This window comes from Actinosynnema sp. NPDC050801 (assembly GCF_040673975.1).
In the GTDB taxonomy this organism is placed as follows: domain Bacteria; phylum Actinomycetota; class Actinomycetes; order Mycobacteriales; family Pseudonocardiaceae; genus Actinosynnema.
Genome location: NZ_JBFAQZ010000001.1, coordinates 1 through 55,578 on the forward strand (window position 1 = coordinate 1; position 55,578 = coordinate 55,578).

The 55,578-nt window shown below is 71.3% G+C and carries 60 protein-coding genes and 1 tRNA gene (1 of these 61 only partly in view); 23 read left to right on the top strand and 38 right to left on the bottom strand.

From position 1 onward, the window contains the following. Positions 1 to 103 precede the first annotated feature (103 nt). The gene (locus tag AB0K14_RS00005; RefSeq protein WP_360449066.1) at positions 104 to 1,180 is read right to left on the bottom strand and encodes an FUSC family protein; all 1,077 of its coding nucleotides are present in this window, start codon (positions 1,178 to 1,180) and stop codon (positions 104 to 106) included. Between the two features lie 4 nt (positions 1,181 to 1,184). Next, positions 1,185 to 1,592 carry a DUF3151 domain-containing protein gene (locus tag AB0K14_RS00010; RefSeq protein ID WP_360449064.1) on the bottom strand — a complete coding sequence of 136 codons (408 nt, stop codon included), beginning with the start codon at positions 1,590 to 1,592 and terminating at the stop codon, positions 1,185 to 1,187. A 293-nt stretch (positions 1,593 to 1,885) separates the two neighbouring features. Here AB0K14_RS00010 and AB0K14_RS00015 point away from each other — a divergent pair, with 293 nt between their 5' ends. The 3 genes from AB0K14_RS00015 (at position 1,886) to AB0K14_RS00025 (ending at position 5,558) form a co-directional block, all read left to right on the top strand. After that, positions 1,886 to 3,001, top strand: coding sequence for a hypothetical protein (locus AB0K14_RS00015; protein ID WP_360449116.1), 1,116 nt, complete (start codon positions 1,886 to 1,888; stop codon positions 2,999 to 3,001). A gap of 89 nt (positions 3,002 to 3,090) precedes the next feature. After that, a complete protein-coding gene (locus tag AB0K14_RS00020) occupies positions 3,091 to 4,245 on the top strand; it encodes a serine hydrolase domain-containing protein (RefSeq protein ID WP_360449061.1) in 1,155 nt (384 codons plus the stop codon). A gap of 146 nt (positions 4,246 to 4,391) precedes the next feature. Beyond that, the gene (locus tag AB0K14_RS00025) at positions 4,392 to 5,558 is read left to right on the top strand and encodes a serine hydrolase domain-containing protein (RefSeq protein WP_360449059.1); all 1,167 of its coding nucleotides are present in this window, start codon (positions 4,392 to 4,394) and stop codon (positions 5,556 to 5,558) included. Between the two features lie 58 nt (positions 5,559 to 5,616). On the opposite strand, the gene fbaA is transcribed toward AB0K14_RS00025, so the two are convergent. After that, a complete protein-coding gene (gene fbaA, locus AB0K14_RS00030) occupies positions 5,617 to 6,651 on the bottom strand; it encodes a class II fructose-bisphosphate aldolase (protein ID WP_360449056.1) in 1,035 nt (344 codons plus the stop codon). A 94-nt stretch (positions 6,652 to 6,745) separates the two neighbouring features. On the opposite strand from fbaA, the gene AB0K14_RS00035 reads away from it, so the two are divergent. Continuing rightward, a complete protein-coding gene (locus AB0K14_RS00035; protein WP_360449053.1) occupies positions 6,746 to 7,033 on the top strand; it encodes a DUF427 domain-containing protein in 288 nt (95 codons plus the stop codon). Between the two features lie 24 nt (positions 7,034 to 7,057). Here AB0K14_RS00035 and AB0K14_RS00040 read toward each other — a convergent pair whose 3' ends face one another. After that, positions 7,058 to 7,900, bottom strand: coding sequence for a TIGR03620 family F420-dependent LLM class oxidoreductase (locus tag AB0K14_RS00040; RefSeq protein WP_360449050.1), 843 nt, complete (start codon positions 7,898 to 7,900; stop codon positions 7,058 to 7,060). A 109-nt stretch (positions 7,901 to 8,009) separates the two neighbouring features. On the opposite strand from AB0K14_RS00040, the gene AB0K14_RS00045 reads away from it, so the two are divergent. Both AB0K14_RS00045 and AB0K14_RS00050 read left to right on the top strand, forming a co-directional pair. Continuing rightward, positions 8,010 to 8,942 carry an aldo/keto reductase gene (locus AB0K14_RS00045; RefSeq protein WP_360449047.1) on the top strand — a complete coding sequence of 311 codons (933 nt, stop codon included), beginning with the start codon at positions 8,010 to 8,012 and terminating at the stop codon, positions 8,940 to 8,942. 73 nt (positions 8,943 to 9,015) lie between these two features. Continuing rightward, positions 9,016 to 9,873, top strand: coding sequence for an SDR family oxidoreductase (locus AB0K14_RS00050; protein WP_360449044.1), 858 nt, complete (start codon positions 9,016 to 9,018; stop codon positions 9,871 to 9,873). Positions 9,874 to 9,886: 13 nt separating this feature from the next. Here the strand turns inward: AB0K14_RS00050 and AB0K14_RS00055 are convergent, their stop codons facing one another. Then, on the bottom strand, positions 9,887 to 10,165 hold the full coding sequence (locus AB0K14_RS00055) for a YciI family protein (protein WP_360449041.1): 279 nt from the start codon (positions 10,163 to 10,165) through the stop codon (positions 9,887 to 9,889). Positions 10,166 to 10,231: 66 nt separating this feature from the next. On the opposite strand from AB0K14_RS00055, the gene AB0K14_RS00060 reads away from it, so the two are divergent. The 5 genes from AB0K14_RS00060 (at position 10,232) to AB0K14_RS00080 (ending at position 14,137) form a co-directional block, all read left to right on the top strand. After that, entirely contained in the window at positions 10,232 to 10,810 is a 579-nt protein-coding gene (locus AB0K14_RS00060) for a SigE family RNA polymerase sigma factor (protein WP_360449039.1), read from the top strand. A 320-nt stretch (positions 10,811 to 11,130) separates the two neighbouring features. Further along, a complete protein-coding gene (locus AB0K14_RS00065) occupies positions 11,131 to 12,033 on the top strand; it encodes an ROK family protein (RefSeq protein ID WP_360449113.1) in 903 nt (300 codons plus the stop codon). Then, the gene (gene nagA, locus AB0K14_RS00070; protein ID WP_360449036.1) at positions 12,030 to 13,187 is read left to right on the top strand and encodes an N-acetylglucosamine-6-phosphate deacetylase; all 1,158 of its coding nucleotides are present in this window, start codon (positions 12,030 to 12,032) and stop codon (positions 13,185 to 13,187) included. Before AB0K14_RS00065 ends, nagA begins: the two co-directional genes overlap by 4 nt. Positions 13,188 to 13,191: 4 nt before the next feature. Further along, positions 13,192 to 13,377 carry a hypothetical protein gene (locus AB0K14_RS00075; RefSeq protein ID WP_360449034.1) on the top strand — a complete coding sequence of 62 codons (186 nt, stop codon included), beginning with the start codon at positions 13,192 to 13,194 and terminating at the stop codon, positions 13,375 to 13,377. A gap of 10 nt (positions 13,378 to 13,387) precedes the next feature. Then, positions 13,388 to 14,137 carry a VTT domain-containing protein gene (locus AB0K14_RS00080; protein WP_360449032.1) on the top strand — a complete coding sequence of 250 codons (750 nt, stop codon included), beginning with the start codon at positions 13,388 to 13,390 and terminating at the stop codon, positions 14,135 to 14,137. A 146-nt stretch (positions 14,138 to 14,283) separates the two neighbouring features. On the opposite strand, the gene AB0K14_RS00085 is transcribed toward AB0K14_RS00080, so the two are convergent. After that, positions 14,284 to 15,657, bottom strand: coding sequence for an FAD-linked oxidase C-terminal domain-containing protein (locus AB0K14_RS00085; protein WP_360449029.1), 1,374 nt, complete (start codon positions 15,655 to 15,657; stop codon positions 14,284 to 14,286). Positions 15,658 to 15,696: 39 nt separating this feature from the next. Further along, positions 15,697 to 16,779 (bottom strand): helix-turn-helix transcriptional regulator, encoded by a 1,083-nt coding sequence (locus AB0K14_RS00090; RefSeq protein ID WP_360449026.1) that lies wholly within the window; start codon positions 16,777 to 16,779, stop codon positions 15,697 to 15,699. Positions 16,780 to 17,003: 224 nt separating this feature from the next. On the opposite strand from AB0K14_RS00090, the gene AB0K14_RS00095 reads away from it, so the two are divergent. Then, on the top strand, positions 17,004 to 18,620 hold the full coding sequence (locus AB0K14_RS00095) for a hypothetical protein (protein ID WP_360449023.1): 1,617 nt from the start codon (positions 17,004 to 17,006) through the stop codon (positions 18,618 to 18,620). A gap of 228 nt (positions 18,621 to 18,848) precedes the next feature. After that, entirely contained in the window at positions 18,849 to 19,514 is a 666-nt protein-coding gene (locus AB0K14_RS00100; RefSeq protein WP_360449020.1) for a DedA family protein, read from the top strand. Positions 19,515 to 19,520: 6 nt separating this feature from the next. Here the strand turns inward: AB0K14_RS00100 and AB0K14_RS00105 are convergent, their stop codons facing one another. After that, positions 19,521 to 20,156: a nucleoside/nucleotide kinase family protein gene (locus AB0K14_RS00105; protein WP_360449018.1), complete on the bottom strand. Its 636-nt coding sequence runs from the start codon at positions 20,154 to 20,156 to the stop codon at positions 19,521 to 19,523. Further along, the gene (locus AB0K14_RS00110) at positions 20,138 to 20,962 is read right to left on the bottom strand and encodes a PfkB family carbohydrate kinase (protein WP_360449110.1); all 825 of its coding nucleotides are present in this window, start codon (positions 20,960 to 20,962) and stop codon (positions 20,138 to 20,140) included. Before AB0K14_RS00110 ends, AB0K14_RS00105 begins: the two co-directional genes overlap by 19 nt. Before the next feature lie 76 nt (positions 20,963 to 21,038). On the opposite strand from AB0K14_RS00110, the gene AB0K14_RS00115 reads away from it, so the two are divergent. Continuing rightward, entirely contained in the window at positions 21,039 to 21,995 is a 957-nt protein-coding gene (locus AB0K14_RS00115) for a LacI family DNA-binding transcriptional regulator (RefSeq protein WP_360449015.1), read from the top strand. Positions 21,996 to 22,013: 18 nt separating this feature from the next. Here AB0K14_RS00115 and AB0K14_RS00120 read toward each other — a convergent pair whose 3' ends face one another. The 6 genes from AB0K14_RS00120 to pyrE form a co-directional block, all read right to left on the bottom strand. Continuing rightward, on the bottom strand, positions 22,014 to 23,093 hold the full coding sequence (locus AB0K14_RS00120) for a glycoside hydrolase family 76 protein (protein ID WP_360449012.1): 1,080 nt from the start codon (positions 23,091 to 23,093) through the stop codon (positions 22,014 to 22,016). Between the two features lie 25 nt (positions 23,094 to 23,118). Continuing rightward, on the bottom strand, positions 23,119 to 23,817 hold the full coding sequence (locus tag AB0K14_RS00125) for a TrmH family RNA methyltransferase (RefSeq protein ID WP_360449010.1): 699 nt from the start codon (positions 23,815 to 23,817) through the stop codon (positions 23,119 to 23,121). Between the two features lie 36 nt (positions 23,818 to 23,853). After that, on the bottom strand, positions 23,854 to 24,555 hold the full coding sequence (locus tag AB0K14_RS00130) for a hypothetical protein (RefSeq protein ID WP_364336942.1): 702 nt from the start codon (positions 24,553 to 24,555) through the stop codon (positions 23,854 to 23,856). A gap of 87 nt (positions 24,556 to 24,642) precedes the next feature. After that, on the bottom strand, positions 24,643 to 25,029 hold the full coding sequence (locus AB0K14_RS00135) for a DUF2784 domain-containing protein (protein ID WP_360449004.1): 387 nt from the start codon (positions 25,027 to 25,029) through the stop codon (positions 24,643 to 24,645). A gap of 83 nt (positions 25,030 to 25,112) precedes the next feature. After that, positions 25,113 to 25,802, bottom strand: coding sequence for a hypothetical protein (locus AB0K14_RS00140; RefSeq protein WP_360449002.1), 690 nt, complete (start codon positions 25,800 to 25,802; stop codon positions 25,113 to 25,115). Between the two features lies 1 nt (position 25,803). Continuing rightward, positions 25,804 to 26,358 (bottom strand): orotate phosphoribosyltransferase, encoded by a 555-nt coding sequence (pyrE, locus tag AB0K14_RS00145; protein ID WP_360449108.1) that lies wholly within the window; start codon positions 26,356 to 26,358, stop codon positions 25,804 to 25,806. 53 nt (positions 26,359 to 26,411) lie between these two features. Here pyrE and AB0K14_RS00150 point away from each other — a divergent pair, with 53 nt between their 5' ends. Further along, complete coding sequence (locus tag AB0K14_RS00150; protein WP_360449000.1) at positions 26,412 to 26,981, top strand: hypothetical protein; 570 nt, start codon at positions 26,412 to 26,414, stop codon at positions 26,979 to 26,981. A 360-nt stretch (positions 26,982 to 27,341) separates the two neighbouring features. Here the strand turns inward: AB0K14_RS00150 and AB0K14_RS00155 are convergent, their stop codons facing one another. From AB0K14_RS00155 to clpB, 6 genes are all read right to left on the bottom strand, one after another. Next, complete coding sequence (locus tag AB0K14_RS00155; protein WP_360448998.1) at positions 27,342 to 27,776, bottom strand: hypothetical protein; 435 nt, start codon at positions 27,774 to 27,776, stop codon at positions 27,342 to 27,344. Continuing rightward, on the bottom strand, positions 27,773 to 28,684 hold the full coding sequence (locus AB0K14_RS00160) for a hypothetical protein (protein ID WP_360448996.1): 912 nt from the start codon (positions 28,682 to 28,684) through the stop codon (positions 27,773 to 27,775). Before AB0K14_RS00160 ends, AB0K14_RS00155 begins: the two co-directional genes overlap by 4 nt. Beyond that, positions 28,681 to 29,037, bottom strand: coding sequence for a hypothetical protein (locus tag AB0K14_RS00165; RefSeq protein ID WP_360448994.1), 357 nt, complete (start codon positions 29,035 to 29,037; stop codon positions 28,681 to 28,683). The genes AB0K14_RS00160 and AB0K14_RS00165 overlap by 4 nt, the downstream gene beginning before the upstream one ends. 66 nt (positions 29,038 to 29,103) lie before the next feature. Further along, complete coding sequence (locus AB0K14_RS00170) at positions 29,104 to 29,883, bottom strand: SDR family oxidoreductase (RefSeq protein WP_360448992.1); 780 nt, start codon at positions 29,881 to 29,883, stop codon at positions 29,104 to 29,106. Next, a complete protein-coding gene (locus AB0K14_RS00175) occupies positions 29,880 to 30,575 on the bottom strand; it encodes a hypothetical protein (RefSeq protein ID WP_360448989.1) in 696 nt (231 codons plus the stop codon). The genes AB0K14_RS00170 and AB0K14_RS00175 overlap by 4 nt, the downstream gene beginning before the upstream one ends. Positions 30,576 to 30,838: 263 nt before the next feature. Further along, positions 30,839 to 33,421, bottom strand: a complete 2,583-nt coding sequence (gene clpB / locus AB0K14_RS00180; protein WP_360448987.1) for an ATP-dependent chaperone ClpB — start codon at positions 33,419 to 33,421, stop codon at positions 30,839 to 30,841. Positions 33,422 to 33,596: 175 nt separating this feature from the next. On the opposite strand from clpB, the gene AB0K14_RS00185 reads away from it, so the two are divergent. Together AB0K14_RS00185 and AB0K14_RS00190 are read left to right on the top strand one after the other, a co-directional pair. After that, the gene (locus tag AB0K14_RS00185; protein WP_360448984.1) at positions 33,597 to 33,977 is read left to right on the top strand and encodes a VOC family protein; all 381 of its coding nucleotides are present in this window, start codon (positions 33,597 to 33,599) and stop codon (positions 33,975 to 33,977) included. 522 nt (positions 33,978 to 34,499) lie between these two features. Further along, entirely contained in the window at positions 34,500 to 35,603 is a 1,104-nt protein-coding gene (locus AB0K14_RS00190; protein ID WP_360448982.1) for an FAD-binding oxidoreductase, read from the top strand. A gap of 61 nt (positions 35,604 to 35,664) precedes the next feature. On the opposite strand, the gene AB0K14_RS00195 is transcribed toward AB0K14_RS00190, so the two are convergent. The 5 genes from AB0K14_RS00195 to dnaK form a co-directional block, all read right to left on the bottom strand. After that, the gene (locus AB0K14_RS00195) at positions 35,665 to 36,342 is read right to left on the bottom strand and encodes an alpha/beta hydrolase (RefSeq protein WP_360448980.1); all 678 of its coding nucleotides are present in this window, start codon (positions 36,340 to 36,342) and stop codon (positions 35,665 to 35,667) included. A gap of 131 nt (positions 36,343 to 36,473) precedes the next feature. Continuing rightward, positions 36,474 to 36,902 carry a helix-turn-helix transcriptional regulator gene (locus AB0K14_RS00200; RefSeq protein WP_360448977.1) on the bottom strand — a complete coding sequence of 143 codons (429 nt, stop codon included), beginning with the start codon at positions 36,900 to 36,902 and terminating at the stop codon, positions 36,474 to 36,476. Further along, entirely contained in the window at positions 36,899 to 38,071 is a 1,173-nt protein-coding gene (dnaJ, locus tag AB0K14_RS00205; RefSeq protein ID WP_360448974.1) for a molecular chaperone DnaJ, read from the bottom strand. Before dnaJ ends, AB0K14_RS00200 begins: the two co-directional genes overlap by 4 nt. Positions 38,072 to 38,089: 18 nt before the next feature. Then, positions 38,090 to 38,887 carry a nucleotide exchange factor GrpE gene (gene grpE / locus AB0K14_RS00210; protein WP_360448971.1) on the bottom strand — a complete coding sequence of 266 codons (798 nt, stop codon included), beginning with the start codon at positions 38,885 to 38,887 and terminating at the stop codon, positions 38,090 to 38,092. Further along, a complete protein-coding gene (dnaK, locus tag AB0K14_RS00215) occupies positions 38,884 to 40,734 on the bottom strand; it encodes a molecular chaperone DnaK (RefSeq protein ID WP_360448969.1) in 1,851 nt (616 codons plus the stop codon). The genes grpE and dnaK overlap by 4 nt, the downstream gene beginning before the upstream one ends. 169 nt (positions 40,735 to 40,903) lie before the next feature. Between dnaK and AB0K14_RS00220 the strand changes: the two genes are divergently transcribed. Continuing rightward, positions 40,904 to 41,467: a DUF5655 domain-containing protein gene (locus tag AB0K14_RS00220; protein ID WP_360448966.1), complete on the top strand. Its 564-nt coding sequence runs from the start codon at positions 40,904 to 40,906 to the stop codon at positions 41,465 to 41,467. Here AB0K14_RS00220 and AB0K14_RS00225 read toward each other — a convergent pair. From AB0K14_RS00225 to AB0K14_RS00240, 4 genes are all read right to left on the bottom strand, one after another. Next, positions 41,464 to 42,249 carry a DUF4097 family beta strand repeat-containing protein gene (locus AB0K14_RS00225; RefSeq protein ID WP_360448963.1) on the bottom strand — a complete coding sequence of 262 codons (786 nt, stop codon included), beginning with the start codon at positions 42,247 to 42,249 and terminating at the stop codon, positions 41,464 to 41,466. The genes AB0K14_RS00220 and AB0K14_RS00225 overlap by 4 nt on opposite strands. Before the next feature lie 138 nt (positions 42,250 to 42,387). Next, on the bottom strand, positions 42,388 to 42,969 hold the full coding sequence (locus AB0K14_RS00230; protein ID WP_360448961.1) for a hypothetical protein: 582 nt from the start codon (positions 42,967 to 42,969) through the stop codon (positions 42,388 to 42,390). Positions 42,970 to 42,992: 23 nt separating this feature from the next. Further along, positions 42,993 to 43,526 carry a TetR family transcriptional regulator gene (locus tag AB0K14_RS00235; protein WP_360448958.1) on the bottom strand — a complete coding sequence of 178 codons (534 nt, stop codon included), beginning with the start codon at positions 43,524 to 43,526 and terminating at the stop codon, positions 42,993 to 42,995. After that, entirely contained in the window at positions 43,513 to 43,845 is a 333-nt protein-coding gene (locus tag AB0K14_RS00240; protein ID WP_360448956.1) for a multidrug efflux SMR transporter, read from the bottom strand. The genes AB0K14_RS00235 and AB0K14_RS00240 overlap by 14 nt, the downstream gene beginning before the upstream one ends. 140 nt (positions 43,846 to 43,985) lie before the next feature. Here AB0K14_RS00240 and AB0K14_RS00245 point away from each other — a divergent pair, with 140 nt between their 5' ends. Beyond that, positions 43,986 to 46,259, top strand: a complete 2,274-nt coding sequence (locus tag AB0K14_RS00245; RefSeq protein ID WP_360448954.1) for a (Fe-S)-binding protein — start codon at positions 43,986 to 43,988, stop codon at positions 46,257 to 46,259. A 57-nt stretch (positions 46,260 to 46,316) separates the two neighbouring features. Here AB0K14_RS00245 and AB0K14_RS00250 read toward each other — a convergent pair whose 3' ends face one another. Both AB0K14_RS00250 and AB0K14_RS00255 read right to left on the bottom strand, forming a co-directional pair. Next, entirely contained in the window at positions 46,317 to 46,694 is a 378-nt protein-coding gene (locus AB0K14_RS00250; RefSeq protein WP_360448951.1) for a phage holin family protein, read from the bottom strand. Positions 46,695 to 46,728: 34 nt separating this feature from the next. After that, on the bottom strand, positions 46,729 to 47,997 hold the full coding sequence (locus AB0K14_RS00255) for an LPXTG cell wall anchor domain-containing protein (protein ID WP_360448949.1): 1,269 nt from the start codon (positions 47,995 to 47,997) through the stop codon (positions 46,729 to 46,731). A gap of 140 nt (positions 47,998 to 48,137) precedes the next feature. Between AB0K14_RS00255 and AB0K14_RS00260 the strand changes: the two genes are divergently transcribed. Further along, positions 48,138 to 49,166 carry a cation diffusion facilitator family transporter gene (locus AB0K14_RS00260; RefSeq protein ID WP_360448946.1) on the top strand — a complete coding sequence of 343 codons (1,029 nt, stop codon included), beginning with the start codon at positions 48,138 to 48,140 and terminating at the stop codon, positions 49,164 to 49,166. Here the strand turns inward: AB0K14_RS00260 and dcd are convergent. Then, positions 49,163 to 49,744 carry a dCTP deaminase gene (gene dcd / locus AB0K14_RS00265; protein WP_360448943.1) on the bottom strand — a complete coding sequence of 194 codons (582 nt, stop codon included), beginning with the start codon at positions 49,742 to 49,744 and terminating at the stop codon, positions 49,163 to 49,165. The genes AB0K14_RS00260 and dcd overlap by 4 nt on opposite strands. 36 nt (positions 49,745 to 49,780) lie before the next feature. On the opposite strand from dcd, the gene AB0K14_RS00270 reads away from it, so the two are divergent. After that, positions 49,781 to 49,851: transfer RNA gene (locus AB0K14_RS00270), tRNA-Gly, on the top strand. Positions 49,852 to 49,946: 95 nt separating this feature from the next. Here AB0K14_RS00270 and AB0K14_RS00275 read toward each other — a convergent pair. Further along, on the bottom strand, positions 49,947 to 50,522 hold the full coding sequence (locus AB0K14_RS00275) for a tyrosine-type recombinase/integrase (protein WP_360448941.1): 576 nt from the start codon (positions 50,520 to 50,522) through the stop codon (positions 49,947 to 49,949). 904 nt (positions 50,523 to 51,426) lie between these two features. Here AB0K14_RS00275 and AB0K14_RS00280 point away from each other — a divergent pair. Beyond that, a complete protein-coding gene (locus AB0K14_RS00280; protein WP_360448938.1) occupies positions 51,427 to 51,633 on the top strand; it encodes a hypothetical protein in 207 nt (68 codons plus the stop codon). A 553-nt stretch (positions 51,634 to 52,186) separates the two neighbouring features. Next, the gene (locus AB0K14_RS00285; protein WP_360448935.1) at positions 52,187 to 53,065 is read left to right on the top strand and encodes a hypothetical protein; all 879 of its coding nucleotides are present in this window, start codon (positions 52,187 to 52,189) and stop codon (positions 53,063 to 53,065) included. Between the two features lie 56 nt (positions 53,066 to 53,121). Here AB0K14_RS00285 and AB0K14_RS00290 read toward each other — a convergent pair whose 3' ends face one another. The 4 genes in view from AB0K14_RS00290 to AB0K14_RS00305 are tightly spaced (at most 32 nt apart) and all read right to left on the bottom strand, a layout consistent with a single transcriptional unit that may run on beyond the window. Next, positions 53,122 to 54,072 (bottom strand): aminoglycoside phosphotransferase family protein, encoded by a 951-nt coding sequence (locus AB0K14_RS00290; protein ID WP_360448932.1) that lies wholly within the window; start codon positions 54,070 to 54,072, stop codon positions 53,122 to 53,124. 32 nt (positions 54,073 to 54,104) lie between these two features. Further along, complete coding sequence (locus AB0K14_RS00295; protein ID WP_360448929.1) at positions 54,105 to 54,500, bottom strand: DUF5313 family protein; 396 nt, start codon at positions 54,498 to 54,500, stop codon at positions 54,105 to 54,107. Then, positions 54,497 to 54,946: a MarR family transcriptional regulator gene (locus AB0K14_RS00300; RefSeq protein ID WP_360448926.1), complete on the bottom strand. Its 450-nt coding sequence runs from the start codon at positions 54,944 to 54,946 to the stop codon at positions 54,497 to 54,499. The genes AB0K14_RS00295 and AB0K14_RS00300 overlap by 4 nt, the downstream gene beginning before the upstream one ends. 11 nt (positions 54,947 to 54,957) lie before the next feature. Next, positions 54,958 to 55,578, bottom strand: the 3' portion of a protein-coding gene (locus AB0K14_RS00305; protein WP_360448923.1) for a class I SAM-dependent methyltransferase. 189 nt of this gene lie beyond the right edge of the window; 621 of the gene's 810 nt are visible here — the last part of the coding sequence; its start codon lies beyond the right edge, outside the window; its stop codon occupies positions 54,958 to 54,960.

Below are 55,578 nucleotides of genomic sequence, written 5' to 3' on the forward strand. Positions count from 1 at the left end.
CGTCCTCATTCCCCGACGATCACGCTTTTCGATCGTCGGGGAATGAGGACGCGAACGACCGACTTCCCGGCGACCGAGCCGCCGTCTGCGGAGCAGCGGCAATTCAACGCAGCGACGGCAACGAGCCTGCGGCGTCCGACCGGGACAGGCCGGTGGCCTGCAACAGGTCGACCGCCACCGAACGAACCTGGGCCAGCACGACCTTCGTGGAGAAACCCTCGCCGCCCAGGTGCTGGGCCGTGGCGCAGGCCGCTGCTTCGCAGATCGCCGCACGGGCCCGCTTCGGTTCCTCGCCGCGCCCCAGCTCCGCCCGCAGCACGTCCACCGCGTCGGCGTACCGCCGCAGCACGTCGGGCAGCACGTCCGGCATCCGCTCGCCGTCCCTCAGCGCGGCCAGCGCCCGCCGGGCCAGCACCCTGGTGTTGCGCAGCGCGTAGTCCACCGGCACCGCGGCCGTCTCGTACCGGCCCAGCTCGTGCCGCCTGCGCCAGCGGATCGGCGCGATGGTCGCGATCTCGCTGCCGGTCTTCAACGCCGACGCGAACTCGTCCACCGCCTCCTGGCTGTCGCGCAACCGCGCCAGCACCCCGGCGGCCTGCACGGCGTCGTGCTCGGACACCGCCGTCGCCACCCCGCGCAACGCCTCGGTCAGCTCGCCCAGCACCACCTTCGCCTGCCGGTGCGCCACGGTCAGCGGGTTCGCCGGCAGCAGCGCCGTCACGGCCAGCCCCACCAGCCCGCCGACCAGCGCGTCCACCATCCGGTCCAGTCCGCCACCGGCGCTCGGCGGCAGCAGCGTGGCGACCAGCACGGCCGACGACCCGGACTGCAACGCGATCACCGCGCCACCGTCCAGCAGAACCGCCGTGGACATGGCCAAGGCCACCACCAGCGCGATCTGCCACGGCCCGGAGCCGATCAGCGAGATCAGCACGTCGCCGACGCCCACGCCGACCGACACGCCGACGACCAGCTCCACGACGCGCCGCAGCCGCTGCCCCAGCGACACGCCGAGGCACACCACCGCGGCGATCGGCGCGAAGAACGGGTGCGCGTGGCCGACCACCTCGGTGGCGACCAACCAGGACAGCCCGGCGGCGAGCGCGGCCTGGCCGATCGGCAAGGCCGTGCTCCGCCACCGCTTCAGCCTGCGCGCCACCTCGTCGCGCACGGCTCCCACGTGCTCAGCTCAGGCCGAGTGCGGCGGGTGCCGCGGGGTCGCTGTCGCCGAGGAACTTCTTGCAGCGCTCGTACTCCTCGGTCTCGCCGATCTCGTCGGCGGCCCGCGCCAGGGCCGCCAGGGCGCGCAGGAAGCCCTGGTTGGCGCGGTGCGACCAGGGCACGGGGCCGTGGCCCTTCCAGCCCGAGCGGCGCAGCTGGTCGAGGCCGCGGTGGTAGCCGGTGCGGGCGAACGCGTAGCCGGCGACCGGGTCGCCGGTCTGCAACGCCCGCTCGGCGAGCAGCGCCCACGCCTCGCTGAAGTCGGGGTAGGCGCGGACGATCTTGGCCGGGTCGGTGCCGGCCTCGGCGGCGGCCTGCGCCTCCGGGCGGTCCGGCAGCAACGTGGGTTCGGGACCGAGCAGGTTCTCCATGCCGTCAGCTTAGGAATACCCGCGCCACGGTAGCGACCAGTGCCAGCACCAACGCGGTGACGATGACGCCCGCCACGACCTTCTTGCCCATGAACGCACTCCTCGGGCTCTCAGTGAACTCTCAGGCCGCACCTTTCCGCTTGCGACCATTCGGAGCAACGAACATCACCTGTTAGCATGAGCCCAGCCGGGAAATCGCTGCTCATCGCGCCCCTTAGGGGAAGTCCCCGGAAATACCAGGGCGGGTCACCCTTCCAGCCGCTCGGGTCGAGACGCATCATGGGCGGGTGAACATGGGGGTAACCAACCGCGTCGCGCGTTTCCGGGACCAGTACTGGGAGCGCGGCGAGCCGGGGCGCGAGACGCCGCCCGCTCTCGTCGCCTCGCTCTACCGGCTCTGGCTCGTCGGTCTGCTGCTCAAGCTCATCGGCTCCTCCTGGGACGTGGCTTGGCACTTCAAGTGGCTGCGCGACGAACTGGCGCCACCGCACCTGATCAACACCCTGGGCACGGTGATCGTGGTCGGGTTGACGCTGTTCCACACCTACACCGGCTACGGCGCGGACAAGACCGCGCTGCGGCTGATGCAGTGGGGCACCGGCGTCTTCCTGGTCGCGCTGCCCATCGACCTGATCAACCACCGGCTCAACGGCCTGGACATCACGTCGTGGAGCGGGTCGCACGCCCTGCTGTACCTGGGCACCGCGATCATGCTCGCGGGCGCGATCCGGGGTTGGCTCAAGCTCTACCCGGCGGGCGGCCGGTGGCGGGTGCTCGGCCTGGCCGGGCTGTGGTTCTTCTTCCTGGAGAACATGTGGTTCCCCAACCAGCACCAGGAGTACGGGGTGCTGGAGATCGCCTCCTGGGACCGCGGCGACCCGTACGCCGAACCGAGCCTGCTGCAGTTCGCCGCCGACCAGATCGGCCGCCCGGTCGACCGCGAGTCGATCGTCCAGTTCTCGCTGCCCATCCCCGACTGGGTCTACCCGGTGTGGGGCTTGGTCGCGGCGGCCATCGTGCTGGTCGTCGCCCGGCGCACGATCGGCACGCCGTGGGCCGCGACGGCGGTGGCGGGCGGCTACGTCGCCTACCGCCTGCTGATCTGGCCCCTGCTCGGGGTCGCCGACTTCCCGCTGTCGACCGTGCCGATGTTCCTGCTGCTCATCGGCCTGGCGGTGGACGCCGCCCACCTGGGCCGGGTGCCCGCGCCGGTGGCCGCGGTGCTCGGCTCGGCCGCCGTCACGGGCCTGGGCTACGGCGGGATCTGGGCGCAGCAGGCGCTGGACGCCGCACCGCCGATCCTCTACCCGTCGGCGGCGGTGACGTTCGTGGTGCTCACCGCCCTGTGGCTGGCCGTCCACCGGCTCATGGTGGGGTCAGCCCCCCGACGACCACTGGTGACCGCCTGATTCCGATCGACCCCATTCCCCCTGAGGATCAACCGGGTACAACCCGAATCCTTGGGGGGAATTTCATGCGCCGACTACTGCGCGCAACCGTGGCCGGGGCACTCGCCCTGTCCCTGACGGCGACCACCGCGGGCCTCGCCACCGCCACGCCGAACCGGCTGGCCCAAGCGGTCGACCAGGCCTTGGCGGCGGGCGTGCCGGGGGTCGTCGTCCGGGTGGACGACGGTCGGGGCCGCCCGGTGGAGGCCGTCCGGCAGGCGGGCTGGACGCTGTCGGACCACCGGCTGCGGTCCGGCGACGAGTTCAAGATGGCGTCCAACACCAAGACCGCGTCCGCGACCCTGGTGCTGCAACTGGTCGCCGAGCGCCGACTGCGCCTGGACGACCCGGTCGAGCGGTGGCTGCCGGGCGCGGTGCCCAACGGCTCGGCGATCACGCTGAGGATGCTGCTCAACCAGACCAGCGGCCTGTTCGACTACCTCGACGACCCGCGCCTGCTCGGCCTGCTCACCGGGCAGCACCCCCGGCCGTGGCCGCCGGCCGACCTGATCGCGGTGGCCGCGGCGCACCCGCCGCTGTTCGCGCCCGGCGAGCGGTGGGACTACAGCAACACCAACTACACGCTCATCGGCATGGTCCTGGAGGCCGCGACCGGCCGGTCCTACGCCGACCTGGTCGAGCAGCGGGTCATCCGGCCGCTCGGCCTGCGGGACACCTACCTCCTCACCGCCACGGGGTTCCGCGGCAGGCACGCCCACGGGTACGAGCCCGACGCCGCGCACCTGGCTCCGCTGCTCCCGCCCGGCACGCCCGTCGGTGACGGCTTCGCCGGCCCGCAGCACCACGAGCACGTCGACGTGACCGGGATCGACCTCAGCCCCGCGTGGGCCGCGGGCGGCCTGGTGTCCACGGCGAAGGACTGGAACCGGTTCCTCACCGCCCTCATGTCCGGCCGCCTGATCCCGCGGCACCTGCTCGCGGAGATGCGTGACGCGGTGCCCCAGGGCGGCGGCAGCGCCAACGGCTACGGCCTGGGCGTCATGGAGGTGAAGACGTCCTGCGGGACGGTCTGGGGCCACTCCGGGGGCTTCCCCGGCTACCGCAGCCACAACTACACCGACACCACCGGCACCCGCACCGTCACCGTGCTGATGACGACGGTGTTCGCCCTCGGCGCTCCCGACGCGGCCGCGGCGCAGCAGGAGTTGGTGGACGCCGCCGTCTGCCGCATGTACGGCGAGTAGCACCCGAGGGGACGCGTCCCGACCGGCCGTTCACCGGTCCGTGGTGGGGTCAACCCCCCGCGGAACACTAGTGGCGGACCGATTCCGCCGCGCCCCGCTTCCCCCGAGGATCGACCGGGCCAGTCCCGATCCCGAGGGGGAATCCCATGCGGACACTCTTACGCACCGCGACGGCGGCCGTCGCCGCCGTCGCGCTGGTGGGTGCCGGAGCCGTCACCGCGTCCGCCACCGACGAGCTCACCGGCCTGGCCGACGAGCTCGTCGCGGCGGGCGCGCCGGGCGTCGTCGTCCGGGTCGACGACGGCCGCCGGGTCACCGAACTGGTCCGCCAGGCGCGCTGGACGCTCCGCGACCACCGCCTGCGGCCCACCGACCAGTTCCGGGTCGCCTCGAACACCAAGACGGTGACCGCCACGATCGCCCTCCAGCTGGTCGCCGAGGACGTCCTCGCGCCGGCGGACCCGGTGGAGAAGTGGCTGCCGGGCGTCGTCCCGAACGGTCGGGCCATCACGCTGGAGATGCTGCTCAGGCACACCAGCGGCCTGGCCGACTTCCTCGACGACCCGCGCCTGTTCGGCCTGGTCACCGGGCAGCAGCCGCGCCACTGGGCGCCCGCGGAGCTGGTCGCCGTCGCCACCTCCCGCCCGCCGCTGTTCGCGCCGGGCGAGCGCTGGGACTACAGCAACACCAACTACACGCTCATCGGCATGGTCCTGGAGCGCGCGACCGGCCAGACCTACGGCGAGCTGGTGCGACGGCGCGTCACCGGGCCGCTGCGGCTCACCGACACCCGCCTGCCCACCGACGCGACGTTCCCCGGCCGCCACGCCCACGGGTACGAGCCGGACGCCGAGCACCTGGCGCCGCACCTGCCGCCCGGCGCCCCGCCCGGCCTCGGTTTCGCCGGTCCGGAGCACCACGACCACGTGGACGTCACCGACATCGACATCAGCCCGATGTGGGCGGCGGCGGGCATGACCTCCACGACCCGCGACTGGCAGCGCTTCCAGTCCGCCCTGCTCTCCGGCCGGCTGCTGCCGCGCGACCAGCTCAAGGCCATGCTCGACACCGTCCCGCAGGGCTCGGGCCCGGTCCGCCACGGCCTCGGCGTGATGGAGGCCGCCACCCGGTGCGGCACGGTCTGGGGTCACACCGGTGGCCTGCCGGGCTACTCCAGCTACAGCTTCAGCGACCGCACGGGCACCCGGAACGTCACCGTCCTCACCACCCGGATACAGCGCTTCGCCCCCGAGAACAACGAGATCGAGCTGGAGCTCTTCACCGCGGCCGTCTGCCGCATGTACGGCAGGTGACCAAGCGGAACGGCCCCCTCCGAGAGCCGGAGGGGGCCGTTCGCCGTACCGGGGCGTCTCAGCCGGCGATCATGCGACCGGACGACTTCAGGTGCTCGCACGCCTGGGCGATGCGGGCGGCCATGCCCTGCTCGGCGGCCTTGAGGTAGGAGCGCGGGTCGTAGGCCTTCTTGTTGCCGACCTCGCCGTCCACCTTCAGCACGCCGTCGTAGTTCTGGAAGAAGTGACCCACGATCGGACGGGTGAACGCGTACTGCGTGTCCGTGTCGATGTTCATCTTGATCACGCCGTAGGTCAGCGCCTCGTGGATCTCCTCCAGCAGCGAGCCGGAGCCGCCGTGGAAGACCAGGTCGAACGGCTTGGAACCGGCCGGCAGGCCCAGCTTCTCGGCCACCACGTCCTGACCCTGCTTGAGGATCTCCGGGCGCAGCTTCACGTTGCCCGGCTTGTACACGCCGTGCACGTTGCCGAACGTGGCCGCGACCAGGTAGCGGCCCTTCTCGCCGGAGCCGAGGGCCTCCACCGTCTTCAGGTAGTCCTCGGGGGAGGTGTACAGCTTCTCGTTGATCTCGTGCGCGACGCCGTCCTCCTCGCCGCCGACGACGCCGACCTCGATCTCGAGGATGATCTTCGCCTTGGCGGTGAGGTCGAGCAGCTCCGAAGCGATCTTCAGGTTCTCGTCGAGCGGCACGGCCGAGCCGTCCCACATGTGCGACTGGAACAGCGGGTTGAGCCCGCGGTCCACCCGCTCCTGGCTGATCGCGACGAGCGGCCGGACGTAGCCGTCGAGCTTGTCCTTCGGGCAGTGGTCGGTGTGCAGCGCGATGTTCACCGGGTACTTCTCGGCGACCACGTGCGCGAACTCCGCCAGCGCAACCGCGCCGGTCACCATGTCCTTGACCTTGGTGCCCGAGGCGAACTCGGCACCACCGGTCGAGACCTGGATGATCCCGTCGCTCTCGGCTTCTGCGAAACCACGCAGGGCCGCGTTGAGGGTCTCGGACGAGGTGACGTTGATCGCGGGGTAGGCGAACTCGTTCGCCTTCGCGCGGTCGAGCATCTCGGCGTAGACCTCGGGGGTTGCGATGGGCATCGGTGGGTCCTCCTCGGGTGCCCGGAACGCGGTGTCGGCAGCATCCTACGGCCACGGCCCGACGGAAGAAGATGATCAACGGCATAGTGGTGTCATGGCGACCGCACGGTGGAACGGCGAGATCATCGCCGAGAGTGACAAGACCGAGATCGTGGAGGGGAATCACTACTTCCCCCTGGAGTCTGTGCACGCCCAGTACCTCAGGCCGTCGGACACGACGTCGGTCTGCGCCTGGAAGGGCACGGCGAGCTACTACACCCTGCACGTGAGGGGTGAGGACAACCCCGACGCCGCCTGGTACTACCCGGAGCCCAAGTCGGCCGCGGCCAACATCAAGGACCACGTCGCGTTCTGGAAGGGCGTCGAGGTCTCCGCCGACTAGGCCCCCGACCGGTCCCCGACCCGGTCAGTCGGCGACGGGGACCCGGTCCCGCACGGCGGCCGCGATGTCGCGCAACGCCTGTTGGGCGTCGACGGCGCCGACCACCTGGACGGCCACGTGGTCGGCGCCGGCCTCGTGGTGCTCGCGCAGGCGCCGCGCGACCCGTTCGACCGGACCCCACGCCACCAGCGCGTCGACCAGCCGGTCGCTGCCGCCGTCCGCCAGGTCCTCCTCGGTGAACCCGTGCCGCAGCCAGGTGCGGGTGTGGTTGGGCAGTGCCAAGTACCGGGCCAGCGCCTGACGTCCCAGCTCACGGGCCCGCGCCGGGTCCTCCTCCAGCACCACGTGCTGCTCGGGGGCGAGCAGCACGCCGGCGCCGACGGCCTCGCGCGCCCGCGCCGTGTACTCGGGCGTCACCAGGTAGGGGTGGGCGACGCTGGTCCGGGCGGCCGCGAGCCGGAGCACCCGCGGCCCGAGCGCGGCCAGCGCCAGGCGGTCGCGCGGCACGTCCAGCTCGTCCAGGTAGTGGATCAACTTCTGGTAAGGGCTGTGATACACCTCACCCACCAGCTCGCGGTGCCCGGCGCCGATGCCCACCAGGAACCGGTCGGTCCAGGCCAACGCCCGGTAGCCGTCGTTGACCTCGCCGGCCGGGGTCGTCCAGACGTTCATCACGGCGGTGGCCACGGTGATCTTCTCGGTGGCGTCCAGGAGCTCGGAGACCGTGGCCATCACGCTGCCGTCGGGCGAGCCGCCCAGCCACAGCGCACCGAAGCCGAGCTCTTCCAGTTCCGCCGCGTCCTCGCCGCGCCCGTCCCACCGCGCGGCCTGGTCCCACACGCCGTACCTGCCCAACTCGACCGTCATTTCGTCTCTCCGCGAACTAGGTGCTGACGACTGGCAACCGCCCGGCGCCACCATTTAGTCCTGACTTCTCCATTCGGCGCGAATGGACCACCCGCCCTAGCTTCGCGACATGACGAAACTCGGAACCAGCGACCTCGACGTGTCGCGCCTGTGCCTGGGTGGCAACGTGTTCGGCTGGACCGCCGACGAGGACGCCTCGTTCGCCGTGCTGGACGCCTTCGCGGACGCCGGCGGCAACTTCGTGGACACCGCCGACTCGTACTCGGCGTGGGCCGAGGGGCACACCGGCGGCGAGTCGGAGACGATCATCGGGAAGTGGCTGCGCCGCCGCGGCGACCGGGACGCGGTCGTGGTCGCGACCAAGGTCGGCATGCTGCGGGGCCTGGACGACCTCAAGGCCGCCACGATCGAGCGGGCCGCCGAGGACTCCCTGCGCCGACTGGGCGTGGACCACATCGACCTGTACTACGCGCACCGGGACGACCCGGGCACGTCCCAGGAGGAGACGCTGGCCGCGTTCGACCGCCTGGTCGCCGCCGGCAAGGTGCGGCACGTCGGCGCGTCCAACTACTCGGCCGAGCGGCTCACGTCCGCGCTCGCCGTGGCCGAGCGCGAGGGTTTCGCCAAGTTCGTCGCGCTCCAGCAGGCCTACAACCTCGTGGACCGCTCCTACGAGGGCGAGCTGTCCCGCGCGGTCGCCGACCACGGGCTGGCGTCCGCGCCCTACTGGGGCCTCGCGAAGGGGTTCCTGACCGGCAAGTACCGGCCGGGCGTCACGGTCGAGAGCGCACGGGCCGCGGCCGCGTCGAAGTACCTCGACGAACGCGGCCTGCGCATCCTCGCGGCGCTGGACGAGGTCGCGGAGGCCCACGACACCACCCAGGCGGCGGTCGCCCTGGCGTGGCTGGCGGAGCAGCCGACGGTGGCCGCGCCGATCGCGTCGGCCCGCACCGCGGCGCAGCTGGCCGACCTGCTCCCGGCCCTGCGGCTGGAGCTCAAGGCGGACGAGGTGGCGGCCCTGACCGCCGCCGCACGAGTTTAACTCTCCAGTAGCTTACTCGCGGTAAGTTGCGTTACGGTGACCTCCCTGGCTCCGACCGGCTGAGGAGGTCACCGTGGACGTTGCGGGCAAGGTCGTCCTGATCACAGGCGCGGCGAGGGGCATCGGCGCCGAGGTGGCGCGGCGTCTGGCCGCGAAGGGCGCGCGGCTGGCACTGGTCGGCCTGGAGGGCGAGCAGCTGCGGCAGGTCGCCGAGCAGTGCGGCGGCCGGGCGTGGGAGGCCGACGTCACCGACTGGGAGGCCTTGGAGGCCGCGGTCGAGGGTGTGGTCGACCACTACGGCCGCATCGACGTGGTCGTGGCCAACGCGGGCATCGCCGCCACGGGCTTCATCCGGTCGATGGACCCCGCCGCGTTCGAACGGGTCATCGAGGTCAACCTGCTCGGCGTGTGGCGCACGGTCCGGACCTGCCTGCCGCACCTGATCGCGAGCCGGGGCTACTGCCTGGTCGTGTCGTCGCTGGCGGCGATCGTGCACATCCCGGGCAACGCGGCCTACTCCGCCGCGAAGGCGGGCTGCGAGGCGTTCGCGGACAGCCTGCGCGCCGAGGTGCGGCACCTGGGCGTGGACGTCGGTGTGGCGTACTTCTCGTGGATCTCCACCGACATGGTCGAGAGCGCCGACGAACACCCGGTCTTCGGCCCGCTGCGCCGCGGCATGCCGGGCCTGGCGGGCAAGAAGTACCCGGTCTCCGACGTCGGCAAGGCGGTGGTCCGCGCGATCACCCGGCGGTCCAGGGCCGTGCACGTGCCGGGGTGGGTCGGCGGCCTGAAGGTCTTCCGCGCGTTCACCCCGAAGGTCGTCGACCGGCAGGCGCCCAGGTCGGTGCCCGCCGCCGACCGCGAGATGGCCGCGAACGACCTGTCCGGCCTGGTCGGACCGGGCGGGACGGCCGCCGCCAAGAAGCGCTAGACCCGGCGGAGCGCTAGACCCAGGCGCCCATCAACGTCTGCCACTCGTGCACGCGCGTCCCGGCCACCACGCCGGCGCGCGTGTACGGGTCGGCGGCGAGGACCTCTCGCAACTCGGCCTCGTCGGCGACCTCGTAGACCAGCAGGGCGCCGGACTGGTCGGCGTAGGGGCCGGACACGAGCAGCACACCCCGCTCCACCAGCGTCGCCAGGTACTCGCGGTGCGCGGGCCGGACCGCCAGCCGCTCGTCCTGGTTGTCCCCGAACACCAACTCGACCGCGAACCGAGCCATCGAAAGCCCACCTCCGTTGTGCAGCGCCGCGCCGAAGCTACCCGGTGAGGAGGTAACGTCATTTCCGTGGTCGGTCCCGATCGGAACAGCGGCGGCATCGCGCGTGTGCAGGACACGCTGACGAACCTGCGGATCCAGGACGGCGCGGCACCGGCCCCGACCGGCCCGCTGACGCTGGAGGACCTCTACCGCCAGCACCGCATGCGGCTGGTCCGGCTGGCGCTGCTGCTGGTCGACGAGCCCGCCACGGCGGAGGACGTGGTGCAGGAGGCGTTCACCGGCCTGCACCGCAACTGGAAGAACCTGCGGGACGCGCAGGCCGCCGTCGGCTACCTGCGGACCGCCGTGGTCAACGGCTCGCGCAGCGTGCTGCGGCGACGCAAGACGGCCCGCGACTACACCCCTCCGCACGTGGCCAACGCGAGGTCGGCGGAGAGCCTGGCCATGCTGACCGCCGAGCACCAGGCGGTGGTGGCGGCGCTGTCCCAGCTGCCGCCGCGGCAGCGCGAGGTGCTCGTGCTGCGGTACTACGGCGACCTCTCGGAGGCCGAGATCGCCGAGGCCACCGGCATCAGCAAGGGCACGGTGAAGAGCACCGCCAGCCGTGCGCTGGACGCCCTGCAGAAGATCATGGCCGGCAACTAGCCCGTCGCCCACCAGCTCGGCCGGCCACCTGCCCGGCCGCCCACCAGCTTGGGCGTTCGCTTCGCAGGGGTCCCCGCCCAGGGGATCCCTGTTCTTGATCCTGCCACCTCACACCGACAGAACCGCCTCGCCGACCGCAGCCTGTGGACAACTCGCGCCGGGCGGACGGGCAGGGCTCCAGCAGGGCTGCGGCGGGCTCAAGCGGGCCTGCGGCAGGGCTCAAGCGGGGTTCCGGCACGCGCGCGGCCACAGCGGACCGACCCAATCGGACACTTGGTATAGACCAATGACGGTCGGATGCCGCAGTATCGGTCCTCGTGGTGCGCACAAGACACGTGATAGCCGTCGACGTCGGCGGAACCGCGACCAAGGCGGCCCTGGTCGGCGGCGGTCCCGGCGGGGTGCGGGCGGTGACGCGGCTGCGGCGGCCGACCAGGCCCGGCGGGGACGCCGTGGTCGAGGACGTGGCCGAGCTGGTCGAGGAGCTGCGCGCCGCCTCGGCGCACCCAATCGACGCGATCGGGCTCGTCGTCCCGGGCATCGTGGACGAGGTGACCGGCACCGGTGTGTACTCCGCGAACCTGCGCTGGGCCGACTACCCGTTCCGCACCCGGGTCGAAGCCGCCACGGGCCTGCGCACCGCGTTCGGCCACGACGTCCGGGCCGGCGGCCTGGCCGAACTGCGCCAGGGCAACGCCCGCGGCCTGACCGACGCGGTGATCATGCCGATCGGCACCGGCATCGCCGCCGCCCTCGTCCTGGACGGCCGGGTCTCGGCCGCGCCGGGCGAGGTCGGGCACGTGGACGTGGGCCACGGCGACCCGTGCGGCTGCGGCCAGACGGGGTGCGTGGAGGCGCGGGCGAGCAGCGCCGCGATCGCCCGCCGCTACACCGAGCGCGCGAACCGCCACGTCGACGGCGCGGCGGAGGTGGCGAGGCTGCTCACCGAGGGTGACGCCGACGCGGCCGAGGTGTGGCGGGAGGCGGTGGACGCGCTCGCGAAGGGCATCCTGCTGATAGCGGCACTGCTGGGTCCGCAAGCCGTGGTGCTGGGCGGTGGCCTGGCACTGGCGGGTCCGGAGCTGACGGATCCGCTGGGCGGACGACTGGACGAGCTGATCACGTTCCAGCGACGCCCGGAACTGCGGTTGGCGGCGTTGGGCGACGAGGCCGGGTGCCTCGGGGCCGCGCTGCTGGCCATCGACATGCTGGAGGACAGATGAGCACGTGGGGTGGACCCGTGGACGTGACCCTGACCGGTGGTCGGGTCGTCACGCCCGACGGGGTGCTCGAACAGGGGTGGGTCGCGGTCCGGGACGGGCTGATCGCGGCCGTCGGCGAGGGGGCGCCGCCGGACGGCCCGACCACGGACGTCGGCGGTGGTTGGCTGGTGCCGGGCTTCGTGGACATCCACTGCCACGGTGGCGGCGGTGAGGCGTTCACCAGCGCCGACCCGACCCGGGTGATCAAGGCGGCGAACGCGCACCGCAGGCACGGCACGACCACGCTGCTGGCGAGCCTGGTGTCCAGGCCCGTCCCGGAACTGGCCGACCAGGTCAAGGCGCTGACCGAGCTCGTGCGGGACAACGTCGTCGCGGGCATCCACCTGGAGGGCCCGTTCCTGTCCGCCGCGCGCTGCGGCGCGCACGACCCGGCCATCCTCCGCCCGCCCGACCGCGGCTCGATCGACAAGCTGCTCGACGCGGGCGACGGCGCGATCCGCATGATCACCGTCGCGCCGGAGCTGGAGCACGGCGTGGACGCGGTCCGCCACCTCGTGGACAACGACGTCCTGGCCGCGATCGGCCACACCGACGCGACCGAGGCGCAGATCCGCCCGGCGGTCGAGGCGGGCGCGACCGTCGCCACGCACCTGTTCAACGGGATGCGCCCGCTGCACCACCGCGAGCCGGGCCCGATCGGCGCCCTGCTGGACGACGAACGCGTCACCGTCGAGCTGATCTGCGACCTGGTGCACCTGCACCCCACCGCGGTCCGCCTCGCCGCGCGGCACGCGGGCGTGCACCGGACCGTCCTGGTCACCGACGCGATCGCGGCGGCGGGCGTCGGCGACGGCGTCTACGACGTGGGCGGCCTCGAAGTGCGGGTGGTGGACGGCGTGCCGACGCTCGCCGGCGGCGCGTCCCTCGCGGGCAGCACGCTGACCATGGACGCCGCGTTCCGCAACGCGGTGCAGTCGTGCGGCCTGACCGTCACCGAAGCCGTGCACGCCACGTCCACCCGTCCCGCCCGGCTGCTCGGCCTGCAGGACCGCACGGGTGAGCTGCGCGCCGGTCTGGCGGCCGACATCGTGGTGCTGGACACCGAACTGAGGCCGCGCGAGGTGATGTGCCGGGGCGCGTGGGTGAAAGACTGACCAAGTGCCGGAAGACCACGAGAAGCTGGTGGCCGACGCGTTGCGCGCCCAGGCCACCAGCACCGGGGCGCACGCCCCCGTGCCCGCGCGGCAGGCACGCCCGTCGCTGGGCGCGGGGTGGGTGCTGCTGCTCGCCGTGCTGCTCGGGCTGGCCGCCGGCACGGTCGTGGCGGTCATGACGCTCAGGTAGTGCCTGTACCGTGGGCGCCGTGACGGTCGCCCCCACCTCCACGATTGCCCTCGGCCCCGAATGGCTCGACCCGCAGGTCCTGCTCCAAGGACTCGGGCCGTACATGCTGGTCGGGCTGTGCTTCATCGTCTTCGCGGAGTGCGGCCTGCTGGTCGGCTTCTTCCTGCCCGGCGACTCCCTGCTGTTCACCGCGGGCCTGTTCGTGGCCTCGGGGCTGCTGGAGTACCCGCTGTGGCTGGTGTGCCTGCTGCTCACGGCGTGCGCGCTGGCGGGCAACGTGGTCGGCTACTGGATCGGTTACCGGGCCGGACCCGCGCTGTTCAACAAGCCCGAGTCGAAGATCTTCAAGAAGGAGTACGTCGACAAGACGCACGAGTTCTTCGACAAGTACGGCGCCCGTGCGATCGTCATGGCGCGGTTCGTGCCGATCGTGCGCACGTTCATCACCGCGATGGCGGGCGTGGGCCGGATGGACCCGCGCAAGTACTTCACGTACTCCCTGATCGGCGGCGTCGCGTGGGCCGCGGGCCTCACGGTGCTGGGCTACTTCCTCGGCCAGATCCAGTTCGTGCGCGACAACCTGGAAATGATCCTGATCCTGATCGTGCTGATCTCGGTCATCCCGATCGTCATCGAGATCATCAAGGCGCGGCGGGAGAAGAAGACGCTGCTCGCCCAGGAGGCGGCCGACATCACCGAGGTCATCGACTTCGTGGACGACCGGATGGACGAGACTCAGCAGATCCGCCGCATCGACTGACCCCTCCCCTCTCACCACGCCCCGCGAGGTCGCGTCGGTCGTCCGGTGCCCATCCCGCGGCGATCACGCTTTTCGATCGGCGCGGGATCGGCGCCGGACGACCGACTTCCGGGCGACCGAGCCCGCCGTCTGCGGAGCAGCGGCAATCAGACGCCGAACATCGAGCCGGGGTTGAACAGGTTCTCCGGGTCCAGCGCCCGCTTGATCTCGCGGTGGACCCGCAGGCCGACCGGCCCGATCTCCCGGGCCAGCCACTCGCGCTTGATCTTGCCGATGCCGTGCTCGCCGGTGACCGTGCCGCCCAGCGCCAGGCCCAGCTCCAGGATCTCGTCGAACGCCCGCCGCGCCGCCGCGAACTCGTCCGCCGACGCCGGGTCGTAGACGATCGTCGGGTGCATGTTGCCGTCACCGGCGTGGCCGACCACGGCGATCCGCAGCCCCACCGACTCGCTGATCCGCTCGCACCCGGCGATCAGGTCCGCGACCTTCGTCCGGGGCACGCACACGTCGTCGGTCAGCCACGCGCCGTAGAGCTCCAGCGCGGGCAGCACGGACCGCCGCGCGGTGAGCAGGTCACGGCCCTCGCCGAGGTCCTCGGTCGCGTAGACGAGCTCGGCGCCCGCCGCCACGCACGCCTGCTCGATCGCGGCCAGCTCCTGCCGTCCCGCCTCACCGCCCGAGTCGGACTGGCACAGCAGCAGCGCCGCACCGGCGTTCAGGTCGGTCTTCAGGTACTGCTCGACCGCCCGGATGGACGTGCGGTCCATGATCTCCATCAACGACGGCACGATGCCCTCGGTCACCACCCGGCTCACCGCCACGCCCGCGGCCGCCGTGCTGGTGAACGCGGCCACCAGCGTGGCGGGCGCCTGCGGCATCGGTCGCAGCGCCAGGGTCGCGCGGGTGATCACGCCGAGCGTGCCCTCGCTGCCGACGAACAGCTTGGTGAGGTCGTACCCGGCCACGCCCTTGACCGTGCGCCGACCGGTCCGCAGCAGCTCGCCGTCCGCGAGCACCACGTCGAGCCCGAGCACGGAGTCCGTGGTCACGCCGTACTTCACGCAGCACAGCCCGCCCGCGTTGGTGGAGAGGTTCCCGCCGATCGTGCACCAGTCGTAGCTGGACGGGTCCGGTGGGTAGAACAGCCCGTGCTTCTCCACCGCGCCGCGCAGGTCGAGGTTCACCACCCCGGGCTCGACCACGGCCAACCGGTTGTCCGGGTCGATCTCCACGATGGCGTTCATCTTGGTGGTCACCAGCACCACGCAGCCCTCGATCGCGTTCGCCGCGCCCGAGAGCCCGCTACCCGCGCCGCGCGGCACGATCGGCGTCCGCGCCGCCGCACAGGCCCGCACGACCGCCTGCACCTGTTCGGTCGACGTCGGCAGCACCACCGCCAACGGCTGCCCGTAGGGCGCCAGCGGCATCATGTCGCGCTGGTAGCTCGCGGTGACGTCGACGTCGGTCAGCACCGCGTCGGCGCCGACGGCGGACCGGAGTTCGGCGAGCAGAGCCTCCATCGCTCCACGCTAACCGTTTCGCGGACCCAGGAGCAGGGGTCAGTACCACGTGATCCCGTAGAAGATGAACGAGCCGCCGGTCGAGGGCAGGGCACGCACTTCGAGGGACGCGTAGCGGCCGACCTTGCTGCGCGCGCAGAGCCGGCTGCCGACGTGCAGCTCGTCGAACCCCACGCGGTCGCGCCACTGGGTGACCTGGGCGCACCGGGCGCGGTCGGGCGCCGGGCTGTCGGGGATGACCGCGAGCCGCGCCCCGTAGGCCGTGAAGACGCTCGACGCGTCGATCTGGAGCTCACCGGGCGTGTCCGCGTCGTGCCGCCAGTACTCGATGTCCACCCAGTTGTAGCCCTGCTGCCGGACCAGCTCGACGGTGCGCTGCTCCTGGACGCCGTCGTACCGGCCGGGATCCTCGGTCGGAACCCGGTCGTCCGTCGTGGGCGTGGTGGTCCGCGTCGTCCCGGGCGTTCCCGTGATCGTCGGCGGTTGCCCGGCTCCCGTCGGCACGGTCGTGCGGCCCGGTTGCGACGGCGGCGCCCCGGCCGACGTGGGGACCGGGCTCGACGGGGCCGAGGAACCGAACGTCGCCGGTAGCGGCATCGCCGTCGCACCGGTGGTCACCGTGACCGTGGGCATCGCCCGCTGCTTCCCGGCCACTTCCCACGAAACGAGCACGATGCCGACCACCAACGCCGCCACCGCGGGAATCACGAGCATCCGCCGCTTGCCCTTTACCGGCTCCTCGATGACCTCGAGAACCGCGGGCTCCGGCCCCGGTTGCACCCCTTCTGACGGTTCCTCTTCCGACGGCATCTCTTCCGCCGGTTCCTCTTCCGGCGATTCCGGAGAACGCGGGTCCGCCGCCCGTTCCCACTTCTCCCGCCACCCGACGACGTCCCCGCCGCAGGCCGAGACGAACGCCTTGGTGACCTCCCAGGTCGGCAACGCCTTCCCGGCCGTGGCCGCCTGCAACGCCGCGTACGAGTAGTTGGCCAGCGGCGCCATCGCGCGATAGGTCAGCCCGGACTCCTTGCGCAACGCCCGCAGCTCGTGGGCGAACGCCTGCACCGGCCCCGCCCCCGGGTCGAGCGGCTCCTCCGGACGACCGACCGCGCGGCTGCTCATCCCGCTCCTCTCGCCCGACCGACCGGCAGATTATGTGGCAACCGACCGAGCCAGGTCCGTGAACGCCCGGTCATTCACCCAATTGAGCCGCGGCAACCCGCCCACCTGCGGAAACACCCCGCTCATTGACTGGTTGACCAGGGCTTCCCGACATGTCTTCCTGATCAATTCCCGCCGCCGTACGACTGGTCGGGCAACGTCCCAACGCCCCGATCGGAGCGAGCATGAACCCGAAGGCCAGGCACCGACGCCCCGGCGTCGTCTCCGCCGTCCTGCTCCTGTTGACCACCCTGCTGTCGGCGCTCCTCGCGCCGTCCGCGTCCGCCGCACCGGGCACCGCGCGGATGACGTCGTTCGACCCGCGGGTGCACGGTTTCCAGTTCTCCAACCAGTTCCAGACCGCGCCGTTCCAGAACGTGGGTCTGCCCGACTGGCGCTTCGGCGGCCTGTGCGGCGGCATGTCCTACGCGGCGCTCGACCACTTCTTCACCGGAAAGCGGACGCCCCGCCAGACCACCCTCCCCGCGACCGGGTCGCCCCTCTACAACTACATCTACCAACGCCAGGAAACGTCGCTGAAGGACAACGCCGACAAGTGGCTGGAACTGATCGCCAACCCGTTCGGGTGGCGCACGACGGAATTCTTCAACTGGGGCCTGCAGGGCTTCAACGGCGGCCGGTTGGAGGAGTTGCGCCGCGAGATCGACGCCGGCCGGCCCGCGCCGCTCGGGTTGTTCAAGAACGGCAACGGCGGGGTCCGGCCGCACCACCAGGTCGTCGCCATCGGCTACGACATGGGCCGCTACACCGGTGACCTGGGCGCGTTCAAGGAGGACCTGAAGATCTTCGTGTACGACCCGAACTTCCCCAACGAGGTCATCACGATGGTCCCGCGCCCGGCGACCACCTCCTACCAGTACCTGGAGCACCCGGAGCAGACCTGGCAGACCTACTTCGTGGACCGCAGGTACCGGGCCGCGACGCCTCCCGCGTTCCCCGACGTGGTGCCGCCGAGCGGCGACCGGACCACCCGGTTGCAGCTCCACGTGCGCACCGGCAGTGACGACCTGCGCGGCGGGCAGGACAACGTCAACGCCACCGTCCACTTCCGCTCGCACGACCCGGTCGTCATCCCCAACATCAACCGCAGCGCGCGCTGGATCAACCACTACGACCAGGTGGTCCTGCTGCCGCTGCCGATGGCCTACCCGATCGGTGACGTGACAGGAGTCACACTGGCCACCACGTTCGGCGGCGGTCTCGGCGGTGACAACTGGAACGTCGACCGCTTGGCCGTCCGCCCGGCCGGCACCGCGACGACGCTGTACGAGGCGTCCGGCACGCCGCTGGTCCGGTTCACCGGGGAGAACCGCCCGTTCACCGCCCGCGTCGACAAGGTCCTCGACGGCGGTTTCGAGGGCCAACCCGCCCGCGGCCTGTCCGCGCCGTGGCGCGCCGAGGGCCCGGATCCGAAGGGCGTCGACATCAACCTCGGGTTGCAGCAGTCGGGCCGCAAGAACGGGTTCCTCTGGTCGGCCGGCCGCACCTGGAACGCGCTCACCCAGGTCGTCCCCGTCCATCCCCACCGCGACCACGTGCTGCGCGGGTGGGTCCGGACCAGCGGCAACGTCACGGGTGGCTACTTCGGCGTGCGCGCCGGCACCGGTGCGGCACCGCACACCGAGCGCCACTTCGCCGCCGCGAACCACGCCCAGTACCGGCTGGTCGAGATCCCGTTCAACCCGGGTCCGAACGGGGAGATGACCGTCTTCGTCGGCTACTGGGGCCCGGGCGGTGAGAGCTGGGTCCAGGTGGACGCCATCTCCGTCCTGCCCGCCTGAGCCGGTCGCGGTCGAGGTCCCCGCGGGCAACGTGCCCGCGGGGGCCTCCTCGTACCCGGACTGCCCGGGTTGCGGGATGCCGTAGCCGCGGACGCCGGCACGCCGATCGCGCAGGATCGCTGCACCACGTGCCCGGACGTGCGCGAACCGCGACGACGCCGAGGCTTCGGCAAGGCGTTATCCCCATGTCGCCCAGGCGACGCCGTGGTCCCACGTAGGCTGCATCTCGTGGTGTTGTCCGCATCGTCCGAGGCTGTCGCATTCGTTCAGCTCGATTCCGCAGGCCCGTTGGCCGTGTGGCTGATCACGCTGAGCTTCATCTTCTTCGAGTGCGCGTTCATCTTCGGCTTGTTCCTGCCCGGCGACTCGTTGCTGTTCGCCGCCGGTGTGGTGCTCGCCTCGCACGAGGCCGAGCTGTCCGCCTGGCTGCTGTCGGGGGTCGCGCTGGTCGTGGCCGTCGTCGGCAACCAGATCGGGTACTACATCGGCAGGCACACCGGCACGCGTCTGCTGGCCCGCCGCGGCGGCAAGGTGCTCAACAAGGAGAACCTCGCCAAGGCCCGCGACTTCCTCGACCGACGGGGCTTCTGGGCGATCGTGCTGGCCCGCTGGATCCCGTGGGTGCGCACGCTGGCGCCGATGATCGCGGGCGCGGCGCGGATGGATCCGAAGCGGTTCATGCTCGCCACGACCATCGGCGCGATCGCGTGGGTGCCGACGCTGGTGCTGGCCGGCTACTACGGCGCGGGCCTGTTGACCTCCGTGCCGTGGCTGGAGACGGCGGCGGTGATCCTCAGCATCGCGTTCTTCGTCGGCGGCACGGCCTACGGCCTGATCCGGTACCGGCAGGAGATGCGCAAGCCGGTGGACGAAGAGGTCACCGCGGCACCGTGACGGTGGTCACAGCACCTCGGTGATCAGCAGGTCGGGGGCGGACTGGGACGCGTTCACCATGAGCGCGTTCACGTGGTCCGTGCCGTGCAGCACGCGTTCGCGCGCGTCCTCGACCGACCGGCCGTACCGGACGTGCCGGTCGATCAGCCGCGCCACCCGGAGGTCCTCGTCGATCATGAGGAACCACGCTTCGTCCAGCACCACCCGCACGCGCTTCCACTTGTCGTACGGCAGCAGCAGGTAGTTGCCCTCGGTGACCACCAGCGGCACGGACGGGTCTACCGGTACCGCGCACGCGACCGGCTCCTCGATCTCGCGGCGGAACTCCGGCGCGTACACCACGTCCGGCCCGCGCGCCTTCAACCGGCCGAGCAGGTCGACGTAGCCGGGGACGTCGAACGTGTCCGGCGCGCCCTTGCGGTCGGCGATGCCCAGGCGCGCCAGCTCCTGCTGGGCCAGGTGGAAGCCGTCCATGCCGACCAGCACGGCCTCGTCGCCCAGCGCGTCGACCAGCCGGCGCGCCAGCGTCGACTTGCCCGAGCCCGGCGCGCCGCCGAGGCCGAGCAGCCTGCGCTCGCCGGTGTCCACCAGCAACCGCGCCCGGTCGACCAGCTCGTCGAACTTCACCCGCTGTCCCGCCACCGTCCCAGCTCCTCCACCCAGTCCCACGCGGTGTGGCGCACGCGCACCGCGGCGACCTCGTTCGCCCACCGGACGGCGTCGTCCACCGCCAGCCCGTCGGCGACCGCGACCGCAAGCGCACCGTGCCACACGTCGCCCGCGCCGTTGGTGTCACGCACCTCGACAACAGGTACCTGTCGGGAGCCCGTGACACCACCGGACGACCAGGTGACGGGACGCGGGCCGTGCGTGCGGATGACCAGCGGCACACCGCGGGCGTGCACCTCGGCCTCGGACAGCTCGAACGCGGCCGAGCACGCGGCGACGTCCACGAGCGGCAGCAGGTCGTGCAGCACGGGTTTCCAGCTGCCCGCGTCCAGCACCACGGGCACACCGGCGCGTTTCGCGTGACGTGCGGCGGCCAGTGCCGACGGACCGAGGTGGCCGTCGACCAGGACCACGTCCGCCGCCTCGACCAGCGCCGAGTCCACCTCGGCGGCCACCTCGAAGCCGACCGCGTTGCGCGAGATCACGGTCCGCTCGCCGTCGCGCTCGCGCACCGCGACCATGCTCAGCGCCGGTCCGCCCGCCCCGACCGAGTGCACCTCCACGGGGTGCAGCCGGGACCGGGCGAACTCGCCGAGCTCGCCGCCCAACGCCGTCACCAGCACCGCCCGGTGCCCCAGCGCCGCCACCGCGCGCGCCGCGTTCGCGGCCGGACCGCCGGGCGCCAGGTCCACGCCGAGCGACTGCACCTTCTGCCCGGGCTCCGGGAACTCGGCCACCCGCTGGCTCACGTCCACGGTCGTCAGCCCGACACACAGCACCGAAGCCACGGCACGTCACTCCTAGCAGGTAGAGTCCCCCGCAATCGCTTGCGCAAGCCCGAACGGGGACGAGTCCATGGTCACCATGCGGGAGGTCGCCAGTCTCGCCGGCGTCTCCATCACCACGGTCTCACACGTGATCAACGAGACCAGGCCGGTCGCACCGGCCACCAAGGAGCGTGTGCTCAAGGCCATCGAGGAGACCGGCTACACCGGTGACGCCATCGCGCGCTCGCTGGTCACGGGCGGCACGAAGTCCCTCGGCCTCGCCGTGTCGCTCGTCTCGCACCCGTACTTCGCCGAGCTGATCGCGGCGATCGAGGGCGAAGCCACCAGGGCCGGCTACACGCTGGTGCTCATCGACACCCGCGACACCGCCGAGTCCGAGCAGGCCGCGGTGCGGATGCTGCGCTCACGGCGGGTGGACGGGGTGCTGCTCACGCCGACGTCCGGCTCGGCCGCGTCGCCCGAGCTGCGCCGGCTCGGCGTGCCGACGGTGCTGGTGGACCGGCTCACCGTGGCGCAGGACGTGGACCAGGTCGGCCCGGAGAACGTGCAGGCCACCTCCACCCTGGTCCGGCACCTCGCGGACCAGGGGCACCGGCGGATCGGGCTGGTGTCGGGCCAGCCGGGACTGGCGACCACCGACGAGCGCGTGCTCGGCTACCGGCTCGGCCTCGGTCGGGCGGGGTTGGCGTGGGACGAGGACCTGGTGCGGCCGTCGTTGGACCCGCTGCTCGGGCAGGTCACCGGCGTCGTGGTGAACGACCACCAGGTGCTGGTGGACGTGCTGCGCACGGCGCGGGCGCACGGCGTGCGGATCGGGTCGGACCTGGCGCTGGTGACCTACGACGAGGTGGAGTGGGCCGAGCTGGTCGACCCGCCGTTGACCGCGATGGCGCAGCCGGTCGAGGAGATCGGCCGCACGGCGGTGCGGCTGCTGCTGTCCCGCATCGAAGACCCGACCCGGCCGCCGGAGACGATCCGGCTGCCGCCGGTGCTGCGGCACCGCGGGTCCTGCGGCTGCCACTGACGTCGTCCTGCCGGGGGTTCAGGTCGGCGGCGGCGTGATCCCGCTGCGCTCCAACAGGGCCGCGGCCTCCAACGCCATCCACCCGCCCAGTTGGACGGACAGGTCGCGCTCCGGCTCGCGACCGGACGGCTTGACCGCCGGCCGCGTCCACTCCGGACCGAACAGCGGCCCGCTGACCACCGCGGTCCGGTTCGCCCACACCGCGTTCGCCGAGCTGAACACCATGTCGGCCGCCCGCGCCGCCTCCGGCCGGTCCAGCCGCAGCGCGGCCTGCGCCAGGTACCGGGTGAGGATGCCGCCGAACAGGCCGCCGTCACCGCCGCCGTGCCCGCGCAGCACGCCGTCGGTGGCGAGGTGCTTGTCGACGGCGGCCACGATCCGGGCCGCCTTGTCGCGGTAGCGCGCGGAACCCAGCTCCACGCACGCGCCGAGCAGCACGCCCTGGCAGTAGGTGTAGAAGTTCTTCTCGACCTCGCGGACCGAACCGTCCGGGCGGACGTGCAGCCCGTCCCACGCCAACCCGGTGTCCGGGTCGACCAGGCTGTCCTCGATCCAGTCCACGATGGACCGGGCGCGGCCGAGGTCGGCCCGCTCGCCGAGCCTGGCGAACAGGATCGCGGCCGGGCCGTTGGCCGGGACGTTCTTGAAGTCGTCGTTGCGCCGCCACCAGATCCCGCCGCCGCCGTGGTCGGTCCAACCGGCGCGCAGCCGGTCGGCGATGGCGGCGACGGCCTTCGGCTTGGCGATCCCGGCTTCCCGCTCGGCGCGCAGCAGCGCCAGCCCGAGCCACGCCACGTCGTCGTAGTAGTCGTTGGTCCAGCCGACCAGGTTGCGCACCCGGATGCCGCGCACGAGCCGCTTGAGCAGCGCCAGCCGTGCGGCCCGGGGTGAGCGGAGCTGGGCGTCGAGGACGCAGTCGAGCAGGTGCGCCTGCCACCAGTAGCCGAACCGGACGTGCAGCCGGCCGGGCCAGTCGAGCGGCCAGGCGGCCGCGCCGAGGACCGTGCCCGGCACTCCCCAGACCCGGCGCAGGTGCCGGGACTCGACCGCGCGTTCGGCGACACCGGCGCGCGCGGAGAGCAGCTTGGGCGTGGTCACCTCACCAGGGTGCCCACTGAACCGTTCAAGAAGCTTGTCGGAACAACTCCCAGTGGTACAGGCCCATGGCCACGCTGGTGGTCAGGTTGTAGCTGGAGACCTTCGGCCGCATGGGCAGCGAGACCCGGAGATCGGCACGTTTCCGCAGGTCGGGCGACAGGCCGTGCCGTTCCGAACCGAAGGCGAGCACGGCGTCGTCGGCGATCCGCACGTCCCGCAGGTCCTGCCCGTCGGCGTCGAAGGCGATCACCGTGCCGCGGACGTCGTCGACACCGCCCAGCCGCCCGACCGGCAGCGCGAAGTGCAGCCCCGCGCTGCCGCGCAGCACGTTCGGGTGCCAGGGGTCGACGTCACCGAGCGACAGGACCCCGCCGGCGCCGAGCCCGGCGGCCACCCGGATCACCGCGCCGAAGTTGCCCAGGTTGCGCGGGTTGTCCAGCAGCACCAGCGGCGCGCTCCGCGGCACCGCCGCCAGGTCGACCACGGGCCGTTCGGCCAACCCTCCGACCCCCGTCGGGTGCGACCGCCCGATCACCCGCTCGAACTCCGCCACGCCCACCACCTCGGCCCGGCGCTCGAAGACCTCCACCAGGTCGGGCGCGTGCGACCTGGCCAACCCGACCGCCTTCTCCCGGTCCAGCACCACCACCGGTTCCACCGCGGCCCCGAACCGAACCGCGTGCTTGACCGCGTGAAACCCTTCGAGGACCACTCGCTGGACCACGTCACCCCCGGCGCTGGAAGACCGAGGCGATCCTAGTCATGCCGGTGCGGAAGGCGTGTCGAGCTTCACGCCGACCTTCCGGTAGCCGGGCAGGTCCCGCACCGTGAGCGAGGCGACCATGCTCCCTTCCCGGTTCACGGATGCGGTCAAGGCGTAATCGTCCCGACCAGGCGTGAGTCCGAGGTGTTCGAAGTTCACCGCCCACCGCTTCGGCAGCACGATCCGGAATTCGACCTGGTGCGTGATGTCGCCGAACGACACGAGAAAGCTGTCGGGCCCGTCACCGCGCACGAAGGGCAGGCACTTCTCCGGCCAGAACACATCGGCCACCAACGTGAATTCCTCTCCCCGGAAGATCGGCCGGTCGAGGTGGACGAACGCCTTGATCTGACCTTTGCGGATCCAGCGATGGGTGACGTCCAGGCGCGTGCCGCCGACGCCGTGCCGTTCTGGCGTGCGGACCTCGACCCGCACCCTGTCCCGGTATTTCTCGGGCCAGTCCCAGTTGACCCCGTCGTGCAGGCTCACGAAGTCCAACCGGTCGCACTCGGCCACAACGGTGAAGCTCATCCGCTGGTGCACGTCGCCGTTCTCACTGACGCGGACTTCCTGCAGCCACGCCTGAACCCGCCAGTGCTTCCCGTGTTCCATTTCGATCAAGTCACAGTAATACGCCAGCAGACTTGAATGGAGGTCGGCGCTCCACGCTTTCCTCCGACGACGGAACCAGTCCACCACGTCACCCCCTCGGGTCGCAGAGTACGACTGGGGAATGGCGTTCGGCGGTGGTGTAGCTCGAACAGCCGATCACATGGTTGGACCGGTTCAGCGACAAGCTTCGGTGTGCGTCGGCGAGGTCTGTTCATCGCGGCGTTTGAGGTAGTAGCCGGTCCACGAGGCGACTACGACGAGTGCGACGAAGACCTGCACCAGGCGTGCCGCGGAGTCCGGGTAGAGGACGCCGTCGATGTAGGTGTCGATGAAGCCGGTCGGGAGTCGTGGCCGGCCGGCGGCGGCGCGGAGTTCGTTCTCCAGCCACGTCAGCGGGCAGGCGATGGGGAACAGCACGATCAGCAGGCCCCAGGTGGCCATCGCCAGGTGGAAGTACAGCACCCGCGGCCACCGCCAGGCGAGGAAGCCCCCGACCAGCAGGAAGATCAAGACGCCGAAGTGCACCACCATGACGAGCTCGGCGAACGCGCGCGCGACCATAGCGACCTCCCTGCGACCAGCCTAGGCCGACAGGCGATCACCCGCCCGGCATTTTCGCCGACGGCCGGATCCCGCCGGCGCGGTCAGCCCCGGGGCAGGGCCTGCCACGGCACCCGGCCCGCCACGTCCAGCAGCAGGTCGGTCAGGTGCGCCAGCGGTGCCTGGAGCAGCGGGCCCGGCACGGCGGCGGCGAGGTTGTGCTCGTCGAACGCGATCGCGACGCCGTTCGCCCTCGGGTCCTGCAACAACGCCTGCGTGAGACCCGAGCCGAACAGTGCCGTCGCGAACGCGGGGTTGCGGCGGCGCACCTCGTAACGGCTGTCGAACACCGGGTCGCCGGTCTCCACGAACTGCTCGAACAGGCCCCACACGCTGTCGTTGCGCGGGCTGATCAGCACCCACGGCCCCGGCATCGGGCGCGGCACGACCACCACCGTGTAGGTGCGGTACTCGGAGGTCGCCACGTTGTCGGCGCGGAAGACGACCTCGACCGCCAGCACCGGCACACCGCGCCAGTGGCCGACGAGCTGGAACTTGACCCGGCTCCGGTCGGCCTCCAGCATCCGGCCGATCTGCGGCACGCGTTCCTGGAAGCCCTGGTCCTCGGCGACGAACCGCCAACCCAGCGCGGCCTCCAGGGCGCGCATCTGCTGCTCCCACTGGCTCACGAACTGCTGGTTCGTGAACGGGTTGCGCTTGCGGCGCGACAACCCCACGGCCACCCCGACACCGAGGATCGCCACGATCACCAGCAGCAGGATCAGCGAGACCATGTCACGCCAGACCCAGGTCGGCGAGGTCGAGCAGGTACCGGTACGGCAGCCCGGCCGCCTCGATCACCTCGCGCGCGCCCGTGCCGCGGTCCACGACCGTCACGACGCCGATCACCGTGGCGCCGCCCTCGCGGAGGGCGTTGACGGCCTCCAGCACGCTGCCACCCGTGGTGGAGGTGTCCTCGACCGCCAGGACCCGCCGGCCCGCGACCTCGACGCCCTCGATCCGGCGCTGCAGGCCGTGCTGCTTGGTCGCCTTGCGCACCACGAACGCGTCCAGCACCTGACCGGCGCCCGCCGCGGCGTGCAGCATCGCGCACGCCACCGGGTCGGCGCCCAACGTCAGCCCGCCCGCGGCGACGTAGTCCCAGTCGGCGGTGAGCTGCCGGAGCAGCCTGCCGATCAGCGGCGCGGCCGCGTGGTGCAACGTCGCGCGGCGCAGGTCGACGTAGTAGTCGGCCTCGGTCCCGGACGCCAGCGTCACCTTGCCGTGCACGACGGCCAACTCGCTCACCAACCGCGCCAGTTCGGCCTTGGCCGCGGCGTCGATGACCACATCTGTTCCCACGGGTCCCAAGAGTGTCACATCGCGCCGTACGCTGGCACACCGTGACCCTCCCCGGCACCGACACCTTGATCATCGAGCAGCCCTGGGGCGCGCTGCGCCACCTGCTGGGCACCCGGTACCGCAACGACGTCTACGACGGGCACGGCACGCCGGTCGCCGCGGTGTCGGAGCGCGGGTTCCTCGGGCCGTTGCGGAAGTTGTTGCGCGCCACGGCGTTCTCCGGGCGCACCACGTTCGACCTGGTCCTGGCCGACCGGGGGCAGCAGCTGCTGATGATCCGCAAGGGCGCGGGCAAGCCGCCGACGCGGGTGACGTGGCCGAACGGCGCGGTGGTCGGCTCGGTGCGGCACGAGGGGCGTGGCGCGTACGGGCTGCTCGACGCGGGTGGGCAGCGGCTCTGCCTGCTGCACGAGGTGGCGTCGTTCAGCCCGGGCACGATCGCGAAGCGGGACGGGCGGCGGGTGCGGCGGGACGTGCTGAACATCCGACCGGGCACACCGGACCCGGTGCGCTCGCTGGTGATCGCCGCGGCCGTGGCGTACGACGTGGTGCGCGGGGTCGGGACGAACCACACCAGCGGCGGCGCGTTCGACTTCCCCACGTTGACCTGACCGCGGCGCCACGGCGGGGCTCGGTCTCGCTGCACCGCGGCCCGACCGGACCCACAGCCGACACGGCACGGCCGGACCCACGACCGACGCCGCACGGACGGCCCGACTGCCGACTGCGGCGCGCCGTCCGCGTCACGACCGACCGCGGCGCGGGGCGGCGTGGCCCACTGCGGCTCAAGCCAAAGGACCAAGGGCTGCGCAGGCGTCCCCGCCAAGGGGACCCCTGCTTTTATTCTGCCCCAACGGTCTGACGGATCGGGGTGGTCAGGTCCGGGCCTGTGGACAACGTCCGGGCCTGTGGACAACCGGCGGCGGGCGGGGTGAACCGCCGTGGCCGGACCTGACCGCGTGCCGATCCGCCTACCAGGCGTCCTCGGTGAACTTGTTCGGCTCGTCGTCGTCATCGGGGCCGCGACCACCGGGCCTCGGCGAGCCCGCCGAGATGACGTCCTCCGGGTCGTTGCCCTCCTGGATCGCCGTGTACGCGCGTTGCAGGTCCGGCACACCGGTCTGCATCGCCCGCTGCACGCCCTCGTCGTCGACCGCGCGCCCGGACGCGATGTCCTCCCAGGACATCTCGCCCGCGTCGACCCGCCGCGCCAACTCCTTCAGCTCCCGGGGCGCGCCGGGGCTGTTGGCGAACCGCGAGATCTCGGCGAAGTCGGCCTGCGTCAACCCGCGCGACCGCAGCTGCACCTGGCTCGCCGCACGCGCGGTCTGCTCGACGTCGGCCATGCGCTTGTCCACGTCGGCGACCAGCGCGTCGAGCCGTGCCTTGTCGTAGGGGAACGTCACTGCCCGCCACCCCCACCCGAACCCGAGGCGGCCGGAGCCGGTGCGGGCGGCGGTGTCGGCGCTGTCGGCGGCGGCTGGGTGTAGCGGCCGTTCGCGGCGACCCCCGCCTTGCCGAGGCCGTACGCGCCCAGGCCGACGCCGAGCGCACCGGACTTCGCCGCGGACATGCCGTTGTCGAACTTCTCCTTGCCGTCCTGGTACCCGTCGACCACGTCGAGCAGGTCGCCGACGTCGCGCACGTCCTTGAGCTTGGACAGCGCGGTACCCATGGCGACGATGCCGTCGATCATGCCCTGGACGCCCTCGATCAGCGTCTGGATGGAAATGATGATCTTGCGGATGGCGTCCACGATCTGGATCGCGTCGTAGACCATCCACACCGCACGGCCCCAGCCGACGACCGGGATCCACGCCGTCATCGCGGCTTCCATCAGCTTGCCGACCAGCATGTCCAGCAGCGTCAACGCCAGGCCGCACGCGGTGCGGCAGGTGCTGGCCGTCGACCGGAACTTGTTGCCGATGATCCGCGCGATCTGCGAGTCCGCCTCGATGGCGATCACCCACATGGTGCCCATGCGCGTCTCGAACGCCTTGGCCGCGTCACCGTCCCAGTGCGACGACAGTTGCTCGGCGCCCGCATCCACGTTGTGCCGCACGGAGTCCAGCGCCTTGGCGACCCGGTCCCACGCGTTGGCGTTCTCGTCGATCTTCTCGAAGTCGCCGAGCAGCGGCTTGATCAGCGCGTCCAGCAGGTTCTCGCCGGTGACCTTCTCGTAGATCCAGTTGACGCCCTGGATCTTCCAGCCGGCCTTCTCGATGAGCTCCTTGGTCGTCTGCCGACCGGGTCGGTCCTCCGCGGCGGCGCTCAGCGCGACCGACGGGTCCTCGACGTCCGCGTACGCGGTCATCGGCCGCCACCCCCGAGCGACGGGGCCTCGGCCACGGCGTGCAGCTGGGCGAGCACCCGATCGAGGATGCCCATGACCATCTCCTCGTTCTTCTCGTACATGTCGGCGGCCTTGTTCAGGCTCTCCGCCTCCTTGACCATCATCTGGTTCGCGAAGTCGAGGGTCTCCCCGTACAGGGACGCCACACCGGTGACGATGGGCTGCAACAGGGAGAGCAGACCGGTGAACCCCGAGGTGTCGCCACCCTTGGTGATCGCGTGGTCCTTGATCGTCATGAAGTGCTGCGCGTTGCGCGTCAGCAACTCCCCGTACCCGCGGAGCTCCGGGGGCTCCACTCTGAACTGCTCGCCCATGGACGGTTCCTCCCTGTTCCAACTAGTGGAGTGGGACGGACCGGAGCGGGTTCGGGTTCCCTGCTCTTACGTGCGACCTCGTCCACCCGCCGCGCGGGAGGCTATCCGCCTGACCAGCGCGCGCGGAACCAGGCGGGCGAACAACGTGATGGCCTTGTACTGCGCGCCCGGCACCGACAGCACCTTGCCCGCGCGCAGGTCGGCGAGGCAGTCGTGCACCACCCGGTCGGCGTCGAGGTAGAGCACGTCGGGCGTCTTGGACATGTCGATCCGGGCCCGCTGGTGGAACTCGGTGCGCACGAAGCCGGGGCACAGCGCCAGCACGCGCACGCCCGTGCCGGCCGTGGCCATCGCCATGCCTTCGGAGAACGCGGTTACCCACGCCTTGTCCGCGCTGTAGGTCGTGCCGCGCCCGGGCAGGAAACCCGCCACGCTGGACACGTTGACCACCGCGCCGCGCCCGCGCGCCACCATGCCGGGCAGCGCCGCGCGGGTCAGCCGCAGCACGCTCGTCACGTTCACGTCCAACTGGGACTGCAGGTCGGCCGGTTCGGCGGCGACGAACTCGGCCGAGATGGCGAAGCCCGCGTTGTTGACCAGCAGGTCGACCTCGCGTCCGGCCAGGAGGTCCGCGACCCTGCCGCGGCCCTCGTCGGTGGCCAGGTCGGCGGGCAGCACCTCGGCGGTGATGCCGTGCGCGGCGCGCAGCTTGGCCGCCGTCTCCTCCAGCCGCCGCTCGTCGCGGGCGACGAGCACCAGGTCGTGGCCCTCGGCGGCGAGCCGGCGGGCGAACGCGGCGCCGATGCCGGACGACGCGCCGGTCACCAGGGCGGTCGGCGGCGTCACTGCTTGCGCCCGAACTGCGGGCGGTGGACCTCGCCACCGGTGTCGGACTCGGGGTCGGCCTCGAACGGGTCGATCACGTCGGCCAGCTCGCCGAGGTCGCGCAGCAGCCGTTCCAGGCGGGCCGGGGTGGAGTTCGGCGGTGCGGCGGCCAGCACCCAGTCGTCCTCCAGCCAGACGACGGTGACGTCCGCGCCGATCTCCTCGGCGGCGTCGACCAGGTCGGGGGTGATGAGCTTGCGCGCGGCGGGCAGTTCGCTGACGAACGCGTAGCGCGAGCCGACCGGGCCGAGCAGGTCGGGCATCTGGTCGCGTTGGAACGGCACGCTGGGCAGCCACAGCTCGATGACCACGGACAACGCCCGGCGGCAGCGCACGCCGACCAGCACGGAGTTGACCTTGCCGCTGGTCTCGTGGTCGAGCACGTAGACCTGTCGGCGGCCGTCGGCGGTGAAGGTCGAGCCCGCGACCACGTCCTTGGCCACGCCGCTGCCGTAGTAGGCGATCGCGCCGCTCTCCCAGCGGGTGGGCAGCACGTGGTCGGTCTCCTCGAACTGCCAGCCGCGCAGCGCCGCCCAGCGGCGGCGTTCGCGGTTACGCGCGGTTCGTTGTGCCCGGTCGGTCGCGAGCAGGGCGAACCCCGCGACGCCCGCTACCGCGGCGACGGTGAACCAGACCCACGCCGGTATGCCCACGGTGCGAGAGTAGCGGGCGGCGGGGAACAAACGAAGATCACTTGGGGCGTGGCTCGCGCGAACGGATCAAGCTGTTACCCGGATCGCGGGTGGGGCCGCCGGTCCGTCGCGGTGGCCGTCACGCCCCGTCGAGGCGCCCCGACTTGCACTTATCCACAGGCTCCGGCCCTGTCCACAGGCACGGCCCGGCCACCCGCCCGGTGTCGGTGCTCGCCGGCAGAGTGAAGATCAGGGGTCCCCCGGTCGGGGGGACCCCTGCGGGCTCAGGACCGGCCGACGATCAGGCCCGAGTTGTCGTCCAGCACCTCCACCTTGACCGTGTCCCCGTCGCGCACCTCGCCGGCCAGCAGCTCCTTCGCCAGCTGGTCGCCGATGGACGACTGCACCAGCCGCCGCAGCGGGCGGGCGCCGTAGACCGGGTCGAAGCCGTTGAGCGCGAGCCACTCGCGGGCGGCGGGGGTGACGTCCAGCACCAGCCGCCGCTGCGCGAGGCGCCGGGCGAGCCGGTCCACCTGGATGTCCACGATGGAGGTGAGCTCCTCGGTGGCCAGCGAGTGGAACACCACCACGTCGTCCAGCCGGTTGAGGAACTCCGGCTTGAAGTGCGTCCGCACGATCGACATGACGGCGTCGTCGCGCTGCCGCTCGTCCAGGGCCGCGTCCGCGATGACGTGCGAGCCGAGGTTCGAGGTCAGCACCAGGATGGTGTTGCGGAAGTCGACCGTGCGGCCCTGGCCGTCGGTGAGCCTGCCGTCGTCGAGCACCTGCAACAGCACGTCGAACACGTCCGGGTGAGCTTTTTCGACCTCGTCCAGCAGCACCACCGAGTACGGGCGGCGGCGGACCGACTCGGTGAGCTGCCCGCCCTGGTCGTAGCCGACGTAACCGGGGGGCGCGCCGACGAGCCTGGCCACCGAGTGCTTCTCGGAGTACTCGCTCATGTCGATCCGGATCATCGCCCGCTCGTCGTCGAACAGGAACTCCGCCAGCGCCTTGGCCAGCTCCGTCTTGCCGACGCCGGTCGGCCCGAGGAACAGGAACGAGCCGGTCGGCCGGTCCGGGTCCGCCACGCCCGCCCGGGTGCGCCGGACGGCGTCCGAGACCACCCGGACCGCCTCCGCCTGGCCCACCACGCGCTTGGCCAGCTCGTCCTCCATGCGCAGCAGCTTCGCCGTCTCGCCTTCGAGCAGCCGACCCGCCGGGATGCCCGTCCAGGCGGAGACCACGTCGGCCACGTCGTCCGGGCCGACCTCCTCCTTCAGCATCACGGCGGCGTCCTGCGTGGTGCGGGTCGCCGCCTCCAGCTCCTTCTCCAACGCCGGGATGCGCCCGTACCGCAGCTCCGCGGCCCGGCCCAGGTCACCGTCCCGCTCGGCCCGCTCCGACTCGCCGCGCAGCTGCTCCAGCTGCTCCTTGAGGTCGCGGACCTTCTCGATCGAACCCTTCTCGTTCTGCCAGCGCGCGGTCAGCCCGGCCAGGGTCTCGCGCTGCTCGGCCAGCTCGGCGCGCAGCCCGGCCAGGCGTTCCACCGAGGCCGGGTCCGACTCCTTGGCCAGCGCCATCTCCTCGATCTCCAGCCGGCGCACCGCGCGCTCGACCTCGTCGATCTCGACCGGCCGGGAGTCGATCTCCATGCGCAGCCGGGACGCGGACTCGTCCACCAGGTCGATGGCCTTGTCCGGGAGGAAGCGGGCGGTGATGTACCGGTCGGACAGGGTGGCGGCGGCGACCAGGGCGGCGTCGGTGATGCGCACGCCGTGGTGCACCTCGTAGCGGTCCTTGAGGCCGCGCAGGATGCCGATCGTGTCCTCGACCGACGGCTCGCCGACGAAGACCTGCTGGAAGCGGCGCTCCAGGGCGGCGTCCTTCTCGATGTGCTCGCGGTACTCGTCCAGCGTGGTCGCGCCGACCATGCGCAGCTCGCCGCGGGCCAGCATGGGCTTGATCATGTTGCCCGCGTCCATGGCGGACTCGCCGGTCGCGCCCGCGCCGACGATCGTGTGCAGCTCGTCGATGAACGTGATGACCTGGCCGGCGGAGTCGGTGATCTCCTTCAGCACGGCCTTGAGCCGCTCCTCGAACTCGCCGCGGTACTTCGCGCCCGCGACCATCGCCCCGAGGTCGAGCGCGACGACCTTCTTCCCGCGCAGGCTCTCGGGCACGTCACCGGCCACGATGCGCTGGGCCAGGCCCTCCACGATGGCGGTCTTGCCCACGCCGGGCTCGCCGATCAGGACCGGGTTGTTCTTCGTGCGGCGCGACAGCACCTGCACCACGCGGCGGATCTCGGTGTTGCGGCCGATGACCGGGTCCAGCTCGCCCTTGCGGGCGCGTTCGGTCAGGTCGACGCCGTACTTCTCCAGCGCCTTGTAGGTGCCCTCGGGGTCCGGGCTGGTGACCCGCGCCGAGCCGCGCACCTTGCCGAACGCCTCCTTCAGCGCCTCCGGGTTCGCGCCGTGGCGGCGGAGCAGGTCGGCGACCTGGCCGCCGTGGTGGGCGAGGCCGACCAGCAGGTGTTCGGTGGAGACGTACTCGTCGCCCATCTCGGTGGCGAGCTCCTGCGCCTTGCTCAGCACGCGGACCGCGTCGCGGGAGAACTGGGGCGCCGACACGGACGACCCGCTGGCCGCGGGCAGCGCCCTGGCCAGCTGGTCCAGCTCCTTGTGCACCTGCTTCGGGTCCGCGCCCACGGCGGCGAGCAGGGGCGCGGTCAGGCCGTCGCCCTGGGCCAGGAGGGCGCCGAGGAGGTGGACCGGGCCGACGTCGGGGTTTCCCGCGATGGTCGCCGCCTGCACGGCGGCCGACACGGCCTGTTGCGTCTTCGTGGTCGGGTTGAAAGCGTCCATTCCTCACCTCGGTCGGGTGTTCGTGCGCAAGGGCCGGCTCGTCGCACCAGCCGTCACCCGGATCAACGTCAGAAAAGTTGAGCCTGTTCCGCTCAACCTACTCGAACCGGTGTGGCGTGGGCCACCCGGACGAAAGTCGGGTGCGCCCGATCGGCCCGGCCGCGACGATCAGCGGATGACCTCACTCGTGCACCACATCACGATCGACTGCAAGGACGCCTACGAGCTGGCCGGCTTCTGGAGCCGGGTGACCGGACGGCCGATCTCCGAGCACGACGAACCCGGCGACCCCGAAGCACTGGTCGAGCTGCCCGAAGGGCCGGGGTTGCTGTTCATCCAGGTACCCGAGGGCAAGTCGGTGAAGAACCGGGTCCACCTCGACCTGCAGCCCGACAGCACGCGGGACGCCGAAGTCGAACGGCTGCTCGGGATCGGCGCCACGCTCGTGTCGGACATGCGCCGCCCCGACGGCAAGGGCTGGGTCGTGCTGGCCGATCCCGAGGGCAACGAGTTCTGCGTTGAACGCAGCGCAGCCGAGCGGTCCGCCCAGGCCTGACGCACGTCACCCACATGTCGCAGCCGGTTGTCCACACCGGTACTCGAGTTGTCCACAATCCGCAGGTGGGAATCCACAGGCGACTGCGGCCCACCGCACCGGTGCGGTCTGCCGGCCGCCACTGGGGTGAAACGTGGTCCCGAGGTCCCGCCGCCGGGCGTGGCGGCGGACCCGGACGGGTCGATGACGTGCGGCGTGGCCCACATCCCGTGAGGGGGTGCGCGTCTGGCGGTGGGCCACAAGCACCGAGTTCGGTATACGTGGTAGGGAATGTCCACTCGTTTGCGGGAGCGGTCTGCGACCGTCCGTAACCGCACTGCACTCGAAGGTGGCATCAAGGAGTCGATCGGCCAGTTGGCGGGTTAGTGTCCCCTCGTCGGGGATGGAAGCTTGACGAGGACGTAGCGCCCTTGCTGGCGCCGCCAGAAACGTGGAGACTGCGCCCGGACCATGACTGCGAACGCCGTGTTGAGCCCCATCCCGAGCCCGCCACACCGAGAACCTCCTCCTGGTGTCACCGCTATGGTGCGGATGATCCGGGAGAGCTTCGCGGTGGTGGAGCCGCGCGCCGAAGAGGTAGCCAAGTTCTTCTACGGCATGCTCTTCAGCCTCGCGCCGGCGACCCGTGAGATGTTCCCCGCGAACATGGAGGTCCAGCGCAGCCGACTGCTGCGCGCCCTCGTCCACGTCGTCCAGATGGTGGACAGACCGGACGACCTGATCCCGTTCCTGCGCCAACTCGGGCGCGACCACCGCAAGTTCGGCGTGGTCAACGTGCACTACGAGTCCGTCGGCATGGCGTTGCTGGCGGCGGTGAAGAAGTTCGCCGGGCCCGCGTGGACGCCCAAGGTCGAGATGGCGTGGGCCGAGGCGTACACGATCATGGCGCGGGCCATGCAGGAGGCCGCGGCGGCCGACGACGGCCCCGCCTACTGGCACGCCACCGTGCTGGACCACCAGCGGGTGAGCTGGGACCTCGCGGTCGTGCGGCTGCAACCCGACCACCCCGTCGGGTACCGCGCCGGGCAGTACGTGAGCGTCGAGACGCCGCAGCGCGCGCGGCTGTGGCGGTACTACTCGCCCGCGAACGCGCCGCGCGACGACGGCATCATCGAGTTCCACATCCGGTCGGTCGAGGGCGGGTGGGTCAGCCGGTCGATCGTCGGCCACACCCAGCCCGGTGACGTGTGGCGCATCGGCCCGCCGATGGGTCGGCTCAGCGTCGACCGCAAGTCCGGGCGGGACGTGCTGATGGTCGCCGGCGGGACCGGTGTCGCGCCCATGCACGCGATCATCGACGAGATGGCGCAGTGGGGCGAGAACCCGCGCGTGCACCTGTTCATGGGTGGGCGGACCCGCGAGGACCTGTACGACCTGGACAACCTCCAGCGGTTCGCCATGACGAACCCGTGGCTGACCGTGGTGCCGGTGCTGGAGTCCGACCCCGGTGCGCGCGGGATCGAGCAGGGCACCTTGGCGGACGTGGTCACCCGCTACGGGGCGTGGGAGGACCGGGACGTGCTGGTGTGCGGCTCGCCGTCCATGATCCGGGCGACCGTGTCGCGGATGCTGGTCGCCGGCACCCCGCTCGACCGGATCAAGTACGACCCGTTCACGCTGGACTGAGCTACTTCCTGAAAATTCTTCACGTTCTGCCGCGGCTAGCGCTCGCGGCGGTCTGCCCGCGTCACGGCGGCCCTGGCCGGGCCGCGCCCAGCACGGCCGCCAGCGTCTCGGGCCGGCTGGTCTGCGGGCAGTGCCCGCCGTCGACCTCGATCGCCTCGACCCCGAGCCGTTCGCGCGCGGCGCGGCGCATCCACGACGGCCGCAGCGTGCGGTCGTCGCGCGGCAGGACGTAGGTCGACGGCAGGTCCGGCAGGTCGTGCACCTCGCGGTACGTCGCGGCGGGGTAGAACAGGCGCAGCGTTCGCAGGCCCGCGCGGACACCGGCGAGGTCGCAGTCGTGGAACAGGAAGTACGAGGCCACCACGGGGTCCGCGGTGGGCGGCTCCGTGAGCGCTCGCCACTCGGGGTTGAACATCTCGCCCGTCTCGACGGCGAGCTCGTCGGCCAGCGAGACCGGGCCGGGGATCATCGCGGCGACCCAGGCCAGGTGGGACGCGCCGACGGCGCGCGCGATGGCGGGCATCAGCAGGCCCGCGCCGGAGTGGCCCACCAGGACGGGGGCCAACGCGTCGCCCGCTTGGGCGCGGGCGATCGCGGCGTAGTCGACGGCGCGCAGCTCGGGGCGGTCGGTGGGCAGGTCGACGGCCACGGTGCGGTGGCCGCGTCGGCGGAGCAGCTCCTCGACCGGGCGCCAGGCGGCCGGCGACTGGGTGGTGCCGTGCACGAAGACGTAGTCCACGGGGTCCAGTCTGGCGCGGGTTCGGCGTCGCGGGGTTCCTCATGGCTAACCGAGGTACGGGAACAGTGTTTCCGTACATTTTCCGGCCATGATCACCCTATTGAGTTACACAGCGGCCCGGCGGCACGACGTCAGCGCTTCGGGTTCGGCTTCCAGACGACCAGGGCCGTCTCGTGGCGCACCGGCACCAGGTCGCGGCGGTACGACGCGTGCACCGACGCGGCGGCGTGCTCGGCCGCGGCCATGGCGGAGGCCACCTGCTCGCTCAGCTCCTGCACCTTGGCGCGCAGCGCGCCGACCTCGTTCTCCAGCTCGATGATGCGCTTGATGCCCGCGAGGTTCACGCCCTCCTCCTGCGAGAGGCGTTGCACCTCCCGCAGCAGCACGATGTCGCGCATCGAGTACCGGCGCCCGCCGCCGGAGGTGCGGCCGGGCGACACGAGGCCCAGCCGGTCGTAGGCCCGGAGCGTCTGCGCGTGCAGACCGGACAGCTGGGCCGCCACGGAGATGACGAAGAACGGCGTGTCCTCGTCGGTGCCGGGCGGGAACGGGAAGCTCACACCGACCTCTTCTCCACAAGGGCGTTGAGCTCCGCGCGCGGGTCGTGCTTCGCCGTGGCCGACGCGTAGTTCTCCAACGCCTCACGAGCAGCGGCGTCCATGTTGTTCGGCACGGCCACGTTCAGCGTGATGAGCAGGTCTCCGACCTGGCCGTCCCGCTTGGCGATGCCCTTGCCCTTGGCCCGCAGCACCCGGCCGCTGGCCGTGCCCGCGGGCACCTTCAACGTCACCTTGCCCTCAAGGGTCGGCACGGTCAACGTCGTGCCGAGCGCCAGCTCGGGGAAGGTCACCGGCACGGTCACGGTCAGGTCGTTGCCCGACCGGCCGAACAGCGCGTGCGGGTTGACGTGCACGCGCACGAACAGGTCGCCCGCGGGCCCGCTGTTGCGCCCCGGCTCGCCCTGTCCCGCCAGCCTGATCCGCTGGCCGTCGTCCACCCCGGGCGGGATGCGGATGGTCAGCGTCCGGGTCTTCGTGCTCACGCCGTCGCCGCCGCACTCCGGGCACGGGTCGTCCACGATCCGCCCGGTGCCGCGGCAGTCCGCGCACGGCTCGGAGAACGCGAACGCGCCCTGGCTGCGGGTCACCAGGCCGGCGCCGCCGCAGTTCGTGCACGTCCGCGGTGACGTGCCGGGACGCGCGCCGGAACCCGCGCACGTGCCGCAGGACGCCGGGCTGGACAGCCGCATGGGCACGGTCGCGCCCTTGACGGCCTCGGTGAAGTCGATCCGGACGTCGGTCTCGACGTCCTCGCCGCGCCGCGGTCTGGTCGCCGACGTCGACGTGCCGCCCCGGCGGTTGAACAGCCCGCCGAGCAGGTCGCCGAGCCCGCCCATGCCGCCGGGCTGCGCACCGCCCTGGCGGCTGAACAGGTCGCCCACGTCGAACCCGCCGGCACCGGCGCCGAACCCGCCGGGGAACCCGCCGCCACCGGAGAAGAGGCGGCGGGCCTCGTCGTACTGCTTGCGCTTGGCGGTGTCCGACAGCACTCCGTACGCCTCGGACACCGCCTTGAACCGCGCCTCGGCCTTGGCGTCACCGGGGTTGGCGTCGGGGTGCAGTTCCCGCGCCAACTTCCGGTACGCCTTCTTGATCTCGTCGGCCGAGGCGTCGGAGGTGACGCCCAGCTCGCGGTAGAAGTCCTTCTCGATCCAGTCGCGAGCGCTCAACGGACGCCGCCCCCTCTCTCAGTCCTGCTGCTGCTCTTCCACCGGCTTCTCGACGGCCTCGTCGGCCGTCCCCGCCGGGACCGACTGCCCGGCGACGGGCTGCTCGGCGGCCGGCTCGTGGTCGGTCACCGCGACCAGCGCGGGCCTGAGCACGCGCTCGCCGTACCGGTAGCCGCGGCGCAGCACGGCGGTGACGGTCGGCCCGCTGACGTCCGGGGACGTGCTGTGCTGCACGGCCTCGTGGACGGACGGGTCGAACTCCTCGCCCTCGTGCCCGAACGCCTCCAGGCCGGTGCCGTGCAGGGCGCTGACCAGCTTGTCGGCCACCGCCTTGAACGCGCCGGTGAGGTCGCCGTGCGCGCCGGCCCGCTCGATGTCGTCGAGCACGCCGAGCAGCTCGCCGGCCACCTGCGCCTTGGCCGTGGTGATCACCAGTTCCCGGTCGCGGTCGACCCGCTTGCGGTAGTTGGCGTACTCCGCGGTCAACCGCTGCAGGTCGGCGGTCCGCTCGTCCAGCTGCGCCTTCAGCTCGACCGTCGGGTCGACGGCCACGGCCGGCGGCTCGTCGGGCGGCTCGGGCAGGGCGTGCTTGCCGCCGCCCTCCGAACCGGCCTCGGGCACACCGGCCGAGCCGGCCGGGCCACCCGGACCGACCGGGCCGGTCGAACCGGTGTCCGGCTCGACCGGGGCGTCGGCCTGCGACGCCTCGGCCGGCCCGTTCTCGTCGGCGGGGGCCTGCCGCACCTGACCCGTGTCCGGGTCGATGCGCCTGCGGTCCCGCACCACCACGTGGGGCTGCTCCTCGGGCCTGGTCACTTCTTCTCGTCCTCGTCGACGATCTCCGCGTCCACCACGTCGTCGGCCTTCGGCGCGTCACCGGCGGTGGTGCCACCGGTGGCGCCCGCGGCGTCGGCCGTGGGTGCGTTGGCGTACAGGGACTGGCCGATGGCCTGGGACTCCGTGGCGAGCTTCTCCACCGCGGTGCGGATCTTGGCGATGTCCTCGCCCTTGAGCGCCTCGGTGGTCTCGGCGACGGCCGCGGTGACCTTCTCCTTGACCTCGGCCGGGATCTTGTCCTCGTTCTCCTGGAGGACCTTCTCCGTCTGGTAGACCAGCGTCTCGGCCTGGTTGCGGACCTCGGCCTCGTCGCGGCGGCGCTTGTCCTCCTCCGCGTGCGCCTCGGCGTCCTTGATCATCCGCTCGATGTCGTCCTTCGGCAGCGCGGAGCCACCGGTGATCGTCATCCGCTGCTCCTTGCCCGTGCCCATGTCCTTGGCGGACACGTGCACGATGCCGTTCGCGTCGATGTCGAAGGTGACCTCGATCTGCGGGACGCCGCGCGGCGCGGGCGGCAGGCCGGTCAGCTCGAACATGCCGAGCTTCTTGTTGTCCCGGGCGAACTCGCGCTCACCCTGGAAGACCTGGATCTGCACGGACGGCTGGTTGTCGTCGGCGGTGGTGAAGATCTCCGAGCGCTTGGTCGGGATCGTGGTGTTGCGCTCGATGAGCTTGGTCATCACGCCGCCCTTGGTCTCGATGCCCAGGGACAGCGGGGTGACGTCGAGCAGCAGGACGTCCTTGACCTCGCCCTTCAGCACACCGGCCTGCAGCGCCGCGCCGACCGCGACGACCTCGTCCGGGTTCACGCCCTTGTTCGGCTCACGGCCGCCGGTCAGCTCCTTGACCAGCTCGGCCACCGCGGGCATGCGGGTGGAACCGCCGACCAGCACAACGTGGTCGATGTCGCCGACGCTGGTGCCGGCGTCCTTGATCACGTTGTTGAACGGTGCGCGGGTGCGCTCCAGCAGGTCGTTGGTGATGCGCTGGAACTCGGCGCGCGACAGCGTCTCGTCCATGAACAGCGGGTTCTTGTCCGCGTCCACGGTGATGTAGGGCAGGTTGATGGAGGCGTTGTTCGAGCTGGACAGCTCGATCTTCGCCTTCTCCGCCGCCTCGCGGATGCGCTGCAACGCCATCTTGTCCTTGGTCAGGTCGATGCCGTTGGTCTGCTTGAACCGCTCGACCAGCCAGTCGACGATGCGCTGGTCCCAGTCGTCGCCACCGAGGTGGTTGTCGCCGGAGGTCGCCTTGACCTCGACCACGCCCTCGGCGAGCTCCAGCAGGGAGACGTCGAACGTGCCGCCACCGAGGTCGAAGACCAGGATGGTCTGCTCCTTGTCGCCCTTGTCCAGGCCGTAGGCCAGGGCGGCGGAGGTGGGCTCGTTGACGATGCGCAGCACGTTGAGGCCCGCGATCTGGCCGGCCTCCTTGGTGGCCTGCCGCTGGGCGTCCTCGAAGTAGGCGGGGACGGTGATCACCGCGTCGGTGATCTCCTCGCCCAGGTAGGCCTCGGCGTCGCGCTTGAGCTTCATCAGCACGCGCGCGCTGATCTCCTGCGGCGTGTAGGCCTTGCCGTCGACGTCCGGCGTCTTCCAGTCCGTGCCGATGTGGCGCTTGACGGACCGGATGGTCCGGTCGACGTTGGTCACCGCCTGGTTCTTGGCGGGCTGACCGGTGAGCACCTCGCCGTTCTTGGCGAAGGCCACGATGGACGGGGTGGTGCGCGACCCCTCGGAGTTGGCGATCACCGTCGGCTCGCCACCCTCGAGAACCGCGACGACGGAGTTGGTCGTCCCCAGGTCGATGCCGACCGCTCGCGCCATTGGATTCCTCCTGGTAGTGCGTGTGTAAGAGCCCCGCGTTGAGCGGTACCGACTCAAGTTTAGCCGGCCCCGGCGGACTTGAGTCCACCAGGCTCAATCTTTCTGCCTCGTCCAACGGACGGGGCCGTTCGGGTGTTCCCGGCCGAGGGTGATCCGGGACACTCAACGGATGGAGTCACCCGCCGACATGATGTCCGCCATCACCGCCTCCATGGCCGCCCGCACCGGGCGCACGCTGGAGGAATGGGTCGCGCTGGTCGAGGCGAGCCCACTCGACCCGGTGGATCGGAAGGCCGTCCGGGCGTGGCTGCGGGACGTGCACGGGGTGGGGCAGAACTCGCAGTGGACGATCGCGGACGCGGCGGCGCGGCGGGCCGGGTGGACCGAGCCGACGTTCGCGGAGTACGTCGAGTCGCAGTACTCGGGGCGCAAGGAGGCGCTGCGCCCGCTGTTCGACCGCGTCGCCACGCTGGCCTTCGGGCTGGGCGAGGACGTGCGGGCCGAGGGGCGGGCGACCTACGTGCCGTTCGTGCGGGGTCGGCAGTTCGCGGCCGTGCGGGCGTTGGCGTCGCGGGTCGACCTGGGGCTGAGGTTCACCGAGGTGCCCGACAGCGACCGGTTGACGCCGGGCGGCCCCGGCCAGTCGACGCACAAGGTGTCGCTGACCGGGGCCGACGAGCTCGACGGCGAGGTGGAGGCGTTGCTGGTGGCGGCGTACGAGCAGAACGCCTAGACGGCGCGCACGGTCACGTCGCCGCTGCTCGCGTGCAGGACCAGCTCGGCGGAGGCGTTCGGGTCGTTCTTGACGTTGATGTCCTTGTCGCCGCTGCCCGCCTCGACGTTGACCTTGTACAGGCCCTGCGGGACGTCGACGGTCAGGCTGCCGCTGCCCACGTCCGCGCGCACCGACGTCACGGTGGCCAGCTGCACGGACACGTCGCCGGAGCTGCTGTCGATGGTGACCGTGCCACCCATGTTCGACAGCTTGGTGCTGCCCGACCCGACCTTGCCGGTGAAGTCGCCGGCGACGTCGGCCACGGTCAGGTCGCCCGAGCTGTTGTCGACGCGCACCACGCCGGCCACGTCGCGGACGGTCGTGTCGCCCGAGCCGACCTCGACCTCGACGCTGGCCACGCCTTCGAGGCGGACGTCACCGGAGGAGTTCCCGCCGGTGATCCGGACGTCCTTGGACGGGACGGTGACCTCGTAGTTCACCGAGCAGCGGCTGCCGCAGCCGTCGAGGACGAGGGTGGAGCCCTCCATGCGGTGGGACACGCCGCTGGGCTTGTCGGCGTCCTTCGGGTACTCGACGCGCCGGCGGACCTCGGTCTCCGCGGCGCCGTCGCGGCTGCGGACGACGACGTTGCCGGAGCCGTTCTGCAGTCGGATCTCGGCCACCTGGTCGGAGACCGAGTGCTGGTCGTCGAAGCCGTTCTGCACGAGCCGCACGCACGACGAGAGCGCCAGCGCCGCGACCACCGCCACGCCGGCCACCAACGCGATCCGCTTAACCACCACTGCCCCCTCGGACGTCAAGGTTGTCGACGTTCAAGTTAGGGGTACTCGACCGACCGGCCCACCAGGAAGGCCCCCGACCCGATACGGGGGCTGTCCCTACCCCCGCGGTCAGCGATCGGTCAGCGGGGCGGCCGGTCAGGCCAGGGACTCGACCACGGCGCGCAGGGCCGGGGCGGAGCGGGCCGGGTCGACCAGGAAGCGCTGCGAGGCGATCACGTGCGTGTCGGTCATCCGCTCCCACACCACGCCCTGTACCGGCACCTCGGTGATCACCAACCGGAACGGCCGCACGTACCGCCCGATCCGCCCCTCGACGCCGCGCACCACCTCGCCGATCGGCAACGCGCCGCGGGAGGTGACGTACCGCTGGTCGTACTCGGCCGCCGCCTGGCGCAGCGCCAGCACGGCCGCCCGGAGCGCGGGCCTGACCTGCAACGACGATCCGGCCGGGTCGGCGGGCGTGCTACCGGGCGCGCCGACGGGCGGTTCGGCGCGGGCGTGGTCGAGCACGTCGGCCCACCAGCCGAGCCACTCCTCGGCCGCACCGGCGCGGTCGACCCCCGGCGGCACCACGACCGGCACCGAGGGGTCGAGCCCGGGCAGCTCGGGCACGGTCTCGACCGAGAGCGCGAGCGTGTCGCGGACGAACAGCGCGGTGTTGACCGTCTGATTCGTCCCGTGCGACACCTGCCACGACTCACGACCGGCGAACCTCATGCCACCAGTGTCCCGCGCGAAGGTCATCCGCCGAGCATCAGAAGGGACACGACCGGCTCCAAATCCTCCGCCATTGGGGGGAAATCCGCGATCAGGGCCTGGATCAGCAGCCCGTCAAGGCCCGCCAGGACGGCCCGCAGCGCCACCGGGTCGCGCGGGCCGGCGACCTCGGCCATGAGCGAGGTCCACCGCCGTGCCGCCGCCCGCAGTTCCGGCCGGCGTGCCGCCAACAGGTACAGCTCGTACTCGGCGAGCGTGCGCCCCCGGTGCTCGCCGGCGGCGTCCGCGATGAACCGGGCCACCGCCGCGGGTGTCAGGGGCACCTCGCGGAAGCTCGCCGCCATCTGGTCGGCCGACCACGTGAGCGTCGCGATCAGCAGCTCGTCCAACGTCGCGTAGTAGTAGGTGGTCGACGTCGTCGGCACGCCCGCCTCGCGGGCCACGGACCGGTGGCTCACGCCCGCCACGCCGTCGCGCTCCACGACCCGCAGCGTCGCCTCCAGGATCGCCCGCCGACGCCGGTCGCCGCGGGCCCGCCTGCCGTCAGGCGCCGGCACCGCTGCCGACCTCGATGGCCACCACGCCCGCGACCACGAGCGCCAGCCCGACCACCATCGTGGCGTTGAGCGGCTCCCCGAACAGCACCACGCCGATGCCCGCGACCGCAGCGACCCCGAAGGCGCACCAGATCGCGTACGCCACGCCGATCGGCATGCCCAGTTGCAGCACCTTGCTCAACGCGCCGAACGCCACCACGTACCCCACGATGACCACGGCGGACGGGATCGGCTTGCTGAACCCCTCGGACAACTTGAGGAACACGGTGGCGGTGACCTCGCCGATGATCGCCACGGCCAACACCAGGTACACGAGCACGGGCGGCCTCCGACAAGTTGAACGTCTGTTCCACTAGTCTACCGGCCCTATGTGATCGACCACGTCCAAGTGGTTACCGGCCAGTAATCGGGCGTAGGCTGCCCAGCCAGGAGAACGGACGTAGAAAGGCCGCCACCACAATGGGAGCCCTCCAGCTCACCCTCGGCGCCATCGGCGTCGCCGTCAGCGTGTTCGCCTGGGGTCTGTTCGTCGCCGGTGTCCTGCGGATGATCAAGATCATTCGCCTCGGCCAGCCGGACGCGACCCGCAACGGGCCGTTCGGACCACGCCTGCGGACGTTGGTCGTCGAGTTCGTCGCGCACACCCGGATGGCCAAGTTCCGCAAGGTCGCGCCCTGGCACTGGATGGTGATGTGGGGCTTCCTCATCGGCTCCGCGGTGCTGTTCGAGGCCTACGGCGAGGTCTTCTACCCCGGTTTCCACTGGCCGGTGATCGGCACCTGGTCGCTGTGGTCGCTGCTGGTCGAGCTGCTCGGCATCGGCACCGTGGTCGGCGGCGTGGCGTTGGCGGTCATCCGCCAGCTCAACCACCCGCGCCGCGCCGACCGGGTGTCCAGGTTCGCCGGCTCCGACTTCAAGGCCGCGTACTTCGTGGAAGCGGTCGTCATCATCGAGGGCCTCGGCATCCTCGGCGTGAAGGCGTTCAAGCAGGCCTCCGGCCTGGAGGACCCGCCGCTGTGGACGTCGTTCGTCACCGCGCCGCTGTCGAACATCCTGCCCGCGAGCCCGGACTGGGTCTCGATCATGGCGGTCACCAAGCTGCTGTCCGGCATGGTCTGGCTGATCGTCGTGTCGAAGAACCTCACCATGGGCGTCGCCTGGCACCGGTTCAGCGCGTTCTTCAACATCTACTTCAAGCGCGAGGACGACGGCGGCGTCGCGCTCGGCGCGTTGAAGCCGATGATGAGCGGCGGCAAGGTGCTCGACCTGGAGGAGGCCGACCCCGACACGGACGTGTTCGGCGTCGGCAAGGTCGAGGACTTCTCCTGGAAGGGCTGGCTGGACTTCAGCACCTGCACCGAGTGCGGCCGCTGCCAGTCACAGTGCCCCGCGTGGAACACCGGCAAGCCGCTGTCGCCCAAGCTCGTCATCACGCAGCTGCGCGACCACGCGTTCGCCAAGGCGCCGTACCTGCTGGCCGGCGGTTCGCGGGACATGGCCGGTGACGAGGTCGGGCTCACCGAGGACAAGTACGAGGACTACAAGAAGCGGCTGGAGTCCATCGACGTGCTGGCGATGGCCGAGTCCGAGCGGCCGCTCGTCGGCGGCGCGGACGAGCTCGGCGTGATCGACCCCGAGGTGCTGTGGTCCTGCACCACGTGCGGCGCGTGCGTCGAGCAGTGCCCGGTGGACATCGAGCACGTCGACCACATCGTCGACATGCGCCGCTACCAGGTGCTGATCGAGTCGAACTTCCCGTCCGAGCTGGGCGGCATGTTCAAGAACCTGGAGAACAAGGGCAACCCCTGGGGCCAGAACGCCAAGGACCGGTTGAGCTGGACCGAGGGCCTCGACTTCGAGGTGCCGGTGTTCGACGGCGAGCTGGGTGACGCCGAGTACCTGTTCTGGGTCGGCTGCGCGGGCGCGTTCGAGGACCGGGCCAAGAAGACCACCCGGGCGGTGGCCGAGCTGCTGCACACCGCGGACGTCAAGTACACCGTGCTCGGGCCGGAGGAGACCTGCACCGGCGACCCGGCGCGGCGCGCGGGCAACGAGTTCCTGTTCCAGATGCTGGCGCAGCAGAACGTCGAGGTGCTCAACACCGTGTTCGACGGCCGGCCCGCCGGTCAGCGCAAGATCGTGGTGACGTGCGCGCACTGCTTCAACACGTTGGCCAACGAGTACCCGCAGGTGGGCGGCCAGTTCGAGGTCGTGCACCACACGCAGCTGCTCAACCGGCTGGTGCGCGAGCGCAGGCTGGTGCCGGTGGCCGAGGTCGCGGAGGACGTCACCTACCACGACCCGTGCTACCTGGGCCGGCACAACAAGGTCTACGAGGCGCCGCGTGAGCTGGTCGGCGCGTCGGGCGCGACGCTGCGCGAGATGCCGCGCCACGAGGAGCGCTCCATGTGCTGCGGCGCCGGTGGCGCTCGCATGTGGATGGAGGAGCGGATCGGCAAGCGCATCAACCTCGACCGGGTGGACGAGGCGCTGGGCACGGCGCCGTCGAAGATCGCGACGGGCTGCCCGTTCTGCCGGGTGATGCTGACCGACGGCGTCACGGCGCGGCAGAACGAGGGCACCGCGGGCTCGCACGTCGAGGTCGTGGACGTGGCGCAGCTGCTGCTGACGTCCGTGCGCCGGGGCCTGGCGCTGGAGCGCGGCGACATCCCGACGGACGAGAAGCCGACCGGCACCCCCCTGCCGGACGAGGACAAGGCCGCGTCGAACTAGTCGGTTGTGGACGAACGCCCCCCGGTCCGGTGTGGACCGGGGGGCGTTCGTCGTGCCTCAGTCGGTGATGCGGTCGTAGACGATGTTCAGGACCCAGCTCGTCAGGGCGACGATGATCGCGCCCCAGAACGCGGGCCAGAAGCCGGTGACGTCGAACGGCAGGCCCAGCTCGCCCGCCAGCCAGCCGGTGAGCCAGAACAGCAGGGCGTTCACCACCAGGCCGATCAGCCCGAGCGTGACCAGGTAGAACAGGCAGCCGAAGAACTTCACCAACGGCTTGACGACCGCGTTGACCAGGCCGAAGAGCAGGGCGACGCCGATCAGCGTGCCGATCTTCGCGGGCGTCGACGCGCCCTGTTCCAGGTCGATGCCCGGGATGACCGTGGCGATCCAGACCGCCACCGCCGTCAGCAGTACGTGCACCAAAATGCCCATGCCGCAGGCTAACGGCAGCGGTGGTCCGTTCGGGTCAGGCGCGGCGACGCCTGCGTGCCGCCAAGAAGGTCAACGCGCCTGCGCCGAGCAGCAGCACGCCGATCGCCAGGAACGACGACGGTGACGCGCCCGTGCTCGCCAACCCGCTGCTGCCGCCCGCCACCTGCACCACGGCCGCCGTGGTGGTGGTCGTGGTCGCGGACGTCGTCGTGGTGGTCGCGGTCGGGGACGTGGTCGTCGTCTGCTCCCCGGTCGTGTACTTCAGAGGCACCTTCGCGTGGTTGTCCTCGAAGTTGGTCTCCTTGTGCCCCAACGCCGAGAACGGCCGGATCAGCAGGTGGAACTGGTCGAACTCCGGGTCGTCCAGCCGGTAGGTCAAGCGCACGTCGACGGTCTCACCGACCGCGATCGGGTGGTGCAGGCTGAACTCCTGGCCGGGCGAGACCACCTTGACGACGTCGTTCGCCGAGATGAACTCCGGCGTCGCCCCGAACACCACCATGTCCGGGTTGTCCGACGCCTCGCCCCGGTTGGTCACCGGCACGACCAGCGTGACGACGTCACCCACGCGGTAGGCGTCCCGCGCGGGCTCCAGGCGCGGCGCGCCGGCCACGAAGTCGGCGTCCAGGTACGTGTACCGGACGTCCACGCGCGTCGCCTCGCCCGCGCGCACCACGACCTTCTTCTGCCGCGTCGCGGGGTCGATGTCGTGCTCGGACACCGGTGGCGCCAGCTTCAGCTCCGGCGCGTTGTCGGCCACGATCGACACGTCCGAGCCGACCGGCACGTCGGTGAACTCGTACTCGCCCCGCACGCCGCGCGTCGCGGGCGCCACGTCGACGATGCCGTGGATCAGCCGCACCGTCGGCGCGCCCGGCACGTCCGGCTCGTGCGTCTGCCGCACGCCGTCGCGGTCGAGGTCGAAGAACGAGAAGCCGCGCACGGTCCCGCCGCGCACGCCGAAGTCGAACGTGCCACCGCCGTTGACGGGGTTGACCGTCGCCGGGGTCGTCGCCTCGAAGATCCCGGCGTTGCGGTTGTAGATCGCGAGCGGGACGTCGGGCAGGTCGACGGCCTTGTAGCGGCCGTTCGCGTCGGTGCGGTACTCGCCGACGAACGCCTTGGTCGAGGCGTCGTAGACCTCCACCGGAAGGCGGTCGACCAGCGGCGGCTCACCCGCGTCGACCACGCCGTCGGCGTCGCGGTCGAACCACACCAGGCCTTCCAGCGTGACGGTGTCGTCCTGCGCCACCGCGAGCGGGCTCGCCAGTGCCGCCACGCCCACGGCCGCGATGATGGCCATGAGCCGACCTGTCAAGGTTCGCACCTGGAAGTCCCCCCGAAGACGGAATGTGTCACTTCGTCGTCGCCACCGGAACCATGATCGTTTCGTGATCAGGGTCACGTCGAGCGGATCATGGCGGTCCGGCCTAACGTCGGGGCATGGCAGGTGAGGGGTCGGAGGGCGGGCAGTCGGAGGGCGGGCAGTCGGGGGACGGGCGGCCCAAGGGCGGCGAGAGCACGCTCACCGTCCTGCTCGCCCTGGCGGTGAACCTCGCCATCGCGGTGATGAAGGGGATCGCCGGGGTTATCACCGGGTCGGCGGCGATGATGGCGGAGGCGGCGCACTCGGTCGCCGACACGTTCACCGAGGCCCTGCTGCTGACCGCGTTGCGCCGATCGGCACGTCCCGCGGACCGCAGGCACCCGTTCGGGTACGGCAAGGACCGGTACTTCTGGTCGCTGCTCGCCGCCGTGTCGATCTTCGTGTCCGGCGCGGTCTTCGCGTTCTACGAGGGCTTCCGCACGGTGTTCGGCGCGCCGCAGGAGCAGGGCGCCCCCGTCGTCGGGTACGTGGTGCTGGCCATCGCGTTCGCGCTGGAGTCGGTGTCGTGGACGCAGGCCGTGCGGCAGGTGCGGCGGGAGGCGCGGGCCGAGGGGCGGTCGGTGCTCGCGTTCCTGCGGGTGTCCGACGACCCGACGGTGAAGACCGTGTTCCTGGAGGACTCGGCCGCGCTGGTCGGGCTGCTGCTCGCGTTCGGCGGGCTGGGGCTGCACCACCTGACCGGGTCGTCGGTGTGGGACGGCGTGGCGTCGTTGGCGATCGGCGTGCTGCTCGCGGTCGTCGCGTACACGTTGGCGTCGACCAACCGGGGGCTGCTGATCGGCAGGCAGGCCGACCCGGTGCTGGTGCGGGCGGTGTGGACGGCGCTGCGGGAGGCGCCGGAGGTCGAGCAGGTGGTGGACCTGCTGACGATGGCCGTCGGCACGGACCGGGTGCTGGTGTGCGCGCGGCTCGACTTCGACGACGCGTTGGGCGCGGCCGAGCTGGAGCGGGCGTGCGTGCGGATCGACGCCGAACTGCGCGCCGCGCACGCCGAGCTGGACGAGGTGTTCCTGGAGCCCGTGCCGCGCAACGACCCGGAGCTGCGGTCGCGGGTGCTGGCCAGGTACGGGGACGTGAAGCTCTAGCGCTTGGTGTCGGTGCGGTGGAAGTTGAGGTGGGCGCGCGACGGCGTCGGGCCGCGCTGCCCCTGGTAGCGCGAGCCCGCCTGGGTCGAGCCGTACGGGTGCTCGGCCGAGCTGCTGAGCCGGAACAGGCACAGCTGGCCGATCTTCATGCCGGGCCAGAGCGTGATGGGCAGGTTGGCGACGTTCGACAGCTCCAGCGTGATGTGGCCGGAGAAGCCGGGGTCGATGAAGCCCGCCGTGGAGTGGGTGAGCAGGCCGAGGCGGCCCAGCGACGACTTGCCCTCCAGCCTGCCCGCCAGGTCGTCGGGCAGGGTGACGAGCTCGAACGTGGAGCCGAGCACGAACTCGCCGGGGTGCAGCACGAACGGCTCTTCGTCGGCCGGCTCGACCAGCGAGGTCAGGTCGTCCTGCTGCATGGCCGGGTCGATGTGGGTGTAGCGGGTGTTGTTGAAGACGCGGAAGAACCGGTCCAGCCGGACGTCGATGCTGGACGGCTGCACCATGACGTCGTCGAACGGCTCCAGCACCAACCGGCCGGACTCGACCTCTTTGCGCAGATCACGGTCACTTAGCAGCACGGCCACAGCCTATGTGTATGATCGGGCACGCAACACGCGGGTGTAGTTCATTGGTAGAACGACAGCTTCCCAAGCTGTAGAGGCGGGTTCGATTCCCGTCACCCGCTCAAGTGAACGAAGGCCCAGGTCAGCGCCGGTAAGCCGGTTGACCTGGGCCTTCGTCGTTTCGGATCTACAGCGTCACCGTGCTGTCCACGTGCGGTTAGTCGACCGGGACCAGCACGCCAGCCGAGCCGTCATCCTCGTCACCTCCGCCGCCCCGCTCCCGCTCGACCAGGCCGCTCAAGGCCGCCGCGATCTCCCGAGACGCCTCCGTAGTCGCGTGCTGGTAGATCAACGCTGCCCGAGGACTGTCGTGTCCCATCCGCGCCATCAGGTCTCTCGTGCTGGCCTTGGTGCGAGCTGCGAGCGTGTTCCCGGTGTGCCGGAGGTCGTGGAAGTGCAGGTGAGGCACACCGATGTCGGCGACCGCCTTCTTCCAGCCGGTACGCGGGTTGAAGTCACCCCGTCGCAGCGGGTTGCCACGTTGGCCGGTGAACACCCAGGCGTCAGGAGCCGAGTCGGTGAACTCGTCCAGGTGAGCGAGCAGGTCAGCCCTGATCGCCTCCGGGATCGCGACAGACCGCAGGCCAGCCCGTGACTTGGGCGGACCGTAGACCAGGCCCCGACCCGCTGGCGGGGCCGCTCGGCCGCACTGTGCTGTCCCCGCTCGCCAGGTCCTAATCGGCCCCGCTCCTGTGTCGCTCGGGCAAGCGGGCGGGGCCCGGCCTCCGGCCACCCACCGCGCCCGGCGACGAGAGGTAGGGCCGGGACCGGGCGAGCGGGACAGCGGCCGACCGACCCCGCCAGGGTCCGCAAAGCCGAAAGATCATGTCCTCGCCGGACGGGCAGACCAGCAGGATGACCGGGAGCCGTCGACATCTCGCGAACCAGCGGGGACCGGGTTTCGTGCCATCCCGCCGACCTCCACGAGGGCAACCACACGCGTCAAGGGGGCAGACCCAGCCCAACCGTCCAGAATGGACAGAGGTGCCCCCTTGACACGCGCGGTTGGGGCGAGCCAGGTCGGCGGGATGACACGAGCCCCTCGCTGGGAATTGCGGGGCAACGGTCCACCCGATCCTGCCGAGACGCGTGCGTTATAGCGCCGACCGGAAGGCACTTCACGGTAAACGGTCAGTGGTGATCGGCAGGGCCGATCAGCCTCGCCGATCGGTACTTCCCGCAGTTGACCTCCTGTGCCTAGGCTCGACGGCGCACGCTTGAAGACGCGACAACGGGCGGCTCCTCACCCGAGGAGGCCGCCCGTTGCGGATTGGATGTCTGTTGGCGCAGACATCTCCATCAGATCCATCACGAACTCGATGGATCGACCGTCTCCTCGCAGCTCGAACCGTCGTGATCAGGTCCGCTTGCCTCGCTTCGTGATCACGACGACCGTCTTCCACCAGAAGGAGCCAGTCGTTGACGACGATAGGTCCGTCTACCCCATGCCCACCATCCCCACCTCGGGCTCTCCGCGCCGAAGGGGCAGTTCGCAGCGCCGAGTCGCACCCCATGGTGATCGGTCTGGCTAGTCAAACGCCGACTACCTCGGCATATCTGTCCAACGGATGCACGAGGGCCCAACAAGGCATGAGTGTCGCCTTGACCTCCCGAAACGTCATCGGGGGCGATCACCGATGATCGACTGGATGTGGTTCATCGGCGGCTACGTGCTCTTCACGTCCGCCCTGGCCCTCTACGCGGCTCACGTCGCCATCTCGGGCCGTAGCGCCAAGCAGCGGGAGGACGCTTTCAAAGTGCTCAAACTCGTCTGGCGTACCGCTACGGGTGCGGGTGGAGCATTGGCCTTGATCGTCCGAGCGTACGAGGTAGGGCTGATGTAGGTCTGCGTCCGGAAGGAAGTCGACCATGCTGTCCACGTGCTGTAAGCACTGGTCAACAGCGGTCAATACCGGCCACTCATGACTGCCTTTCGCCGCAGGTCAGGCGCACTACCAGGACGGAAAGATCGGGTTCCCAGGCTGTGGAGGCGGGTTCGATTCCCGTCACCCGCTCGTCCCGAAGGCCCAGGTCAGCTCCGGTTGACCTGGGCCTTCGTCGTGCTCGGGTCGAGGACGGCCCCGCGACCGCGTTGAGCGCAGGGGTCGTGTCCCGGGCGAGTGGTCGTTGGGGCGATCCTCGCGGGGTCGTCGGTGCGGACCGGCCGGTGTGGGCGGCGGGCCAGACGGCCTGCGGGATTGCACGTTTAGTGACGAATGCTCATTGAATTGCCTGGTTCTTTCGGCCAAACGGGGTAACTACGGCCCATCTCGACTTCTCTGCGTAACGACTGACGGCCGGGGTCGACAGTCCCACCGACATCAGGTTCGGGGTGGGACGGAAGGCGAGTCATTGAAACTGATCACACGGGTGGCGGCGGCGTTAACAGGTGCCGGCTTGGCGCTGGGACTGGCGGTCGCGATCGCGGCGCCCGCCGACGCGGCGGTGGCCAACGGGTACTACAAGCAGCCGTTCGACCCGACGGTGTGGCGCGTCGACAACGGCGTGGCCCGCGGCATCAGCTACGACGAGTGGTCGAACGCCGGCTTCCCCCAGCCCGCGCCCTCGCCGACGGACTACGTCAAGTACGCCTGGTCGCCCACCATCTACGCGGTCACGTTCTGGGGGAACCCGGACCCGACGTGGGACTGGGACCGGCTCACCGAGGCGCAGTGGCGCGCTTCCGGCAGTCCCTACCCGCGCACGGCGGGGTGGATCAAGGGCAGCTACTACTACCAGTGGGGCACGGCCAGTGAGATCTTCGTCGAGGGCGAGGACCGGCTGCACCACAAGCTCACCTACGACGAGTGGGCCGCTTCCGGTTTCCGGGACTTCGACCGGCGTTCCAACGAAGGTTTCCTGAAGCTCTCGTGGGCGTCGAACATCATGCGGATGTCCAACCTGGCGACCGGTTCCGGTTACGCGATCGGCTACGGCGAGTGGAGCGCGCAGGCCTTCCCGACGCCGCGGGTCGTGCAGCGGATCACGGGCGACCGCTTCTACAAGTACGCCGGGACCGCGACGATCTACTACCAGGGCATCCCGTTCCACCGGGCCGTCAGCTACCAGGAGTGGGTCGCCGCCGGCAGCCCGTGGCCGGAGGTCGTCGGAGGCGGCGGCGGAGCGCCCGGCAACCCCGGCAACAGCGTGGACTGCTCGGACTTCGCCTACCAGCGTGACGCGCAGGAGTGGTTCGACCGGTACTACCCGTACTACGGCGACGTCGCGCAGCTCGACGCCGACAACGACGGCGTGGCCTGCGAGTCCCTGCCGTAGCGGGACGTGCGACCACCCGGACGGCCCCCACTCGAAGCCGGGTGGGGGCCGTTCGATCAACGCAGGCGGTCGACCCACTCGTCCAGGCGGTGCAGGGACGTGCGCAGGTCGGCCAGCAGTTCCAGCGCGTGCGTGTGCGCGGCCGCACGTTCGGGTTCGGTGACCGGCCGGTGGCCCAGCGCCCGCCACACCATCCACGCCGCGCCACCGAGGTAGACGCGCAGCAGGCCGGCGAACGACGTCGGTGACGCCGGAGGTCGCCGCCCTCCCGCCGCCTCGTAGGACTTGATCACGGCGTCGAACGCGGCGCGGTCCTCGCCGAGCCGGCTGAAGTGCAGCGCCGCGCGGGTCAGCTCCCACTCCGCGTGGTCCGGCCCCGCGCTGTCCCAGTCCAGCAGCAACGGGCCGCCGGGCGTCTCCAGGACGTTGTCCGGCTTCACGTCGCGATGCGTGGCGACCGGCGTCAGGTCGTCGGTTCCCGCCGCGATCAGCCCGGCCTCGGCGATGTCGGGCAGGTAGCCGCGGACGGCGTCGGTGAAGTCGTTCGGCGCCTCGTCCAGCCATTCCCGCCACTCCGCGACCGGGTGCGGCGGATCGGCGGGTGCCGCGTCGGCGGGCGGGCGGTGCAGGGAGGCGAGGACTCGGCCGACCCACGCGGACACGTCCGACGTCACCGGGCCGCCGTCGTGCCACTCGTGCACCAGGTAGCTCGCGACCTCGTCACCCACCCGCACGTCGGCGAGCAGCGGCGCGGCCGGTTCGAGCGGGTGCACCGGACGTGGCATGGGGAAACCGCGTGCCCAGGCTTCGAGCTGGACCTCCGCGGACACCAGGTAGTCCCGCAGCCACCAGTCCTCGCGCGACCGGTTCAGCCGCTTGACCGCCCACGTGCCCCGCGCCGTGCGCAGGCGCCACACCAGGTGCGAACGCCCGCCCGTCACCGGTGTCCACGGCTCGACCACGTCACCGAGCCCGAACGCCGCCGCGACCGCCCTCTGCCACTCCACGCCACCGGACGCTAGGGCACCGGGCCGCGGTTTCAGGCCTGGTTTTCGGTCGAGCGCCACACCCGCTCGTACCGCTCCTGGTCCCGCCGCGTCCGCTCCTTGCGCACCGCGGCGGCCGCGCCGGCCGGGTAGCCGTACTTCGTCATCCGGTGGTCGGTGCTCTCGATCGCGTATGACACGCCGAAGTACACGCCCACCACCAGCCCCAACGACCCGCACGCGATCGCCAGCGGCAACGGCGAGCCCAGGCCGAGCACCAGCGCCAGCGTGATCACCACCGTCAACGGCAGCACCTGCAGGAACATCCGCACGGTGAACCACGCCAGCCACGACGGCTTGGTCGCCTGCCGGAACACCCACTCCCGGTGCCGCTGGGGCAACCGGCCGCCGAGCAGGTACCACACCCGCAACGGCACGGCGGGCTTCACGTCCGCTCCGTCGCGGAGATCAACCCGGTCAGCACGGCGTGCAGGTCGTGCAGCTCGTCCAGCGACATGCCCAGCCGCTCCACCACCGCGGGCGGGATGGCCAACGCCCGCTCACGCAGCGCCGCACCGCTCTCCGTGAGCGTCACGGCGAGCATCCGCTCGTCCGCCGCGTCCCGCGACCGCGTCACGTACCCGATCGCCTCCAGCCGCTTGAGCAGCGGCGACAGGGTCGCGGGTTCCAGCGCCAGCATGCGGCTCAGCTCCTTGACCGACAGCGGCGCGCTGCCCCACAGGGCGAGCATCACCAGGTACTGCGGGTGGGTCAGCCCCATCGGCTCCAACAGCGGCCGGTAGACGGCGATCACGTTCCTGGACGCGACGGACAACGCGAAGCAGACCTGCCGTTCCAGGGCCAGCGGGTCCTCGACGTTTTGTGCACTAATCATTAGTGCACACACTACACCTCGTCCGGGACCTCGGCCCGCCGTGCCGCGGTGAGCAGGTGCGACGACGCGCCCAGCACCGACTCCTCCTGCTCGACCTGGCGCAACGCCCACACCAGGTAGTCCAGCAGCTCGGGGTCGGCGTAGGCGGCGTCCAGGTCGGCGTTCGACCGCAGCCACGCCACGCCCTCCAGCGCGAACGTGCCGACCACGTCCAGCCCGGCCTCCCGCGCCTCCTCGGCCGCTTCCGAGGGGTGGTGCAGGTACGCGGTGGTGAACCAGGGCGTGTCCGCCGGCGGCAGGTGCCGCCCGGTCCGCATGCCGTGCGCCACGACGTCCCGGTACCGCCCGTCGAGCACGAAGTCCTTGCGCAGCCCGTCGAGCAGCGCCGCGAACCGCCCGATCACCGCACCCAGCACCACCCCGCCGGGCCGCACCACGCGCAACGCCTCGCGCCACGCCCGCAGCCGGTCGTCCCGCGCCGTCAGGTGGTAGAGCGGCCCGAACAGCAGCACCACGTCGAACGGCCCGTCGACCGGCAGGTCACGCGCGTCGCCCACGACGGCGGACACCCCGGGCAGCGCGCCGGCCGCCTCCACGTGCGACGGCATGGCGTCGACCACGAGCACGTCGTG

Coding starts and splice junctions, on each gene's coding strand:
- AB0K14_RS00035 (WP_360449053.1), top strand. CDS start 6,746: ATGGCGACCGCACGGTGGAACGGCGAGATCATCGCCGAGAGTGACAAG.
- dnaK (WP_360448969.1), bottom strand. CDS start 40,734: ATGGCGCGAGCGGTCGGCATCGACCTGGGGACGACCAACTCCGTCGTC.
- AB0K14_RS00095 (WP_360449023.1), top strand. CDS start 17,004: ATGAACCCGAAGGCCAGGCACCGACGCCCCGGCGTCGTCTCCGCCGTC.
- AB0K14_RS00250 (WP_360448951.1), bottom strand. CDS start 46,694: ATGGGCATTTTGGTGCACGTACTGCTGACGGCGGTGGCGGTCTGGATC.
- AB0K14_RS00245 (WP_360448954.1), top strand. CDS start 43,986: ATGGGAGCCCTCCAGCTCACCCTCGGCGCCATCGGCGTCGCCGTCAGC.
- AB0K14_RS00160 (WP_360448996.1), bottom strand. CDS start 28,684: ATGACCGCGTACGCGGACGTCGAGGACCCGTCGGTCGCGCTGAGCGCC.
- fbaA (WP_360449056.1), bottom strand. CDS start 6,651: ATGCCCATCGCAACCCCCGAGGTCTACGCCGAGATGCTCGACCGCGCG.
- AB0K14_RS00260 (WP_360448946.1), top strand. CDS start 48,138: ATGGCAGGTGAGGGGTCGGAGGGCGGGCAGTCGGAGGGCGGGCAGTCG.
- AB0K14_RS00280 (WP_360448938.1), top strand. CDS start 51,427: ATGATCGACTGGATGTGGTTCATCGGCGGCTACGTGCTCTTCACGTCC.
- AB0K14_RS00220 (WP_360448966.1), top strand. CDS start 40,904: ATGGAGTCACCCGCCGACATGATGTCCGCCATCACCGCCTCCATGGCC.
- AB0K14_RS00190 (WP_360448982.1), top strand. CDS start 34,500: ATGGTGCGGATGATCCGGGAGAGCTTCGCGGTGGTGGAGCCGCGCGCC.
- AB0K14_RS00040 (WP_360449050.1), bottom strand. CDS start 7,900: ATGACGGTCGAGTTGGGCAGGTACGGCGTGTGGGACCAGGCCGCGCGG.
- nagA (WP_360449036.1), top strand. CDS start 12,030: ATGAGCACGTGGGGTGGACCCGTGGACGTGACCCTGACCGGTGGTCGG.
- AB0K14_RS00135 (WP_360449004.1), bottom strand. CDS start 25,029: ATGGTCGCGCGCGCGTTCGCCGAGCTCGTCATGGTGGTGCACTTCGGC.
- AB0K14_RS00115 (WP_360449015.1), top strand. CDS start 21,039: ATGGTCACCATGCGGGAGGTCGCCAGTCTCGCCGGCGTCTCCATCACC.
- AB0K14_RS00045 (WP_360449047.1), top strand. CDS start 8,010: ATGACGAAACTCGGAACCAGCGACCTCGACGTGTCGCGCCTGTGCCTG.
- AB0K14_RS00055 (WP_360449041.1), bottom strand. CDS start 10,165: ATGGCTCGGTTCGCGGTCGAGTTGGTGTTCGGGGACAACCAGGACGAG.
- clpB (WP_360448987.1), bottom strand. CDS start 33,421: ATGGACGCTTTCAACCCGACCACGAAGACGCAACAGGCCGTGTCGGCC.
- AB0K14_RS00015 (WP_360449116.1), top strand. CDS start 1,886: ATGGGGGTAACCAACCGCGTCGCGCGTTTCCGGGACCAGTACTGGGAG.
- AB0K14_RS00165 (WP_360448994.1), bottom strand. CDS start 29,037: ATGGGCGAGCAGTTCAGAGTGGAGCCCCCGGAGCTCCGCGGGTACGGG.
- AB0K14_RS00300 (WP_360448926.1), bottom strand. CDS start 54,946: ATGATTAGTGCACAAAACGTCGAGGACCCGCTGGCCCTGGAACGGCAG.
- AB0K14_RS00085 (WP_360449029.1), bottom strand. CDS start 15,657: ATGGAGGCTCTGCTCGCCGAACTCCGGTCCGCCGTCGGCGCCGACGCG.
- AB0K14_RS00185 (WP_360448984.1), top strand. CDS start 33,597: ATGACCTCACTCGTGCACCACATCACGATCGACTGCAAGGACGCCTAC.
- AB0K14_RS00230 (WP_360448961.1), bottom strand. CDS start 42,969: ATGAGGTTCGCCGGTCGTGAGTCGTGGCAGGTGTCGCACGGGACGAAT.
- AB0K14_RS00025 (WP_360449059.1), top strand. CDS start 4,392: ATGCGGACACTCTTACGCACCGCGACGGCGGCCGTCGCCGCCGTCGCG.
- AB0K14_RS00255 (WP_360448949.1), bottom strand. CDS start 47,997: ATGGCCATCATCGCGGCCGTGGGCGTGGCGGCACTGGCGAGCCCGCTC.
- AB0K14_RS00140 (WP_360449002.1), bottom strand. CDS start 25,802: ATGGTCTCGCTGATCCTGCTGCTGGTGATCGTGGCGATCCTCGGTGTC.
- AB0K14_RS00010 (WP_360449064.1), bottom strand. CDS start 1,592: ATGGAGAACCTGCTCGGTCCCGAACCCACGTTGCTGCCGGACCGCCCG.
- AB0K14_RS00090 (WP_360449026.1), bottom strand. CDS start 16,779: ATGAGCAGCCGCGCGGTCGGTCGTCCGGAGGAGCCGCTCGACCCGGGG.